Here is a 57,671-nt window from a genome sequence, read left to right on the forward strand (position 1 = left end):
AGGCATGCCGGAGATGGTTGAGCCTGCTCATACCGGTTGGGTTGTTCCTCCGCAGGATGCGGACTCCCTGAGCGCACTATTGAACGCCCTGCTGCAGGATGACGCCACTCGTCTGCGGGTCGGCGCACAGGCCAAGGCTTGGGCGGAGAAATACCGTTCCCTGGAGGAAATGGGCATGCGCACACTACAGGTATACCAGGAAGCAATTCAAAAAGGAGGGCACCTGATATGACCCTGCTTGTACCGAGTGATTTATATAATGGCTGGTTTTCCGTCCCTGTCTCTACCCCCCACATTGAAGTGAATTACGAAATTATGAATGCCTTGGTAGAAACACTCCCCAAGGAGTATACCCTGCCTGATCCGGAAGCAATGGCTATCATGTGCTCTACTGATTAATCATATTGGGGATGCTGACCCTCTTGCTGCAAGAGGGTTATTTCCATTGAAGGACGATCTAAATCATGCAAAAAGCAAAAGAGAGCAACTCTTCTGGTTCACAACTCAGGAGAACCAGAAGAGTTGCTCTCTCTTATAAGGTGCTTTTTATCTTTCTTATGTCCGAATGTACCCATGATTACTGCCAATAACCGCCGATCTGAAGCAAATTCAGCAAAATTGGCCGATGTTTGGCCTGAACCATTTCCATCTCGGCTTTTAATGCTTCGAAGTGTTTTTTGGTTCCCATTGAATCATGAACCCGGTAACACATCAAAGGCTCGTTGAAATAAAACAGCTCATAAACCGGAAATAATCTCAGCCACATCTCATAGTCATGGGTATAGCGGAACTCGGTGTCAAACATGCCGAACTTCCGAAATGCGTCCATCTCCAGCATCACGGTACAGCCGTTAATGGGACAGCCTTCGAGCAGCACCTGCAGCATCTCGAGGCGACTGCCTACTTCCGGCTGCACCGTATCCATCCATTCACTGTTTTCATTGACATAATGATAGGCTCCATGGCAGAAGGAGGCTTTTACCTTAAGCATGAATTCCAGTTGTTTCTCCACACGATCCAGCAGCATTACGTCATCCGAGCTGAGCCAGACGAAAAAGTCTCCCGATGCACGCTTGATCCCTTCATTCAGGGCTGTAGCCGTCCCCCCATTCTCCTTTCGAACATAGGTGATCCGATCCATAAATGGTTTCAGCTTCTCCACGTGCTGTGTAGAGCCGTCATCCACCACGATAACCTCGATATGAGGATATGTCTGGTTCAGAGCACTGTGAACAGCCTGCTCAATATAAGCACAGTTATAAAACGGGATGACAATTGAAACTTTGGGTTCCATTCGGGCCTCCCCTTTCCTCGCCTGTCTCTGTAAAACATCTACCGTTATCATATGATGAAACTGTCTTCGGTTCGCGGGCATCTGTGAGGGAAAGATCACGAATTACGCATGAGCGGATACACAGAAAAGAGGGTATTATGGTATCTCGCTCCCATAACCCCTCAATCCCTTCATACGGTTCAACCACCCATGGCTGCAATTCGCTGCAGCAAAGGTTCGCGATATCTGGACCAGACCATGGAGGCTTCCTTGCCAATCGTCTCCGCATGACGCACCGACCCCATCCCGCCGTGCCAGCGATACGCCGTAAGGGGTTCATTCAGGTATGGAAAACGATACCCATTCAGCAGGATACGCAGCCAGAGATCCAGATCATGCGTATATGGAAGCAGCTCATCGAAGAGACCAACAGCTCCGAACAGATCCTTGCGAATCATGACGGTACAACCATTGACAGGATTGCCACCAACGAAACGGCGCAGCCAGTCAACGTCGCCCATCGGTTCTGCTCCGCCATGCAGCTTGGTAACCGCCGAATGTTCATTGATGTAATGAAAGTTGGTATGGGAGGCAAGCACATTTTCCCGCTGCATGAACTCGACCTGATAACGTATTTTATCCGGGTAGAGAAGATCATCCGAGCTTAGCCAGACCACATAATCACCCGAAGCATGACGAATGCCATGATTAAGAGCCGAGGCTGTGCCGCCGTTGCTTTTGCCAAGCACATAGATATGGGGCAGAAAGGGCTGGATAAGCTCCGCATGCCTTGTGGAGCCGTCATCCACCACAATGATTTCCACGTTGGTATACGTCTGGTTTATCGCACTTTGGATCGCATGCTGCACATAAGGACAATTGTAGAATGGAATGACAACGGATACTTTTGGATTCATTTGGCCCCTCCCCCTTGCTTCCGAACATCGCTCAGAATATCCTGAAGGGATTGGGCAAATGGAATCTGAGGCTGCCATCCCAGTTTACGCAGCAGCGACAACTCCTCCTCCTTGCCAGCCCCATCCGGTCCTGAAGAAGCTCCGTCCCACCGCACAGGCACTTCTGCTTCTGACATGGAGAGCAAGGTATCCGCGATTTCGCCCAGACTGCGCTCCGTCCCGGAAACCACCGGATAGACAGTTCCCGTAGTTCCATGCACTAGAAGTGTGGCATAGGCTCTGACCGCATCCCGTACATCCAGGAAATCCCGTGTATTATCCCGCCCGGATAGACGGAAAGCTTCACGCTTGCCCTCTTGCTCACAGGCAACCACATGCCGTGCGAGCAGCGAACAGATACCTGTAGAAGGCCCGGCCCCGATCAAATTCCCGGGCTCAGCCAGCATGATCTGCTGCCCGAACAGGGACATCCATGACAATGAGACCATTTCTTCCAGCGCTTTGCTGAGACTGTAAGGATGAGGAGGCTCTGGTACTCGGCCTGGTTCGACGGTGTATTTCAACCGGGATCCCACGATGACCGTCCGTGCTGATGGACAGCTTCGAAGAGCATCCAGTAAATACAGGACAGCCATCACATTCGTTTCCAGTACAAGCAGCGGGTCCGACCAGGAGTCGGGGACTGAGTTTTTCCCTGCGAGATGCAGCGCGTAATCCGGCTGCACCTCATCAATCAGTTGACGCACCTGCTGTTTATCATTCAGATCACACACATGTACAGCTACGCCTTCGCCAAACGAATGCACGCCTGCTCGCCGCACCACGGCGGCAACCTCAGCACCGACGCTCTTGAAATATGCTACAGCATGCCGTCCGGTAAAACCGGAGGCACCCGTAATCAGCACGTTCTTGCCCGTTAACTCTGCTCCATCCATAATGCCAGCTCCTTCAGCATCGTAGAATAATCGGGAAGGTCTGTCTTCACATCCTCGCGTGTGGAAACGAGGGTACGATCCTGCACAAGACTGTCATCAGGCACAATATTCACATCTTGCTTGTTCCAGGTCTGCTGGAAAAGAAGCAGCAGATCGTGCTTGCTAACCGGTTCAGGATGCGCCAGATGAATCAGGCCGCTGACAGGTGACGCCAGATAATGATCCACCCATTTTGCCAGCTCCAGTGTAGTTACACCGTTCCAGAACACACGCGTATATCCACCTACTTCACCTGTACGGGACATAAACCAATGCATCAGGCCGATGCCACCCTTCCGGATTTCCGGCCCAATTATGGAGGTGCGGATGGTGAGGTGCCCTGGATCATGAACCTCACCCAGTGCCTTGGTAATCGCGTAGGATGATGTCCCATCCGTAACATCATTCTCCGTATAGGAACCACGGTCCCCGCTGAAGACACAGTCCGTGCTGATATGAATTAGGCGGGCACCAATGGTGTCGGCCACCCTCCGCAAACGATGCGGAAGGAAGCCGTTAATGTGATAAGCGGTAATTTTATCTTCATCTGCGAAGCTGTTCAGCACACCAACAGCATTAACGATAACGTCCGGGTGCACAGCCTCCACCAGACGATCCACCATATAGCTGTCATTTACATCCAGCAGCAGACCGTTCGGGTCAGACACATCCCGCGTGGTGTAGAAGACACTGTGCAGACCTTGACGGCGGAAATAGTCGACCATAACATGGCCGGCCATTCCGTTTCCCCCAAGTATCAGGAGCTTCATGACAGGAATCCTCCGCGTTTCAGAATGTCGCGAATCTCCTCTTTCGTCATCAACTGATGTTCTGAACTGAAGCTGCTAAAGGAAACCGGAGGGCAGTTCGTGTAATGCTCACGCAATCCCGGTATGCCGAGTGTAGGGAGAATGACCAGATATTGTTCGTCGTAAACAACCGTTGTCATGCTCTCGAATTCACTCATCAGAATTTCATGAATTTTCTCACCAGGCCGGGTACCACGTTCCACAATGGCCACGTTCTCTACGCCGGAATCCTCAATGAGCACTTCTGCAAGATCCACAATTTTGCACGTAGGCATCGTCATGACAAAAATCTCCCCGCCTACACTCTCTACGGAAGCCTTGAACAGCAACGTGATGGCATCCTTCAGTGTGAGGAAGAACCGGGTCATATTCATATCCGTGATGGATACTTCACCTTTCTGACGAATCTGGTTCTTGAAGAGATGCACCACGCTGCCGTTGGTACCAAGTACATTGCCGCCCCGTACAGTCACAAATCGGGTGTTGCTGTGCAGCAAATTCGCATATACGATTAATTTCTCGCCGATCGCCTTGGTCATGCCATAGAAATTGGATGGGTTGGCCGCCTTGTCAGTCGAGATATAGATGACTTTTTCAACATGGTTTTCGATGGCAGCCTCAATTACGTTCTGAGTACCAATCACGTTGGTTTTGAGCGCTTCATAAGGCTGATCTTCACATACCGGCACATGTTTGAGCGCCGCCAGATGGAATACATAGTCCACTTGCTGGCAAGCCGCCGTTAATGCTTCCTTGTCACGAATATCCCCAATTCGGAAGTGAAGACGAGGATCCTCGAACTCGCGGCTCATGGCCACCTGGCTTGATTCATTACGGGAGTAAACGATGATTTCCTTTGGATTTTGGGGCAGCAGCTGGGCCACGAGTTCATACCCCCATGATCCAGTACCGCCTGTCACGAGTATACGTTTATTTTCAAACATGTATTTTCCCTCCAAGCAGAAATTTGACCACTTTACCGGATACATCTGTTGCCTTGTAACCTTGCGGGCATTCCCAGTCACTTGCCATCTCCGTCATGACCTTCACACATCCCGCAATGCGGGCTGCATCCAGCCCGGAGACTACGTTGCTGCCGCAGTCGACCGTCTCCGGACGTTCGGTTGTCCGCCGCATGGTGACTGTGGGTACCCCCATGATGCAGCATTCCTCCTGAACGGTCCCGCTGTCCGTCAGTGCACAGCGTGCATGACGTTCCAGCATGACGAAGTCAAAAAATCCGAACGGCTCGTGGAATTCCACAAGCGGATTCATCTCCAGCTGCAAATGTTCTGCGATACGGATGGCCGTTCGGGGATGGATGCTGCAGATCACCCGCAGGCCGTGTTCTTCCGCAACCTGGTTCAGACCTTTCATAATCTCCAGCAGATGAGGCGGATGATCTACATTTTCTGCCCGGTGGGCGGTTACCAAAAAGTACTGCCCGGACTTCAGCTTGAGCTTTTTCAATATTTTGCTGGCGTTCACTTGGGCGTCATAATGACGCATGACTTCGTATATCGGATTGCCCGTGAGCACAATTCGCCGACTGGGCACACCTTCATTAACCAGGTGCTTCTTGCTTTGTTCGGTATAAGGCATATTAATGGTCGATATGGCATCAATGACTTTTCGATTTTTCTCTTCAGGTACATCCAGATCGAAGCATCGATTGCCTGCCTCCATATGGACGACTGGAATCCCCATGCGTTCAGCCAGCACGGCACAGAGTGCACTGTTGGTATCACCCAGCAGCAGCACTTTGTCCGGCTTTTCCTGAAGCAGCAGATCTTCCATTTGAGTAAACATGGAGGATAGCTGTCGGCCCAGCGAGGCAGCTTCGTCCTGAAGGACGTAGTCTGGCGCCCGCAGGCCCATTTCCTTGAAAAACTGACCGCTGAGACTTTCCGTGAAGTTCTGTCCTGTGTGCACAAGAATATGCTTGGACGCGTACTGGTCCAGCTTGGAAATGATCAGGCTGAGCCGGATAATCTCTGGTCTCGTGCCCAGCACCGTCATGATCTTCATCGTTATCCCGCCTTCATCGTGTATTGGAACCTTTCCGACGCGCCCGGCGCCTTGACCTGGCAGTCGTGCGCTTGCGAGCCGTTGGTTTGGCCCTGTACAGATGCTTTCTCTTTTGCTGAACTGCTTTTCGGTTTCGCTTTTTTGTCCCCGTTTTCCGTTTCCTGACCTTGCTCGCCGGACGCTTTTCAATCACATCAGCGGGAACAGGGTGGCCTACGGCAATCGGCGGAAGTGGAGAGAGTGGTAAGGCCTGAATAACCGACAGCGGGAACAGAAGTGCTCTGACTGCCCCGGGGTCCAGGGCAAGTACGGTACGCAAACCGCCTTCTCCCCAGGTATACACCGGGCCATTCGGTGCCTGAATGTAAGGGAACCAGCCAGGGTATCGCAGCAACCACTGTGTCACCATCGTATGCATGCCGGCTCTGTAGGTTTCAATTCCATACAATCGTTCCGCTTCTGCCCGGCCTCGCCAGGCCATATCGGAAGCCAGCTCCGTGTCATTCAGCAGGGTCGTCGCCAAGACGGCAAGTGCATTGCTGTCTCCCGGAGGAGCAAGAAATTGGCCGCTGCCGACTCCTTCCAGCAGCTCCGACAGACCGCCCTGGGCAAAAGCAATAACCGGTTTGGCAAAATAAACGCCCTCCAGCGCAGTCATGCCAAAGCCTTCCTTGACCATGCTCGGAATAACCACCATATCCATCGCTGTATAGGCAAGAGATACATTCTCTTCAAATGTCGTAAAGGTAAATCTGCGGGCATATCCTGACTTCTTCACCCGTGCTACGCATTCGTCATAGTACTTTTTGTCTGCTGGCGCACCAATGATCCAGTACCTGGCTTTTGAGTGGGTTTCGCAGAGCTGCAGAGCCATGTCAATAAAAGGTCTCAGCCCTTTGGCATCATATATAAAAGAAGAGATATAGCCGATACAGACATGCGAGTTCCTGAAACCGAGCTCCTTGCGCTTGCGTTCACGCAAATGAAGCCAGCGGTCCGGGGCAGGCAGTGCCGGGTCCCAGGTTGGTGGAAGAACCGACAGCTTGCCGCTCATGCCCGCATGTTTGAACGGGGCCGCAGCCGTCTCGGATATGCCGATAATCCAGTCCGAATATCGGTCTATCATCTGCACCGCTTCGTCTGTATGAGCATTGATCTGAATAATCTCCGTAATCTTCCAGATGACTGGAATCTGCAGCGATTTGGCTGCAATGGCAGGCAGCACATTCACACAGGTATTCGTCAATACCAGCGCAGGAGAAGTTTCCCTGATGAGGGAAACCACGTCCTGATAAGCTGGTGTGTAGCGAAGCTGTTCTGCATCATTTGCAATGCCCTGGTAGGGTGTGTACACCCCGTGAAGCATGGGCAGCGAGCATATCTTGACCTGAATGTCGAATCTCCGCGCAAGTCCGGCGAGCTTGCCTTCCTGCGGGGCAACAAGCACGCAGTCGAAGATGGAGCCCATTTCCCTCATAAAATGGAGCAGAAGTTTCTCTGCCCCGGTAATACTCCGGGTATTGCACACATGGGAAAACAACATGAGTTTCGGTTTAGTCGCCATGGCTGCACGGACCACTGCATGCATATTGCATGCAGGTCTGTGCACACCTCCTCCCGACCGGAAATTAAGGGAATATAATGGTCAGCATTTCATTAATCCTTCTGCCATACGTGTGTTCCTTGAGCGTCCGTTCCAATCCGCGGAGGGCTATTTCACGGCGCTCTTTCTCGTGAGTAAGATAATATTCAACCTTGTCGAGCAGCTCTTGGGGAGAAGAATAGGTTTCGATCTCCACGCCCGGCTTATAGAACCGCGCCAGATCATCACGCGCATCCGTCAGCTGCAGTGTTGCGGAAGCCGAGATCTCGAATGTTCTTGGATTCGGCGAAGCTGGTGGGATTTTGAGATGGTTGTTATTGACGGAATCATCCTCGTGGGAACGGTGCAGGTTGATCACAATTTTAGTCCCGTTATATACATCATTGGTTTCCTGCGGACTCATCCAGCGTCCATGCTCAATCTTCTCGCCATAGGCTTCATAGCCAGGCAGACGGTCCCACCAGATGCCATTAAACACCGTATTGTGTGACATGATCTGTGCCATGATTGGATTGAAGAAATAGACCCGGTTCCAGTAGGCCGATCCGATAAAACTGACGTCCCGGTGCAAGGGAGATGGCGTCGTGATCGGGAAGTAATGGTTGGTGAATGCCGCAAACGGCAGGTAGTGTACAGATGCACAGCCGCTCTGACGGTATAGTTCTACGCAGTTCAATTCGAGTGTGAAGATATGATCGAAGTGATGGACACGTTCCATCGTCATATCCGTGTAGTACGGATCATCCGTCAGCCAGATTGCTGTCGGGATGCCTGCCTGGCGAATCGCATCGATATGCTCGAGCGGAATGTCCATGCCATCCAGGACAAGAACCAAATCGGGGCGATTTTGCAGGGCAATTTCCGAAACCGGCTGCCGCGGATCAGTCAGCGTCACCTGAGCAACCATGCCTTGCAGGGTAGCCATAATCGCCTCATCCAGCGGTGAATAGGGGAATCCTTTACCCGAAGAGACGTACAGGACGTGGATCTGCCGGAAAGGCAGCGGTTCCTGTGCGCAATTGACAATATAGTTGGCACGCCCGCGCAGGTACCCTTCTTCCTTGCCTGCATCATAACCGGCATGCTGGCCGTTTTTGCGTGCCTGTTCAGCCAGGCTGAGTACTGGCGTATGATAATTCCTCTTTTTACGGTGTTTGATAGACATACCGCCACTCCTTCTGTTTGAAATAACATTCGCTGTATAGCGAGCTTGCTGTTCTACACATGTTCCAGCAGCTGGGCGATTCGACGGGCAAACGTATGCTGGTTCAACGTGGTCAACAGCCCCCTCCAAGCCATGGCCTGCCGTTCTTGCTCATGCTTCAGGTAATATTTGATTTTGCTCTCCAGTTCGGCTGCTGTCGTAAACGTCTCAATGTCGTAACCCGGCTGGTAAAAGCGGGGCAAGTCACCGCGTGCATCCGTAATCTGCATTGTGCCGCAGGCACTGATTTCATACGTTCTTGGATTAATGGATCGCCCTTGCAGATGATGCGTATTGCGATTGTCCTCGCCATTCTCGCAGGTCCGGTGAACGTTGATGACAATCTTGGCGCCGTTGTAATAATTAACAGTTGTGCTTGGATCGATCCATCCATCATGGATAAAAGGGCCGAGTACATCCGACCGTGTCAGCCGGTGCCACTGGCTGCCGGCAATGAATACCTTTTTGGTCGCCAGAAAAGGGGCCAGCTCATCGAACAAGGCGATCCGGTTCCAGAAGCCTGTGCCGATAAAACAAATATCGTATTGGTGCTGAGGCTCAATGCGACGAGGCTGGAACATGCCGGGATTAACCGCGAGTGGCATATAGATGACTCTGCTCGCTCCGTTCCCTCCGTAAAATGGAACCGCAGCTTCTTCATGCGTGAACACCACATCGTAATGCCTGCAGATGGTCGCCGTATCTTCGGTAAAATACGGATCATCTACAAACCATACTGCTGTCCGAATACCGAGAGCCCTTATCCCGTCTACCTGTTCCAGGTGATCCGCCGGAAAAACGTGCAATCCGTTCATGACCAACACGACATCCGGCCTGTGCTGACTTGCATCCTGCAGCATGGTTGCCGGCGACCCGACAATACATTCACGCACAGACTGCTGCAGAGCTAAGATGACACCTTCATCGATGGCATCAAATCCTTGCGGAATGTACAGTACTTTCATATCCCGCATGGTCGGCTCAAACATCTGAACTCGCTCCATCATGGCCTGACAGCCGCCGAATCTGCGGCCTTCAGCATATCCGCTGCGGTAAGCTATCTTCGCTTCCGGAAGCGATCGGTGTCGTTTTTTTGCCACATCCTTCACCCTGTCTTCCTTTCAGGAGATTCCGTATCCGTTTCTCCCCGAGATTGGTCTTCCCTCTAAAGGATATGCCCCGGGGTCAGATGCATCATGGACGGGTGTCCTGCAAGGCGCAAAATTGGCATCTGCCCTCCACATTGGCCTGTACGGGCATGTCCGCTTCTGCGGCCATGCAAATCACCCGGAGGGATAAATCCCCCCGGGTGATCCTATGTGCTGGACCTGCAGCAATCCGTCTGCCGCTGATCAGGCCTATTCGGTTATTGTGCCTTGTACGCCAGCTGATGTCCGTCCTCGAAACCCTTGGCGAAACCCGCGTTGAATCCCTCGTTGTACGCCTCGTTGTAGCCCTGACTGTACGCGTTGTCCGGGTTCGGATCGGTAGGGGTAGCCGGGACGACTGGTTGTACGGGCTTCGGACTCCGGTGCCGCCGTACCGAACGTTTCTTTTTTTTGAGCCACGCACTACGTCCTTTAAGCGTACGTTTGTGCAGTACACGTTTGCCTTTGATGGCACGCAGCTTACGGATTTTGCGCAGACGGGCACCCCGTGCAAGCAAAGCTCTTTTCGTTCTAAGCTTCAACTTTTTCTTTCTCAACATATCAACATTCCTCCTGTATGTCCCGAACGATACGTACCGCATATTCAGGTTCTTTGAGCCACGGCAAGCCGGGCTCCCCTTGCTGGATTCGAGCCAGCCTGATTCCCGTAACCATACGGGACATTTCTTCCTGATACCTGCTCAGCAGACGAATGTTCTCGGCAAGATTGCGGGCAGATACTTCCGAATGAGCGGTTACGCTGGCTACACTGTCGAGGATGCGTGCCAGAGCCTGCTGGCTGTGTGCAATGGATTCAATGAGAGCCAGTTTAACTTCCTGCTCACGCTGCAGCAGACTCATTTTCCCATGTCTCCAAGATCCATGCCGCCAAACATGCCTCCGTCCATCCCGCCTTCTTCAGCACTGTTATCGACCATGACAGCTTTCAGGTTGTTGCAGAGCCCTGTTTCCATCCGGGTTAATCCTTCCAGCATTTCAACCAGTTGATCATGCATTTTCAGCGGTTCTGCCACCTGATCACCGTGCGTTAGAAAGGCTTCACCGTTCAGGTGATTCAGCGCCCAATTCCGAACTTTCTCAGCTTCAATCGCCTTGGCTTCCAAGATCAGTGCAATGTTCCATTGCATCTTGGCTGCAGCATCCAGCATCAGAATGAGACTTTGTTCCCTGCTCATGTTCTCTCACCCGCCTTCCGGGCTTATTCTTCCTCTTGACCTGCCATCTCCCGCATGACCTGGGTCAGCGTTTCGGCAACAGCTTCTTCCAGATCCGCAAGGCCCCCCAAATAGGAGATGATGCTTTTGTTGATTTGTCCAGAGCTATCCAGCAGACCCTCTACGCCATCCAGCTCCGGTTCGATATCCGGCAAATGATTAATAATTTCAGACATCCGCACAGCGACTTGACGTTTGGCATCCAATACTCGTGCAAGCTGCTGGTGTGAGTGTGCAATATGTGTGAGTATTTCATCAACTTTGCTCTGCATGGTCCTCCTCCTTACCGTCACGGCCTGCTTCACCCATAGAAAAACCCGGCCTATCAGCATTTGCCTGCTACAGCATATGCCGGGCCGGGATCGTCAGTTACTCCAGCTTGCGCCTATATCGTCAAATGACATAACTCCAATCAGAGGAGTATCGGCTCAGGAATTGGCGGGTTCGTTCCTGCTTGGGCCGTAGAAAGATCTCCTCAGGTGTTCCTTGCTCCACGACATGCCCCCCATCCATGAAGATAACCCGATTCGCCACTTCCCGGGCAAAACCCATTTCATGGGTAACAACGATCATGGTGATGCCCTCCTGGGCAATCGAACGAATGACCGATAATACCTCTCCGACCAGCTCAGGATCCAGGGCAGAAGTCGGTTCATCGAACAGGATGACCTCTGGATTCAGAGCCAGTGCGCGGGCAATGCCGACCCGCTGCTGCTGTCCGCCAGACAGCATGCTTGGATACTCATTGATTTTGGCAGAAAGCCCTACTTGTTCAAGGACACGCAGGGCACGTGCACGGGCATCCGCCTTGGACATCTTCTGTGCCACGATTAGCCCTTCCGTGACGTTATCCAGCACCGTTTTGTGTTTGAACAAATTGTAATGCTGAAAAACCATGGCCGTTTTCCGTCTGATCTGCACGATATCTTGTTTGCGCGCATGTTTGCAGTCCACGCCCAATCCACTGATCTGGACCTTGCCTTCATCCGCACGTTCCAGGAAGTTCACGCAGCGCAGCAATGTTGTTTTGCCCGACCCGCTGGGTCCAAGAATGGCGACCACATCCCCCTGCTCTACCGTCAGATCAATGCCTTTCAGCACTTCCTGCTTGCCAAAAGACTTGTGGATATTGCTTAGTGTAATCATGAAACCCCTCCTTTGCTATACAAGGCAACCCGGCGTTCGAGCAGAGCGGTAATCCGTTCGGCGATGATTGTCAGGCCCCAATAGATCACTGCCGCTGCAATGAAGGCCTCCAGAAATTTCAAACTGACAGATGCAACGACATCAGCCTTTCCGAGAATATCCATCTGTGAAACTGTGAAGGCCAGCGTCGATCCATGGAGAAATCCGACAAACATGCTGCACAGATTGGGCAATACAGCACCGATGGCCTGTGGGAGAATGATGCGCCGCAAGGCCTGTGCGGTACTCATGCCTACGGCATGCGCAGCCTCCATCTGTCCACGGTCCACAGCCAGAATACCTGAACGGATAATCTCGGACATATACGCTCCGGCTGTCAGGGAGAAGGCAATCAATACAAATACCAGAATAGGTATGGATGCCGATTGAAAAGCCCATCCGTACCGTTCAGATAGTTTATCAATAATCATCGGAATACCGTAATAGATCAGAAACAGATGCATGAGCATCGGCGTACCGCGCAGAAAGGAAACGTAGAAAGCGGCTACCCGGTGAATCCAGGGCACCTGATAGATTCGAATCAACGCAGTGGCAAGACCGATCCCGAAACCTGCGATCAGCGGCACAATCGTGATCACGAGTGTCAGTGGCAATGCCGTTAGAATTTTGAAAAAAGACGTATAAATAAACTGGAGATCAATGGACATATGCTCACCCCGCTATTCGTTTCAGTCGTTCAGCTCTAACCGCTGGCTTGGGCACCGTGCTCTTGCGTTCATGACGCTGCAGTCTGCGTTCAGCAAGAGCAAATCCTTTTTCAAGGACAATAACAATAACATAATAAACAACCGACAAGCTGATATACACCTCAAGCGCATGTGACGTTGCCGAGATCAGCGTCTGCCCTCTGCCCACCATATCCATGACACCGATGGAAAAAGCAAGGGACGTGTCCTTAAGCGAACCGATCAGCGTATTTGCCATATTGGGGAAAGCCACAATAAGCGCTTGGGGAACAACGATCCGCCGAAAGGACTGAAACGTAGTCATCCCTGCTGCATAAGCCGCTTCGGTCTGGCCCTTGTCGACACTGCGAACGGCTCCGCGGAAGATCTCCGCAAAGGATGCAGCATCGCTAAGTGCATAGGTCACGATGACAAATAGCAGCGGATCGGTTCTGGACAGGTCAATGCCCATTGGCTTAAGCAATTCGGGCAGGCCGTAATAGACCAGAAACAGCTTGATGAGAATCGGTGTGCCGCGCATGAAAGATACATATATGGTGGCGAGCTGACTCAGTACTGGAATTCGGTAGAGTCTAGGAACTGCCAGCAGCACACCGCCTACCAGACCAAGCACAATGGACCCGCCCAGCACGATCAGAGTTATATGCAGATACCTTAACAGTTCCGGGATGAAATCCAGAACCAAGGATATATCGAATGCTTTTCCCATTACCGCTTGCACACCTTTCTCAGACTACTCTACTCTTCAACCGTATAATCCGCACCAAGCCACTCTGTACTCAGCTTGCTTAATGTTCCGTCTTCCTTGATTGATTTGAGTGCTTCATCCACTTTGGCTTTGAGTTCCTGCTCTTCCTTGTTGAGGATGAAGTATACTTTGGAATTCGATAAAGCTTCTCCAACCGTTTTTAATTGGGCATCCACAGCCTTATTCTGATAATCGATGGCGAATTGCGTACTAATTGTTGCATCCACCCGGCCTGATTTGATCTGGGTAATCGTGTCTTCACCGGCTCCCGAGTATACGATATCAATGCTGCTGCCATTGTCCGCATTCCACTTCTCAGCCAGCACAGCCGCATTGCTCGTTGCACCCACAATCAGTTTTTTCCCTTTCAGATCATCAATGGAATTCACATCCTGGTTTTTCTGGCTCACGACCACTTTGTTGGGGAAAATATTATAAGCTTCATCATTAAACAGGAACTTCGCCTGTCTCTCTTCATTCACTTCCATCTGGTGAGCGATCAGATCAATTTTTTTCGTCTCCAGGCTGAGCAGCAGGTTTTTGAACTCCATGGTGCTGAATTCAAACTCATACTCCGGCAGCCGTTTATCAATCTCGCGAATCAATTCCACATCGTATCCAGTCAATTTGCCATTCTCATCAATGAAGCACACATTCGGAAATTGCGTACCTGTACCTACGATAATCTTCTTCACTGTATCTTGACCGGACGCAGATGTGGTCTCCGCTTCATTTGAAGCATTGCCTGTGCTGCATCCTGCCAGCACCGCGAGCATAGTTACGAACAGTAGCGCTGTCCGAAATTGATGAATCCCCCATTTTTTAGCCATTCCCGATCTCCTCCACAGACTGTGTTACACAGCCAATATAATGTGCACTCCCATTTCCCCGATTCTTAACTAACCATTCTTACTTGTATAGTCGGAATAGGTTGATCAAAGAATATCACCCTGGGTTATCCTGAGGCAATACGAAGCCTAATAGGACATCCTGATAATGTTATAGAACTTCTCTATCCGGATATTTCTTATGAAATCCATATACCAAAAAAAGCCCCTCCCCGATCGGTCTGGCGGAGAAAAGGCTTCTTCGATTCGTGATGTTATCTATCTGCGACTGGCCCATTTAATTTTACGTGCGACTTCCAGCCGCTGGGATTGCAGGAGGCCAATTCGTTCTTTGCATTTGTCGCGTTCATCCTGGGTGTGTGCTGCATGCAGCTGGTTGCACAGCCCTGTCAGCTTACTGTTGATATAATCCAGCCGTGTCCATAATTCCTCTTCGGGTGTCCGCTGCTGCTCCGCTGCCGGCTGAAATATCTTGAGCTGGTGGATAAGGGACTGCTGCCATTCCTGATCCTGAATTTGGATGGCAAAATGCAAAAGATCCAGATAATCGTCGATTTGCAACGATACGCCGCAATCAGGTTTAGTATTCATTGTCGTCTCTCTCCTTATTTCAGTGCTTGGCTGGAATCAGTTACTTCTATTTTACAGGAAAAGGGCTGCTTTAGGCGAGGGTTGAAAGTACGAAATTTGGAAATTTTTTTGGTTTTTTTGTGCATAGAAGTTTTCTATCTATATATAGATCGTTTGGATTGGAGCATACAGCATAAAACCCGCTCCAAGGAGCATTCCTTGTGCGGGTCTACATCATTTAATCTTCTCCGTATCTGCCTTGCGCCGTTCAAGCCTTTTCCTGGTTTGGCTGCCTCGTTAGAAGCAGCATGACAAATGAGATGATCATGATGGAAACTGTCCATGCCCATGCCATGGTCTGATTACCGGAATCGACTGCAACATAGATGGCTGTAGGGACGGTTTGGGTTTTGCCAGGAATATTTCCAGCGATCATCAGTGTGGCCCCGAATTCCCCCAATGCACGAGCGAATCCCAATATAAAAGCAGTCATCAACGCACGTCCTGCAAGCGGCAGCGAAATGTAGCGAAACACCTGCCACTCATTCGCCCCGATCGACCTGCCCGCATCCTCCAGATCCTTATCAATACCGCTGAAACCGGACTTCATGGTCTGATAAATGAGCGGGAAGGCTACAACCACCGCGGCAATCACCGCCGCCCACCAGGAGAAGATGACTGGCGCCGAGAAGATGGCTTCCATCCATTGTCCCAGCAGACTTTTGCGGCCCAGCAAAACGAGCAGCAGAAAGCCAACGACGGTCGGTGGAAGCACCAGCGGCAGCATAAACACGGTCTCCAGCACAATTTTACCGCGAAAAGAACGGCGTGACAGCTGCCAGGCTACCGCAATGCCGAGCACGCCTGCAATGATGCTGGACAACAGAGCAACCTGAAGTGACAGGCGGACAGGTGACCAGAACGCTGACCAGTCGATCTCCGTACTGATCATTCCGGAACAGAGAATCCGTATTTCGCAAATACCTCCAGCACTTCAGGGGTTTGCAAATACGCGTAAAATTGTTCTGCTTCTGTCCGGTGTTTCGTGCCCTCAATAATGCCTACCGGGTAATGGGCCGGTGTATAACTGTTCTTGTCCACCTCAAATGCAATTTTCACCTGATCCGAGGTCAGTGCATCCGTTTTGTACACAAATCCCGCGTCTGCGTTCCCAGTCTCGACATATTGTAGAACCTGTCTGACATCCTTGCCCTGCACAAGCTTGCTTTCGAGCTGATCCCACAGATTGGCATTCGTCAGTGCTTCCTTCGCATACGTTCCTGCGGGGACACTTTCCGGAATTCCGATAGCTACGGTTTTAACGGTATCCGCTGTCAGATCCTGCTCGCTGGATACTGCATTTTCACTACCTGCCGGAATGATCGCAACAAGGGAGTTTTGCAGCAAATTTTTCTGATCAGCAGCTGCAATCAGGTTCTCGTCCACCAAAGCGTTCATGTTCTTCGTTGCCGCCGATACAAAGATATCCGCAGGTGCACCCTGTTCAATCTGCTGCTGCAGTGCCCCCGATGCCCCAAAGTTAAAGTTGAGTTCAACAGAAGGATGGGCAAGCTCATAGCCTGTTTCGATTTCTTTCATCGCATCGGTCAGACTGGCTGCCGCGGAGATGGTTAATTCTACGGTTTCCTGCGGCTCTGTTGATTTGCCCTCTCCTGACGTCGCAGATGTCGCAGGTGCCGAGGACACTTGCTCAACTGCTGTAGATGAATCCGCACTGTCTGCACCAGCACCACAACCCGCCAATACAAGCACCATTCCGAGAGACATGCTCCCCAGTATGTATCCTATTCTTTTTCTCAATTCTTCTCCCCCTGATCCTTCTACACGTTATGTTTAGTTATAACTAGTTATAATTAATTATATTTCATTATACATAAGATCGGTCAAATAGGAAGGTCTAGTTTATACACTCCTGCAGTTAATGGTATAGTACAAGAGACTGTATCAAACCTTTCAGCAAACTACACATGATGTTGATGAACTTGATCATATATGCTTTTGCCACCTGAAGGAGGATCTTCACACATGACAGAGGAGCAATCCTATACGACCGAAGAAATATCCAAGCTGCTCAAAATATCCAAACTAACCGTGTATGACCTGATTAAAAAAGGAGACCTCGTCGCTTATCGCGTCGGTAAACAAATGAGGATTGATGCCACCGACCTGGAAGCATATAAGCGGCGTGCCAAGCAGCTGCAGTCCTCAGCCGGGCCGCTATCCGCTTCGAGTCAATCCTCGGGAACAGCACCTGTAACCGATAGTGCTGATTCAAGTAAATCATTGGCTGCACCTGTTCATGACCATTCCAATGCCCCAGCCAGACCGGTATCCGAAGCATCCCGCATCGTAAGTGGGGAGTCTCCCGTCCCCCATGCATTGCGGCATGTCGTCATTACCGGGCAGGATGTGAGCCTGGATATTCTCATGCGCCATATGGAGAAACAAACGCGGGACATTCGTCCACTGCGCTCTTTCATGGGCAGCCTCGACGGACTCATATCCATGTATCGCGGTGAGTCTGACCTGGTCAGCACTCATCTGCTCGATGGGGAAACGGGCGAATATAATTTGCCCTATATCCGAAAAATTCTGATTGGCTGGTCCTATGTCGTTGTGAATCTGCTCTCAAGACCAGCAGGATTGTATGTACAGCGCGGTAACCCACGCGGCTTACAAGGCTGGGCAGACCTGGATCAGCCTGACCTGCGACTCGCCAACCGCGAAAAAGGTTCCGGGGCACGTGTCCTGCTTGATGAGCAGCTGCGTTTGCACGGGATTCCTTCTTCCCGCCTGATCGGTTATAACCTGGAAGAGACCAGTCATATGGGTGTTGCCGCCAAAGTCAGTTCCGGTGAAGCGGATGTGGGCATTGGCATTGAAAAGGCTGCGCGTCTTGTTGGTCAGGTTGATTTCATTCCACTGACTCAGGAGCGCTATGATCTGGTTATGTTAAAGAAACCGGGCAATGAGACGTGGACCGATTCGGTCCTGCGCATTCTTCAATCTTCGGAGTTCAGACAGGAACTGCAATCGTTCGAAGGCTATGACGTTTCCCGTACAGGTGAGATTTTGTACGAAGTATAATATGACTTCATATACAAGTTTGCCAACACACACACTTATGCTCCCTTACGTCAATACTGTACGGCCCATTAGTTAAAGAAAGCAGCTGATCACTTTGATCAGCTGCTTTCTTAGATTTATTGAGCTATCGTTTCCCGTTAGCTTAGTCGTTAAAATTTTTGAATAGTGATTATGGATGATCATATAAAGAAACACGGAAATGCCTGACATCGCTTATCGGTGGGCGTCCGAATAAACGCGAGTATTCCCGATTGAACTGAGAAGGGCTTTCGTAACCGACGCGAAAACCTGCGGTGGCAGCATCTAAGTTCTCCATGAGCAGCAGTCGCCGTGCCGTTTGCAACCGAATTATCTTCTGATACTGCAATGGACTCATTGCCGTTACTTTTTTGAAGTGTTTGTGCAAAGATGTGGAGCTCATGTTAACCTTTTTTGCTAACTCACTAATGACAAGAGGCTCGGAATAATTTCGGTTAATAAGATGGATCGCTTGGGATATGCTATGAGCATAGCTGCCGACCAGTGCGAACTGCCTGAGCAACGTCCCCTGCTCGCCTTGTAGCACCCGATAAAATATTTCGCGGACGATAAGCGGAGCAAGCATTGGGATATCCTTTGGTGTATCTAAAAGTTGGACGAGGCGAAGAATCGCATCTAGTAAGGGAGGCGTAGACCTATTCACCAAGATCCCTCGTCCAGTATCCCTGTTCCTCTGTGGGTTAGTCTTATTGACGATATCTAGAAGAACATCTGGACTAAGCGTTAATTGTAGACTTAAATATGGTATCTGCGGCGATGCATGAGTAATTTTACCGATAACGGGCAAATGAACGGAGGTGACCATGTAGGTAGCCGAGTCGTACCGGATATTTTCCCCGGCCAAAGTGGCAATTTTAGAGCCTTGGGCGATCACATATAGAGAGGGCATGTTGACCGTATGAGTCGGCTCTGTTTCTTTCGATGCCCGCCTGAAACAAAGCTCGTTAATGGCTGAATTGTGTGTACCGTCTATCGGAGTATGGAGCTGAATCAGCCGAGCCAATTCTTGCTGATAGGTCGAAATGGTAAGCCTGGGAAAGAGTTGCTTCATAATCACCAATCCTTTTCTTCTATACCTTGAGAATATTGTATCCAGACAGACAGGATTAGGCAAAGAACGCGAAGTAATCGTCTACCGGATATTCTTCGTCCTCTTTTATACTTCAACTAGTAAGTCAACAGTACTTGCGACTACTATTGGAATGAAAGAAGGATCGGGCGATGAGCGTAGAAGAGAACTTAACCATGTCAGGAATCAAAGGCAAAGTCGTTGTTATTACGGGCGCAAGCAGCGGAATTGGCGAGGCGGCCGCACTCTTGCTTGCCGAGCGTGGCGCTAAGATTGTGCTTGGAGCAAGAGGCACGGATAGACTTGAAGCACTTGCGAAGCGCATTACAGAACGGGGCAGTGAGGCCGTTTATATGAGCTGTGACGTGCAACGGAGAGAAGACATGTCTAATCTTGTATCCTTGGCATACGAACAGTATGGCAAGCTTGATGTATTCATTAACAATGCCGGTATTATGCCGATTTCACCCCTTGATGAATTGCGTGTTGAAGACTGGGAGTCCATGATTGATATCAATATGAAGGGCGTACTATACGGTATCGCCGCCGCTCTGCCTGTCTTTCGCAAGCAGGGGTTTGGTCATTTTGTCAACACCGCTTCTACAGCCGGGCATAAAACGGTACCGAATCAATCTGTCTATTCAGGCACGAAGTTCGCTGTTCGCGCGATCTCAGAGGGGATGCGCCAAGAGGCTGGCAAACAACTACGCGTAACAATCATATCGCCTGGTATCGTACAAACAAATTTTACGGAGAGCGTTACAAATAAGGAGGTTAGAAACCGTCTCGCTGCTATCCGGGACGAGTTAGCTATGCCGCCGAATGCAGTTGCTCGCGCTATAGCATTTGCAATTGAGCAACCAGACGATATTGATGTGAATGAAATTGTAATCCGTCCGACTGCACAGGTTTAAGATATGGACAAGTTAACCGGAGCGTCAAAACGATTGTCAAAATTAGCTTTATCAATTGCAAGCACCTCCTAGTTAGAATTCTTTAATTTAACAAAAATGAGGAGTAGAATACACGGTTTGGAACTAAATTGTCCCATTTCATGCACAAAGGCAACCAATCAATTAGATCGGTTGCCTCCTAGGTTTTATTAAGTTATAGTTTCTTCGTTAGTAAAACGTTTATCACGCATAAAAAAATCTATTGTTTTTTGCCAAGAATCCGATTGACCATAAGAATTCCCTTTTAACGTGCCTCCGCATGTGAAAACGCCTTGACCCAATTGTACGTTTAATGTTTCATTCAAAGGGATTATATAAGGAATGGGCAATGAATGTCCCATTTCACCATACTCTAAAAGTTTATAATTATATTTATAATTGCTTATTTCTAAAGTTCCCATCATTTCAAGACATGCATCATAAGTATTCCATACATTATCTTTTTGACCTGCAATAAATAAAAAATCTGCATTTGCATTTTCAATTTTAATCCGTGCTCTTTCTTTGTCTTTAGAAAGCTCTAAACTTTTCTTATAAGTAGTAGCAAATCCAAAAGGTATATTGTTTTCTATACATTCACGTTGATGCTCATAAAAAATATCATTATCAACTTTAATAAATGGTAAGGATTCTCCTTTATATGCCCAGGAAGAAACATTCTCACCACTCAAAATGCCATCTAGTGCCTGAAAACAGTATGCATGTGGTGCTGAAACAACTACCTTAGAAATGAAATTATATTTTGAAGCTAGAAGTAAAGCCAATTCACCACCTTTCGAAGTTCCGTGGAGGTAAACTTCATTAGTATGTGTAATTGGATTGTTTTTTAACCAAAAAAACACTTTTTCAAAATACTCCAATGGTATTTTCTCAAGTTTTTTAGGAAGTCCTTCTTCATTAAAATACCCTAGAGTCAGAACATTAAAGCCTCTTGAAGCTAATGGACCAGCCATCAGTGATAGACCTTTTCGTTCACCATCAGATCCACCCAAAAGAACAATAGTTTGAGAATGAATCAATTTGTCGTTGTAAAACAATTCACCTTTAAACTCGTCCTTAATCTCAAGTCTCTTTACCTCAGGCAATATAAACATACGCTCTAATTTTATAGATTCTCTATCTTGCCCACATTCACAGACTATATCAATATATAAGCTTTCGCTAATTGAGATGTTCGTTGCAATATTATCCCCTTCACTATTAGTCTTTCGCATAGATGCAATTAATCCCATGTTATCTACATAATCGTAAGTTCCAGAATCAGGTTTTTGTTGAGATAAATCAACCTTGCCATTAGAGTCTGAAGTAAACACTCCAAAAGATTCAAACTTTTCACCTTTTGCCCATGGGAAATTCATAGCAGCTCTTATTGTAACCTTTCCCCCAGGCGGTAACTCAGTAATACGTATATCGATCTTCTCATCAATAAGAGCAACTTTAGGTCTAATTTCTAATTTCATAGCTTAACCCCCAGTATTTTTACACACCATTTCTTCGAGAAATAAACTCATTTAATGCTCTACCTTGAGCTTCTTCAAATCCTTCGACCATTTCAAATTTATAATTAACATCTTCTTCAAACCCGATCACTTCTTTTACTTTAGATCCATATAATCTTCTAAGTAATTCCCAGAATATTTCTAATTCATTGGTATTAAAGTTGTTAAAAATATCTGCCATCAATAAAATTGATTTTTCGCCACATTCCACCATGACCTTTTTACCTTGTTCTGTAATCACAACATTAATAGCACGTTTATCTCGTTTACTTGGTGAAGTCGCAAGATATCCTTTGTTCTCTAAATTAACGATTAGCTTTTTTGCACTCTGTTTGCTTGTTTCCAACTTTTCAGCAATATTAATCAGACTTGTTTCATCCTCTGGCAAATGGGCAATAGCCAACATAAGCATATACTGTCTTAATGTTAAGTTTTTAAAATAGTGATCCCCCTGCATTTGTAATTTATTGGTAACAGAGAAAAGAGTAGCGTAAATTTGTTGCATTAAATATAGCTCTTTGTATACTAAAGAATGTTCCAAGTAAATCCTCCTTATTAATCTTAGTAACCATGGTGTCTAAAAAAAATAACACTTTCAAATCAAATTGTCAACATGGTGACTATATTTCATGGGTTTATCAAACATTTCATTCATGAGTCAGTGAGTGTCCTTTTTTTATTGCAAGCAAAAACGAATCTTAACCCATAAGTATGTAAGCTCCATTAAACTGCCCGTTAGTTCAACAAAAGCAGCCGATCACTTCGATCAGCTGCTTTCTTAGTTTTATTATGCTATCGTTTCCCGTTAGTTTAACTGAACATGGGGCCAGTTTAGTTAAGAAACATCCATTATTGGATAGGGCTAAGCCCCTAGAGTGATACTCGCAGAAACCAAAAACCGTCAGGGGTTTACTTGTCGGTTTTCCAGTTTCTTGGCACATCGGCCTGCTCCAAATCCTCTTAAAGCCGGGATCCACCGGTAGCATCAACGAACTGCCCTGTGATCCATCGCGCTTCCTCAGAGGCTAGAAATATAACGATATCTGCAACATCCTCAGTAGTACCAATTCTTCCGAAAGCAGACATTGAAGATGCCCCAGCATAAATTTCAGGGTTGGTGAGCCATTCCTTATTCATATCCGTTTCCGTAACGCCCGGCCTTACCGCATTAACCGTAATCCCCTTCGATGCGAAATGGGGAGCCAAAGCCAAAGTAAATGTCTCAATGGCTCCCTTTGAAGCTGCATAAATGGAACGCTCTGGACCAGCAACACGGGTGAAGCCAGTAGAAATGTTAATAATCCGTCCATCCATCCGTATAAACGGGCTAGCTGCTTGAGTGAGGAAATATGGGGCTTTAAAGTTCACATTCATGACAGCTTCAAACGTTTCTACCGACGTTTCTTCAAAGGGAATTTCCGGTGCTATCCCTGCGTTATTGATCAGGATGTCCAATTGCACAGAGCCTATTTCTGAACGAACAGCCTCTTCAAAAGCGGACCAAAGCTTGTTAACACCGGCAATACCCGTGTTTAATTCTGCTTCCAGAGCTACCGCCTTTGCACCCAAAGCTTTAATATCCTCAACAACCTTCAAAGCCGCATCTCTATTTGTGGCGTAATGAACGCCTATAAATTCCGCCCCGCCTGCAGCTAATTTTTTGGCGATCTCAGCCCCTATCCCACGGCTTGCTCCTGTAATCAAAGCAATCTTATTACTAAATCTTCCTTTATTCGTCGACATATGATCTGCTCCTTTTATCCATATAATAACGTAACGATCGTTACGATAAATTATACTATCGAATTTGTCACGTTTTGTCAATAACATAACGATCATTATTTTATGTGATGTTAGCCTAGTCCGATGGATTGGCAGTATTCTGTAACGTGTGTTATGATAAAGGATAGAAGATTTAACATACAGCTGTATGAAATTTAACCCTTCAAGAAAAAGGCTAGGTGACTAACTTATGGGACGAAACCGCGAATTCGATATAGATCAGGCACTGGACGCAGCACTTTGTGTGTTTTGGAAAAAAGGGTACGAGGGCACGTCGTACACGGACCTGACGCAGGCTACGGGTGTCGAACGCCCGGCGCTCTATTCTGCGTTTGGCAACAAGGAGGCCTTATTCCTCCGGGTACTTGATCGCTATTACAATCACTACCATGATTTCTTTCCGGCGGCGCTGGAGCTGCCGACCTCACGGGAGGTGGTCGCACGGATCTTTCGCGGGGCGGCCGAATTGCAGACGCGTTACCCCGATCACAAGGGGTGTCTATATGTCCACGGTGACTTGGCCGGCTCGGATGATTCCGAACCGATTCGGCGTGCATTGATCGATGCACGTGCGGACGGTGAGACTTCGCTACGAGACCGTTTCGAACGGGCGAAGCAGGAGGGAGATCTGCCAGAGAATGCGAACTGTGCTGCACTGGCTGCATTCGTGATGGCCGTGCTCCACGGCATGGCTGTTCAAGCCAAAGCTGGCTTTAGCCGCAACATGCTGGAGGCTGTTGCCGAGCAAGCACTCTCCACCTGGCCTACCGGCAGTTCTGCACTGTCCGGAAAGTCTTCCTAAACCTAAATACAGAGGAATATCGTTATTAAGAAAATGCAAGTTTTGGCTGTCATACGCCCAAAGTTTCTGCAATCATGGAAATACCAAAAGGCTCCTGATATGGGAGCCTTTTGATTTTTACCGGAATGAATGCTATCTGAAATTGATTCACTCTCTGAATCTAACTGTCTAGCTCGCAGACTGCAGCTACTTTAATTTGTCGAAAAGCCCTTGTAAGCTCCATTTTGTTTGTAATATCAGGAGCAAACCCTCTAGCTTCAATACCCAACTCACTTAACTCCACAGCATATTGATTCAACTTCTCTTGTGTTCTTGAAATCATAGCGGTACGGAATCCGTGCCTGCCAAACGTCTTGGCCAATGAAAAACCAAGACCAGGCCCAGCGCCAATTATAGCAATTGTCTTCACAATCTATCCCCCTTAGCAACCTACTTCAAAATGATCCGTTTCGCCCTGGCGAGATTGGCGGCCAGCTCAGCGCGGGTTTGGTGGGCGTGCGCTACCCAAGCGGGCTGGCTGGGACCGCTGCGCCATGACTCGCTCAGCGGACTATTGTCGACCGTATCGAAACCGAACTGGTCGTATAGCTGCGTCACGAGTTCGATGGCTTCAGGAAAGTTGCTCGAGACTGACAACGCATGGCGGTTTGGGTCGCCAGCTGGTCTACTCGAAATGAAGAGGCGGGGGGCCTGGATATGGGTAAAGGCCTTCGCCACCCTCGAGGCAGGAAGCTGCTTCTGACGGAGCTCATGAACGGTCATTTCCCCAGAGTCGATCATAGGGAAATAACCATCACGCCAAGGCATGTAATTGTTCGTGTCGAGTACGATCTTGCGCGCGAGCTGTTCCACAGGCATGTCATTGACCAGCTTGAGGGGGACGGCCACGAGGACGAAATCGCCAGCCTCGGCAGCGCCGGCCGCTGTTGCCGCGCGTGCTGACGGGCCAAGCTCATTAATGAGGCCCTTCAACGTCTCGGGTCCCCGCGAATTGGCAATGACAACCTCATACCCGTTCGCGATCGCCGCACGCGCGATCTGGCTGCCGACCTCGCCTGCCCCAATGATGCCGATTACGGTCATAAATTCGCACCTTTTGCGCTTATCAAATCCTCGCTTTTTTCCCAAAGCCGTTTGGCTTTGTTAACGTCAAGCGCATACGATTTTACGCCGTCGGCAAACGGGTTTGGAGTGTCATCAATCGGTGCGACTGCACAATCCTCGAGGTAACGTCCGCCGATTTCGTTTTTGTCAGCCACGACTGCAGCCCAAACCGACGTAGCAGCTGCCTGTGGAATTTCTTTAAGCTCCGCTTCCGGAAGGCCAGCTTCAGCTCGGGCGCTAGCAACGTTCCCCAATAGACCCTCCATGTCTTTCTGAGAGAAGTGACTCGTGAGATCGGTAGGACTATTCCCAGGCATCACTGAGGCCGCCCGGATACCACGGTTGCGATGCCGTTTATCGAATTCCACTGCATAGAGAGAAGCAGCCGTTTTCGATCGGCCATAGGCAACAAACGGATCGTATTCCTGATGCTCAAAGTTCGGGTCGTCCAGGTCAATATCAGCGGCACGATGAGCTTGGGAAGACAGCACAATCAATCGCCCGTTATCGGCGAGCAGTGACTCGATCCGATTGATCAAAGCGAAATGGCCAAGATAATTTGTCCCAAACTGGACTTCAAAGCCGTCGGACGTCCGGCCGAACGGGGTTGCCATGATGCCGGCGTTGGCGATAATGACGTCGAACCGCTGGCCGCTCGCCAACAGCTTATCCGCGCAGGCGCGCACGCTTTGCAGGGATGCGAGATCAAGTTTGATCAATTCTAGGTTGCCGCCTCCTTGCGCCGCAGCGTCACGGGTCGATGCAGTGGATGACTCCGCTTTGACAAGGTCTCTAACCGTACCGACGACGCTGGCTCCGTGAGCAACCAATGATCGGGTAGTTTCGAGGCCAATGCCTGATGAAACTCCCGTAACGAGAAATCGTTTCCCCTGAAGATCTACACCGGAAAGCACCTGATCGGCGGTTGATTTTGCATTAAATTTACTAATCATATGTTTTTCTCCTCTACTTGCGTATTTGTTATGTGTTTTGCTCTTCATCGGTCGGCATTAACGTACCAATACCCGAGCGCATCGCTGCAGAGATTCCTGCCTCGCCTGCAATATGGATAATCTACACTGGCGTCTAGCTAATATCATAACGTTCATTACGAAATTTATAATATATACTTTTGTTTCTATTGTCAATATCATAACGACAATTACGTTAATAGCAGAGAATTCGTTTTTTTTCGCCGCTACTACTCTACGAGCACCTAATCCTGCCGGTTACCATAATCTTAGAGTAAACAAAAAAAGCCAATCAGAATTCTCTTCTGACTGGCCCGATAATAAGAAAGAGGGGTTGGTTCGCCTGTAGCCGCACATGTGCTCGGGGTCCACTTCGGCCAATGCCCGCGAAATATCAGAAATCGCTTCTGATTTCTACAAAATGAATTTTGCCCTACTTGTGTTACGGTTCACTGTGATTAATCCTCAACTAACCTGCCCTTTAGCTTAACGAAAAATAAAGCAGCTGCCAACCGGCAACTGCTCCTTGCTTTTTTGGACTAACGTTTCCCGTTAGTGTGAAGTAAGGGTATAAATTAAAGTTACAGTATGACGATTAAATAGAAAAGAACTGCTAATACAAAACGATATAGAGCAAACCACTCCAATTGAAGTCGCTTGATCAATCTAATAAACGTTACTACCGCAATCATAGCCACAAGGAAGGAAGTCATAAATCCAATTAACATCAGATACAAATCGTCTAAACGAAGTAAATCGATGCTATCGAATAAGTCCAACAAGGTAGCACCAAACATAACAGGTACAGAAATAATGAACGTAAAATCTGCGGCAGCTTTTTGGCTAGTACCGAGCAAAAGGCCACCTGAAATCGTCGAACCTGATCTCGAAAAACCTGGCCACAAGGCCAGACATTGGAATAAACCAATCCCAAAAGCTTGTTTGTAACTAATCCTATCCATTGTATCAACGCTGGTAGTTCTCTTACTCCGTGATGCGATGATCATTAATAAGCCACCAGCAATTAAACCAAATAAGACAGGTGTAGGGCCGAATAATTGGCTTTTTATAGTGTCCTTTAGTAGAAGATATACGATTAATGCGGGTAACATAGCCAAAATCATATGTATTACGTTTAATCCTTTACTTGTTGAAAAATCCAATTTAATTAAGTTTGACCCAATCTCCATATACCTTTTCCAATAAAGAATTAGAACTGCCATCACTGCACCCAACTGTATAACAATTTTAAAGGTTATTGCCGCGTCTCCCTCAAATTCAAGTAAATTTCCTGCTAAAATAAGATGTCCAGTAGACGATACGGGTAAGAATTCAGTTAACCCTTCTATTATCCCAAGTATGATTGCTTTTATTGGATCAGTCATTAGAAGATGCCCCCCTTTACGAAATAAACTCACTTAGCAAGTTCAAGTATAAGGGTGAATGACTATATATCCCCATCGATTAACATAACAATGTTCATTTCAGTGTGACATTATCGTCACATCATTTCATTGATATACAGATCATATTGATGAATCTTGTTCCACTATCCTGCCAAGTCACATATCACTTTGTCCATGCGATACCCAAACAAAAGACGCCGCTGGCACGGCGCCTTTTCTATTACTACATCTATAATAGAGCCTGCTTCTTCCTCATCAATCGAGAGACACTTCGTATCACCAGAAGTATGTTGCTTTAGCTCTGCATTCGGTTGGACTCAGCGCCAGAATATGCCCGTCTCATCCCGTTCAACTTGTTCGAGCAAATCCTCAAAGTCGAGACAAGGCTGAATAACGTCTACAGCATTCCAGCTGCTAGATTCATCCTGGGCATATACCTTCCATTGTTCACCTTCCCAATGAAACCGGGCAATCGGCAGCATATCCCATTGATACCTTTCATCCGCTGGTCTTTCCTCCGTAAGAATAAGCTCGTCGTTATTCATTACATAAGTCAGCTTCACCATTGTGCGGAGTGGTGCAGGCACCTTCTCGTGGATATACCCATTCATGAGTGACTGAATTCTTCGAATGGTAAACGAGTCCAGCATATCAGTTCACAGCCTTTCATTTGCCAAAATGAACGTCCTCTTCGTTACCAGCTGGACTTGGTCACACCCGGAATCTGTCCCTGATGGGCCAGCTCGCGGAAGACAATTCGTGAAACCTTGAATTTGCGCAAATATCCTCTTGGACGTCCTGTTAGTTCGCAGCGATTTTTCAATCTCGTTGGAGAGGCGTTCCGCGGCAGCTTCTGCAGTGCTTCGTAATCTCCTTTTTCCTTCAGCACCCGGCGTAGCTCTGCGTACTTGGCTACCGTTGCCTGACGCTGTTTTTCACGAACGACTTTTGATTTTTTGGCCATCATTTACAGCTCCTCTACGATTTTTTGAACATGTTACACCTTACAATTCCAATTACAGAACCTTCTTCCGATCAGTTGGTTTCAACGGGCCACGGCAGCGGATTATCAAATCCTCCCCAGTCGGCTTGCATCTCCTCATCACTGAGCAGGCACTGGTCCAGCTCATCCTCAATCATGTCACGCTCCATCTCGATCCCGATCATCACCAGCTCGGTCTGACGGTCTCCCCACTGGGCATCCCATTTTTCCAGGACATCCGGCTCGGTGCGAAAAATCAATTCCTTGTCCGCTTCCGGCAAGGCCGCGACCCAATGTCCGGCAGGTCCAAACTGAATGGAAGGCCCCGCCTGGCTCAGGCTTGCTGCTACGTCTCCTTCAGCCGCCAGCCAAACCAGGCCTTTGGCACGAACAACCTCTTCCGGCCAGTAGCTCATGAACTCAGCCAGACGTGCGGGATGGAATGGCTTCCTGCGACGGTACACGAAGGAGCCAATTCCGTACTCTTCCGTCTCGGGGGTGTGTGATTCTTTTTCCAGCTCCTGAATCCATCCGGCGGACATGCTTGCTTTTTCAAAATCAAAGAGACCGGTATTTAAAATCTCAGCAGGATTCACCTGCCCCTTCACGGTCCGAATAATCTTGGCATGGGGCTGAAGTTTACGGATGATGCCTTCAAGCTTGTTCAGCTCCACTTCATCGACCAGATCACATTTGTTCAGCAGCAGGACATCACACGTCTCAATCTGGTCAATCAACAGATCCACCACGTCACGGGTATCTTCCTCTCCTGCTGCCTGATGCCGATCCAGAAGGCTCTGTCCTGAGGCAAAATCATGCCAGAACCGGTTGGCGTCCACTACCGTTACCAGGCAGTCCAGCTTCGCCAAACGGGTCAGATCAATACCCGATTCTTCATCGGCGTATGTAAAGGTCTGCGCTACCGGAACTGGCTCACTGATGCCCGTGGATTCAATCAGGATATAATCGAACCGGCCTTCGTTCACCAGTTTCTCGATTTCCTGCATCAGATCATCCCGCAGCGTGCAGCAGATACAGCCATTGGATAGCTCAACCAGCTTCTCTTCCGTTCTTGACAACGTGGCCTCTCCCTTGACCAGCGCTGCATCAATGTTCACCTCACTCATGTCATTGACAATGACGGCTACCTTAAGCCCCTGCCGATTGTGCAGTACATGATTAAGCACCGTCGTTTTACCTGAACCAAGGTAACCGCTGAGGACCGTTACCGGAACTTGCTTTTGTGTCATTTCGATCTGCTCCTTATAGTGACAGCCAATAGGTTATCAGCCTTATTAGTAATTATTACGATTAACAACAATGACTATAATCCTGTTGGCTCCTCTTGTCAAATCATTTTTGAAAAAAAGACCTACGGTCTGGTTCCGGCAGCTCGCATCAACATGATGCGTCCCGAAGAATTCAGTCCGTAAGCCTTTAACTTTTGCATCGAAATAGCAGCCTAAGGTCAGCCAGCACAAGTCGTTAAAACCAGCATACAACAACGTATTGTCCGTACAGAGAGAGCTTCCTCATTTTACAGTAGGGAGCCTTTCTCTATTTCCTGATTCCATCCGTTTTCTAAATATAACGACCAGCATCATGGCCGCCACGGAAAGTAACGTACAGATCGTAAACATCGTGGAATAGGAGCTGTTCTGAACAATCAGACCCATGGCGAGTCCGCCTAAGGAGAAACCCAGATCGTAGGAGGACATGAAGATGCCCATCAATACATACCTGGAATCGGCAGGGAGCACGAAGGACAGGTACGTCGTTAATGTGGGATACATGAGTGCCAGGGCAAAACCACTAAACACCGCGGACAAATACACCAGTGGACCAATGAGCTCCAGCAGCGCAAGCATCTGGGTTCCCAGAGCTGCACACAGCAGTAATCCGGCAATTAGCCAGGTATTCCAGCTGCCGTCGGAAGGTATTTTTTTGCGCAGCATAAATCGGCATAGAATAACAACCAGTCCCTGGATCGTTAAAAACACCCCGGCACTCGCAAGTCCCGTCGATACCATATACAGCGGAAGAAACGTCGCCGTTGCTCCAAATACGCAGGAAGCAAACAGCATGACTACACTGCTGATCAACAGTGGTGTACTGCGCCAAATGCCACGAAAGGAGCGGAACATGTCCCTCAGCGTATATGACTGATTTTGCACTGTACGTCTGGGCAGATCTACACGATATCCAATCAGTAGTGGCAGTGCCGCCAAACCAATCATGAGGACCGTAAACCATATCTCGCGGGCGCTTTCCCAGATTTGTATCGCAAGAATCGGAACGATCAGAGAGGGAACCATCGTAAAGAGTGTATACATGGATAACCCCTGTGCCCGGTCCCTATCTTCGAGCTTTTCCACAATGCCAGCCTGCATGGTCATGGAGAAAAACGCAGTCGCCACGCCCTGCAATGCCCGAAGCCAGAGGTATGCTTCCACATCACCAATCATGAAGAGCACCAGTGTTACGGCATGCAGAAGAAGCAGCCATTGCATGACCCGAAGGGGACCATGTTTCCCCAGAAGCTGTGCAGCCAGTGGCCTCAAAAGCATACACGTGAACATGTAAGCTCCCATCATGAGGCCAATTTCGGCCTGACTCAAGCCTGCTGCCTCACTTCTCAGTGGAAGAATAATCGTTAAGGCCGAATTTGCGGCAAAAAATAAAAAAGCCAGCATATAAAACCGGATAAAGGAAAAAGAGACCGGATTTAGTTTGCCATGATTATTTGCAAAAGCGTTCAATAGTTTGTCCCCACTTTCTCACTATCGCCGGAACATATGTACCGAGTAATCGTAATCATTTTGATAAAAAGGACAATTTATCGTATACCGCTTGTCTTGTCAATGAATTTGTATGCGTACTTCGTATGCTTACAATGAAACAACAGAAAAAAGCCGACGCATTCCGCATCAGCCTTCCTTCTATCTCATCGCTGACAATAGTCCCCTACGGTCATACGCAAAAATAATCATCAGCGCTCCAAGTACTGCACATATCAAATACATCCAGGAAAATGAAAACAGATCAGCAATCGGCCCCATAACGACACCCCCAAGCGAAACGCCCAAGTCCGCCGTTGCAATGAATAAACCAATGAGCACGTTGCGGTTCGTCTGTGGCAGGACAAAGGACAGATAGGTGGTCAGCGTTGGATATACGATTGCCTGCGCAATGCCCATGAGTCCCGCGCCCAGATAAAATAGGATTGCTCCTGTCTGAATGGACAATCCTACGCACGCAGCAGCGAGTGTCAGAAGCAGCATCGTTCCCATCATAAATGAAGAGTGCCATGTTCCGTCCGACGGGATTTTTTTTCTAAGCGCAATACGGGCAACCACGACGACCGCAGCCTGAATCATCAGAAACACTCCGGCATTTCCGTGATTCAATTGTGGAGCGTACAGCGGGATAAACGCAGTTATGGCACCAAATACAATGGACGAGATGAGCATAATTACACTGCATTTGAACAAAAATGGATTTCGAATCAGCTCCCCGAAGGAAGCCAGCATACCGGACTTCTGTCCAGTCTTGTCCTGTGTTGTGTCCATCCCTGGTTCCTTCGACTTGTCCATCCTGACACTGTAACCAAATAGCCCCGTTATCATGGCAATCACAATCATGAAGATGGAGAAATAATCCATTCCGCCTGCATTCCACAGTCCCAGAGCAAGCACCGGCCCAGCAATGCCCGGAATATAGGAAAAGAGGGAATAATATGAGATCCCCTGTGAACGATCCTTCTCGGGCAATGCATCGATGATGCCGATCTGGAGCGCCATGGAAAAGAAGGCGGTAGACACTCCTTGCAGGGCACGGGCTACGAAATAGCCCCCCAATCCGGTAAAGGTATACAGGATCAGCGCCAGCCCATTCAGAATCAGAATGATTCGAAGAATTCTGATCGGGCCATGCTTTTGGATAATCTGACCTGCCCATGGCCTGAAAAACATCGTTGTGAACATGTACGCTCCCATGACGAGACCAATGACAGTGCTGTTTGCCCCCAATGATTCACCTCTTAGAGGGATGATGACATTGAGGATGGCGTTAGCGCTAAAGTATAAGAGCGTCAATAGATATAAACGCAGAAAAGGCCATGACAATGCTCCGCTCACGGTGTGTTCTCCTTTAGAAAGTAATTAAATGATCCAGCAGCTTTCTCGCATACTCGGACTTCACGGTTCTCAGCTGTTCGATAGGCACCATTTCTTCTATGCGACCCTCTCTGAAAATGACCACTCTGTCACAGATATAAGCAGCTGCCTGTATATCATGGGTGACAAAAATATAAGTCAACTGATAGATCTCCTTCAGCTCTTTCAGCACATGGAGCACTTGAGTCTGAACCGATACATCCAGCGAACTGATTGCTTCGTCCAGCACAATGCACTGAGGCTCTGTTGAGATGGCCCTGGCGATACAAACCCGCTGCACTTCTCCTCCTGACAATTCATGCGGATACCTGGATCGGTATGAGTTGTCCAGCCCAACCTGGCTAAGCAGCACATCGATTTTGAGCGAATGGGCATGGCCTTCCGGGTTCTTTTTTTGTAGGCGTAATGGTTCCATAATGGCTTCCTCGACCGTAAAAAACGGATTGATCGACGATTTGTAATCCTGAAAAACGGCACTGATCCGGCCCCTTCTCGCCTTTCTGTCCAGTACAGATCTGCCTTCGAGCAGAATCTTTCCTTGCTCCGGGCGTTCCATCCCCAAAATCAGTCTGCCCAAGGTGGATTTTCCGCTCCCGCTCTCCCCGATGATACCCAGGCATTCTCCGCGCGAGCATTCAAAACTGACATCATGCAGAACGGATTTCCGGCCTCCGGAAAACAAACCGCCTAGTGGATAGGATTTATGAACATGGTCAACGTTTAGCAATATGCTGTTCCTCCTGCATCAACTGCCTGAAATGATGGCTTAGCTCCCGGCGGGTGGATACCAAAAACTGTGTATACGGGTGCTGTGGTTTCGAAAAGACGGAGTGAATGCTGCCCGACTCCACAATATGTCCATCCTTCATAATCAGAACCTCATCCGCGATCTTCCGTACGACACCAAGATCATGCGAAATAAAGATCATGGAGCATCCCATTCGTTCCCGTAATTGGATCAGCTGCTCGACCACTTCGTATTGGGAAATCGTATCCAGAGCCGTTGTAGGTTCATCCGCTATAATCACATCCGGTTCCAGCACGAGCGCCAGCGCAATCATGATCCGCTGCAGCATGCCTCCTGACAGCTGGTGAGGATATTGATTCATGATGTGCACCGGATTTCTCAGCATAACCCGCTCCATGGCCAATTTCATGTTCTGCTCCACTTCCTTGGCATTCCATCCGTAATGCGCTTGAAGGGTCTCTCTCAGATGAACACCGATCACGCAGGAAGGGTCAAATGCACCCATTCCGTTCTGGAGAATCATGCACAGATTTCGGCCCCTTTTTTTGCGCATTTCCTGCTCCGTGAGCTGGTTCAAATCTACCCCTTGGAACAGAATCCGGCCGGACTGCCGGATGGCTGGTTTATTCAGGCGCATGATGGACCTGCATGTCATCGACTTGCCGCTCCCACTTTCCCCTACAATGGCGAGGCACTGACCTTGCTTCAACTGGAATGAACTATTGGGCACGATGACTTCTTCCGTAAGGGCATCCCATATTCGCAATTGCTCAACTTCCAATATATTCATAAGAGACCTGTTCACCTCTCTTCCTTCCGCGAAGCTTGCCGCCCGGTTTGGACGTCATCAATTTGGGGTCAAGCGCCACCTGCAGCGCATCGGACAGAAAATTGAATGCCGATACGACCAAAACAATTGCCAGACCTGGCGCAAGCATCAGCTCTGGCCTGGAGAACATGACTTCTCTGGCCTCATTCAGCATCATGCCCCACTCGGCTTGTGGTGCCTGAACGCCCAATCCGAGAAATGAAAGCCCGGAAATTTGCAGGATCATGGAGCAAATGGAGCTGCTCGAAATGACAGCAATGTCGGAAAAGGTAACGGGCAAAATGTGCTTGTGAATGATGCGCAGGTGGCTGATTCCCGAAGCCCTGGCAAATCTCACATAATCCATCTCGGAATATTGCATGACCGATGTACGAATAACCCGGGCAAACCATGCCCATTTCATGACCACAAAGGCGATCAGAATATTTTCAAGACCAGCACCCAAAATGCCAACTACCGCAAGCGTCATCACGTATCCCGGAAAAGAAAGCATAATATCACAGATCCTCATGAGGATGGCGTCTGTTTTCCCTTTGAAGTAACCAGAGATGAACCCCACGAGGGCCCCCAGAAGAACAGAGGCCAGCAGAGCAAGCAATACCCACAGTACACTTGGCCGAATGCCATAGATCAGCCTCGACAACACACATCTGCCCAGATGATCATTGCCAAGGAGGTACGACCACGATGCTGATGCATACCTGAGCTTCATGTTCACTTCTTCGGGATCATGCGGTGCAAACAAGGGAGCAAAAACGCCAGCAACAATCATCACCACGATAAAAGCAAGAGACGCCATGGCGAGCTTATCCCGGCTTAAATTGCGAAGGTTTCTCATTCGAATTCCTTTCTGAGTTTGGGATTCAGTGCCGCGTTTACGATATCAGAAAGCGTATTAAACAGCACAAATGTGACGGCCAGAATAAGCACGTACGCCTGGATAATCGGAAAATCCCGGCTCAGGATGGATCTGACGCTTAATCGGCCCAGACCTGGCCAGGCGAATACATTTTCAATCACAACCGTGCTTCCAAGTACAATAGGAATGGCCATACAAAAGATGGAAACCGACACTTGCAGCGAATTCCGCAAGATATGCAGTGTTACCTTTCTCTCGGGGATTCCGCTGGCTCGCGCGTATAGAACATAATCTTCGTTTAGATTGTTAAGCATGGAACTTCTGACGCTCCTGAAGTAGATGCCTACATAACTTACCGTAATGACGATGACCGGAAGAATATAGCTCTGCGGCGAATCCATTCCGCTGGTGGGCAGCAGATCAAGCTTGACGGAAAAGTACCAGATCAGCATTGCTGCAAGCCAGTAGGAAGGTATCGCCGTGAGCAGGAAGGAGAAGCCTCGTACGGACTTATCCATCATCTTCCCTTCCCTCATCGCACAGATTACACCTAACAGGATCGAGAAGAGGATAATGAAGACAGAAGATATCAGCGTTAATTTGAGCGTGTTCACAAATGCCGGACCAATCATGGACCAGACGGAATTTCCGGTCACATAGGACTCGCCGAAGTCCAGCTGAAGACAGGCCAGCAGCCAGTTTCCATATTGAATCATAAACGGCCGATCCATGCCGAGATCTGCCTTGGTTTGGGCAATCAACTCATCCGTAATCTGCGGAACTTCCTGTGCCTGCAGCACAACAACGGCAGGATCCAGCGGTGACAGATTGATCAGCACAAAGGTTAGAAACGAAATAATCAGCAGCAGGGGTATTGCGAGCAGAATCCGTTTGACGATAAAACTCCCCATATCCATCTCCTTTTTCAGATAAAATCCAATGGACCCTATTGAAATTTCATGCGCTCAAATGGCAGCTCAAATTGGGTCTGCTTAAACGCAATGCCATCCAGGTTTTTGGGTGCCACGATCGTCATGCTTCCGTTGGTAAGAGGGATAAACACAGCTTCCTCGTGAACCCTCTTCATGATGTCAGCATACAGCGATTTCCTTGTATTCTCATCGGTAGATACCATCACGTCTTCAATCTGGGCGTACAGTTCCTCTGCGTCAGGCATTCCGCTTGTTGTATGCAGATAGGCTGAGCTTGAGGCAAAGGCAGAAATGGTGCTCTGTGGATCATAAGCCAGTCCCCATGTTTGATTGAACAGCAGATCATACTCGCCCGTTGATCTTCGGTTAGCGATGGATGAGGATTCTTCACCAATCATCGATAGCTGGATACCGATGTTTTTCAATTCATTTTGAATGTATTCAGCCTGTGTTTTCTGCGTAGAGGAATTGCTGTCATAATATAAATCCATCTTCAGCTCTTGCCCTTCTTTGGTTCGTACAGCAGCACCACTGCCTAAAGTCCAGCCCGCTTCGTCCAGCAGCTTCTCTGCTGTACTTACATCATAAGGCCGTATCTTCAATTCCACGTCGGCGTAGTTCACATTGGAAGAGAATAGAGTCTGTGCAGGTGTCTGTGTTCCCTCAAAGATGTCGTTGCTGATGGTATCCCGATCAATGGCATGCCAAATGGCTTCCCGAACGGCTGTTTCACTGACCGGGTTATCCTTTTTGCTGCTGTTGGCCGCAATGATGCTTGTGTTCATCGGTTCACTTCGTATAACCTGATACTCCCCTGATTCTGCCAGTTGATTCATGGCATGAACATCAATACTGTCGGCACCCCGGTCATCGGTGAACACGAAGTCAATTTCGCCTTTTTGCAAGGCCAGAAACGTTGTCTCTCCTGCCGGGAGAACTTTGGCTACGATTTTTTGAATTTCGGGTTTGCCTCCCCAATAATTTTCGTTCGCGACAAACGTCGCATTCTCGTCTACATTATGCTCCGTAAGCATGTATGGCCCGGTTCCATGGTAACCATTCACACCATCTTTGGTCCCGCCATTGATCATGTCTTTGGGGGAAATGAACACATAGGGCCGGGTCATGGACAATTCCACCAATGTCGGATAATAGGTACTGGACAGCACCAGTTCAACCGTATGTTCATCAATGACATTTGTACTCACAATTTTGGTGGACAGCTTAATCCACGCATGTTTCTCACTGTTGGCCTGGACCGCGTCAAAATTAGCTTTGACCGCCTCGGCGTTGAACGGTTCTCCGTCCTGGAATCTCACGTCTTTTCGCAAATGAAAGGTATAGACCTTACCGTCCTCGGAAATATCCCATGATTCCGCAAGCAAGGGCTGAATGCCTTCTGCCGTGTTCTCTACCAATGACTCATATACCATACCTTGAGCAGGCATGGAGCCTGTGTACAAATGGGGATTCATATCATTAATATCCTTGGCAGAAGCATAGATCAGATCCGTCTTCTTCTCTCCTTCGGCTGCCCCCGTCTGTGCAGTTCCCTTCTCGCCGCAACCGGCCAATACGACCAACACCAGCGCAAATATAATACTTAAGCCCATACGGGATCTTCCCTTTTTCACAATGTTTCCTCCTGATGATCAATTTCAAGTCCTTCACAGATCATGTTCAGATCACCAGCAAACGTCCGGATCTGAAATGCGCTGGATAAAGGTAACTCTCTCTGTTCCTGTGCCACTTGCACCAGTTTGTTCTCATAGGTTGCGATGAATTTGTCTATGGTGGGGCAGTCCACCCGGAGATGCCTTGCAATGCCCTGAATGATTTTGATGCGGTAATAATCTTCCTGGGGCATCCTTGGGATCTCAAGCTGTCCTTCGTGATTGATGAACATCTTCCGGAATGGCACGGCCGAAAAGTCAAAATATTTCCCTTGTTCGTCCGGCTGCGAGAAAGGGTCAATCAGTAATGAGGTATACCGTATGTACAGCAAATACTCCTGATGTATGTCCTGCAAACCGACAAATTCTTCGATATCAGAGCGCGATAAACTCTGCAAATGAACCGGGTAGTTATCATCCGTCATGAATTGAAGCAGGTTGAGCGGCCTTATGTGCAGCCTGTCTGTAATCCTCATGATTTCTTTCCATCCTGCGAGCATATCCCGAATGAGATGTTGGTTGATAGGCCCTTCCGGGTAGAGCTTGTAGACATACGTCTGGACGTCAGCATTTCCAAAGATCGCGTTTAATGAAAAGTCATTCATGAATAACGCTGGATGCACATACAGCGAGATGTTTCGCGTCTCCGCCTCAAACGGGGAGGCCATCACTTCCATCACCACTCCGAGCTGATCAACCATTTTGCATAATTCGTTCACTGCTTCTGAAGGGGTCCGAGTGGAACCGATATACAGTTTTTTCTTCACTCCGGTTGTCACGACATGATTGGAGGGCTGACGATCTGCCCATCGCGTATCTCCGCAATAGGTGGAGAAACTGATCACTTCGGGCGTGCACCCTAACTCACTTACATACTGATGAACAAGGCGGTTCGATCCAAATGTGGGAGATACCAGCACGATGCACTGAACTTGCTTCAGAACATCCAGATTCATCTGACTTAATACCTGAACATAAGCATCCGTCGTGACAGCAAGAATCAGCGTATCCCAGCTATCTTCAATCCGGCTGTACCCGGTAAAAATCCGATCCACTCTACACTCGCCTGCCACACTCCGATGCTTCTCATTCTGAACGCTTACGCGAATGTGCTGATCATGACGGTCCAATGCGCCGAAGAATTCATTGGATCTAACCGATTCCCTTCCTGCCACACCAATGGTGGATCCTCGTTGTTTCTTGAATAATACAGCTAGTTGAACGGATGCAGGCCCGGTTCCCATGATTAAGACTCGTTCAAAACCACTCATATGTGCCTCCTCCTTATCCGACATGCGAAGGTTTCTGATACAGTGCAATGTCAAACACATCGTGTGGACGCAAAATGTTATCAACCAATCGCCATTTCAGCGGGTCTGTCTCCTGCTGAGGGTAATTGAATAAGGACTTCAATCCATTGCCATATCTCATCGCGACAACAACGTGTTCATTGGTGAGCGAATGAAGCTGATCCAGGATGTCATACTTCATGGCGACCGTGGAACTGAAAATGATATGCGTGGCTTCTTTCGTAAAATCGAGCTCGTGAACAGATGCCTTCTGCAAATGGATGCGGAGACCGGCCCCCAATGTATTCACAACCGTCCGGCCTAACCCGATCGCCTCTTCATCAATATCAATGCCTACCACCTGTGCCCCCGTCCTTCTGGCGATAAGCAGGGGAGTCATTGGAAATGCTCCCGATCCGATCAGAAGCACCTTGGAATCTGAAGTCACATGGAAACTGCCGAATTCCTTCTCGATGCATTCCTCAATATTTTTGAAATAATCCGCAATTTCCACTTCTCCGTGCTGCAGCTTCAATGCCCGATATTTCTCCATGATCGCTACGCAGCGGGAAGACTGATGCCTTAAATCCAATACAAGCTGTGTGAACCCGGTGCCCCCCTCATGCTCTTTCTCAGCCCAGAACGACTCATGGCGCTTATCGGTGATCCAATGGGAATAGGCATTGATGGCCAGCTCCATCTGTTCCGCATGATGAATGGAATGATCGTATTTCCGGGCAAGTTGTTCAAAGGTATTCAGATAATCATTCAACTGTCTGGTAAAATCCACGACCGTATTCATGTGCTTCCCCCTTATTCATGTCCATCTGTTGTACATCAATAAAAGCTGTCCCCTGTGCCACAATGCCGACAGAACCTTCAATGTGAATGCTGCCCAGCCCATGTTCATCAAACCGGGCCACGACGTTGATCGAACCTCCGGGCTGTTTAATTCGGGCGGTAATCTCTCTTCCTGTCTTCCATGCAAGGTAAGCGCCAAGTGAAGCTGTACCTGAACCGCATCCTCTTTCCCATATCAGGCTATCCAGTCCCGGAACATAAATCAGTGGAGCCAACTCTTCCGAACGTGGATTGAACAACAAAATGCCAATCAGTTTGTCTCCCAGGGTTAGTCCAAGCAGACGCGCGAGGTTTTGTGCTCTTTTACGGATCCCATCATTGAACCCGTCCACCTCCACCACGATATGAATGAATTCCTCATACCGGACAATAATCATATCCAGATCGATTCCTTCGTACGTTATGGCCTGCCGTTCAATCTGTCTGGGAATCGGCATGGTCACCTGACAAAAGTATTCATTCAGCTGCTTCCTCACTTGGCAGGTGATCAACTGCTCTGTACCCGAGACCTCAAGCAGCAATTCAGTATAATCTTGAGAACCCATCTTCTGTTCAGATGCAAGGTAGGCTGCCAGAGCCATACAGGCATTACCACAAAACTCCCCTCCAGCCATCTGCAACCGTGCTGCAGCTCCGCGCTGAAAGGATGGCACAATAAATCCGACCTGCTCCGCATATACATGATCGTAGGACATGATGCTTGAAGCGATATGTTGGTACTCCTCTGCTGGATGACTTGTTTTCACCAAAACCGTCATATTCTGTGTTGGATTAAACTTGATAAATTCGATCTCCTGTTTCATCCCAGCTACCTCTATTCCTGTTCATTCAAATTCGGATGAGTTTGACTTGTACGCTGCCCGCTGTCCTTAATAGTAATTTTTACGATTAATATTCGAGAAAAATATAGCATACAAAATTGAGGTCGTCAACAATATTTTTCCATTTTGAAACAACCCTATAAGCCTCCTGTACCGTAGTGACTTGATGCTTTTATATCCTGAGCTACTCATGTTTCGTTTTGCATCCATCTCTTTGTTTGGCATTCCTTCCTCTACCAAGCAGCATAGAAAAAACGATTACCCCATGCGGGTAACCGTCTCTGCGTTGCATTGTATTCATTTCTTACATATGTCACAATAGTCACGCTGGAGCTGCACGTTTTGCAGTGCTTGCTCTGCCAAAGCAGCGAGCAGATGCGCTCCCAGCGGCAGCGCTCGTTCATCCAGATCAAATGCAGGATGATGCCACTCATGCGGTCCGGATGTACCCAGGAAAAGGAACAGGCCCGGAACCTCCTTCTGATAAAAGGAGAAATCTTCACCAGCCGGAGAGGGCAGCGGTCTAACACTGTTCAATCCCACTTCAGCCGCCACCTGTTCTGCTGCGGAAGCCAGCGAAGCATCGTTAACCACCGCAGGTGGTCCCTGAATCCAGCGAACCGTCGCCCGTGTACCATATGCCGCCGCCACACCAGCCACAACCTGGTTGAATCGTTCGCGAATCCGTGCACGGACTTTCTCGTCAAAGGTACGCACCGTGCCATCCAATATGGCCTGATCGGGAATGACATTCCAGGCTGTTCCGCTATGAATCTTGGTCACGCTAATCACGGCGCTCTCCTGTGCACCCACATTCCGGCTCACAATCGCTTGCAAAGCTGTTACAATATGCGAGGCAACAACAATCGGATCGATTCCCGCTTCCGGTACCGCAGCATGTGTGCCCACCCCTTCGACGTTAACTACAAAACCATCCGCCGCTGCCAGAAGTGCTCCTTCCCGGATACCGACTGTGCCGACCTGAAGGTCCGGTTTGTTATGCAGACCAAACACGGCACGGACGTCAGACAGCGCTCCGCTCTGAATAACCTGCCGTGCGCCTGTTGCTTTTTCCTCCGAAGGCTGGAACAGCAGCCTTACTTTGCCCGGCAGCACGGACTCCCGCTGTTTCAACAATCGTGCAGCACCAATCAATATGGCCGTATGTGCATCATGCCCGCAAGCATGCATTTTGCCTGCGGCCTGGGAAGCAAACTCAAGCTTCGTCTCTTCCTGGATCGGCAGAGCATCAATGTCTGCTCTGAGGGCAACGACAGGGCCGTCCCCTTGTCCGATTTCGGCAACAAGACCCGTACGCAGTGAATATTCATCTGCGATACGCACCCCTTCCTCCTCCAGCCAGCCGCGGATGGCGGCCGTTGTTTCCCTCTCCTCACCCGACAATTCCGGATAGCGATGCAGATGCCGCCGAATCGCGATTAACCGCTCCGCAAATGCTTCATCGGTTTCAGCAGGGATGCGCTGCGTGCTTCTTTCTTCTTGCCCTGCCTGCTGCTTGGGCTGTTCCAGCTCACTTTTCATAACGCTGCCTCCTTCATCGTCATCTATGTGCTGCAAAAAAAGCAGGTTCTGAATTCCGATCTAACCAATAGCTGCTTGCGCAGGTTCGGATTCACTCCAGAATTCACCCAGTCCCTGTTCATCCAGTGCCTCGCGCAGCAATTCAAAAGAGCGAATGCGTTTCGCGAAATCACGTGTGGCTGTTGTGACAATCAACTCATCCACGGCAAACTCATCCTGAAACTTTTGCAGTGCCTGACCTACCGTTTCCTTCGTTCCACGGGTTACACTCGGCTCCAGAACCTCAATACGATATTTCTCGTTTGATTGCCGTCCGAATTCTTCAGCCTGCTCCACTGAACCAACCGTTAGTACTTTACCATTCTCCAGGTGGATCTTGACCAGCATATGCTCACTTGCCAGCTCTTCAGCCTCTTCCTTACTCTCTGCCACAATTAAAGAGATCGCAAGAACGGCGTATGGCTCCCGCCCTTCTGAACGGTTGAATTGCTCACGGTAGACACGAAGGGCTTCTTGTGCCACTTCAATATTGCTATTAATAAACAAGGAGAACACATAAGGGAGTCCTAGTTCCGCCGCCATGCCAGCGCTATCGACACTTGCCCCAAGCACATACAGCTCGGCAGGCAGCTCAGACACAGGTGCAGCACTTAAACCGGCAAGTGGATGGGATTCATCTGCATGCGGTTCATTATGAATATACTGCTTCACTTGACGTATTTTCTCCTTCAGAGAAGCTGCCTCCTGAATGCCCTGCTGCAGAGCCTGCGTAGAACGGGGCAGTCCTCCTGGCGCACGTCCTATGCCCAGATCGATCCTCCCCGGTCCAAGCGCTGCGAGCACATTAAAATTCTCGGCAACCTTGTAAGGACTGTAATGCTGGAGCATCACCCCGCCGGAACCCAAACGAATTCGCTCTGTATGTGCCAGCAAATGCGAAATCAGTACTTCTGGCGAAGAACCTGCCACATGTCCTGAATCGTGATGCTCCGATACCCAGAACCGGTGAAATCCAAGCTGCTCTGCACGCTGCGCCAGCTCAATGGTATGCCGGAATGCATCGACCGGTGTCTCCCCTTCATAGATTGGGGTCTGATCCAATATGCCAAGACGAATCCCCATACGTTTCTCCTCCTCCAATTGTGCTGCCGTATTCGGCTGCCAAGCCCGTTCTTGCTTCTATAACTGCCGCAGCAGCTCCCCAAAGGGCTCTGCAAACGGTGAATGTTCTTCTTTTAACGTCACGACACTAATCTGCAGCGATACACCAGCAACTTCATGAACCTGAATGGGAAACAGCTCCTGGTCCTGCACTTCCTTCTGCACCGTCAGTCCCGGTAGGAAGGCAATACCCGCTCCCTGAAGAACCAGTTTCTTCGCCGTTTCCGAATGGTCCACATGATATGTAATATCCGGCGGGTGGTCCAGGGAGTCGAACGCACGGTGAATACGCAGCCAGTCCAGGGAACCACATTCGAAGAAAACCAGCCGCTCATTGCGAATCGCCTCCATGCTGACGTGTCCGCGTTCAATAAATGGGTGTCCCTTGTAAACATACAGCTGGATCGGATCCTCATAAAAAGCAATGGTACGGATGGCCGGGTGCATGACCTTGCGTACAAATGCCAGATCAATCTCCTGATTCAGCAGCTTTGCGATCAATTGATCGGTTGTAGCCGTTGTGAGCTTGATGTTGACCTCAGGATAGGCTTCCTTGATTTTGGGGAGGAAGTCCGGAATGACATAGTTGGATACCGATACGGTACTGCCAAGACGCAGCGCATCTGGTGTCGTCCGGCGCTGCTGAATCTTCTGCCTGCCCTTTTGGATAACCTGCAGCACCTGCTGAGCGTACGGAAGGAATTTTCTCCCTTCATCCGTGAGCACGATCTGTTTGCCAAGCCGATCAAACAGCTTGCAGCCAAGCTCACGTTCCAGCGATTGAATACGAGCCGTTACAGAGGGTTGGGACAAAAAGAGTACTTCGGCAGCCTTATTGAAGCTTCCGTAATGATTGATATATACAAATGCTTCAATGTTCTCAATATTCATAAGCGCCTCCGCATCCAGGTCCACAGACGTTTGACCTTATATCAATTTAACCAATCAACTTACTTGGTTTTAAGTAATCGTAATACCATCCTTTTCCAGTGTCAATATCAATTCATCCAGCGAACGGTCCAATCGGGTTGTAATGTCGGCCGAAAGCGCATATTTTCCGTCATCCAGACGCTCTACGCCTTGATCAACCGCGTAAACCCCACCCAAAATATGTCTTCCCCCAAGTGCGACCAGTACAGGCTTCAATGCATAATCGATAGCCAGCAGATGAGCGATGGAGCCGCCAATAACAAGCGGAAGTGACACTTTACCGCGAAGCCCCTCCTGTGGAATCAGATCCAGGAACAGCTTCAGTACACCGGAGTAAGATGCTTTATACACAGGCGTAGCCACAATGACCGCGTCTGCTGCTTCAACCACGGCAAGCGCGTCTCGCACATGCGAACTGTCGAACCGGGCCTGCACAAGGTCTTCAGCCGGCAGATCCGCTACATGTATCACCTCAACAGTAATACCTGCTTCGGTTAATTTATTGCTGCTATACTCGGTTAGGCCGGTCAAACGTGAACGTTTGGAAGGTGCTCCGGCAATAATAACGACATGAGACATCATTAATCTCCTCCTTGGAATAGCGGTCATGCCGCTCCTTTTACTCTTGGATCAAGCCGGTCACGGATATCGTCTCCAATCAGATTCACTGCGAGTACAAACATGGTAATGGCGAGTCCAGGGAAGGTACAGATCCACCAGGCTACGGTCAGGTAACCGCGTCCCTGCGAGAGCAGTGCTCCCCAATCCGGAATTTCCTTCAATACCCCAAGTCCAAGAAAACTGAGACCGGAACCCGTCAGGATGGAAGTACCCACTCCCAATGTTGCCATCACAAGCAGAGGAGACAGGGAATGCGGCAGGACATGCCGCCAGAAAATACGTCCGTTCGATCCGCCAAGCGATCGTGTCGCTGTGATAAATGGCAGGCTTTTGACAGACATCACCTGTCCGCGCATGACCCGTGCATATCCTGGAATGGAGGCTACCGCAACGGCCAGTGCAATGTTCAGCAGTCCAGGACCCAGTGCCGCAGCTACGGACAAGGCCAGCAGTACTCCCGGAACAGCCATTAGAATATCGACAGTACGCATAATCGCCGTATCCACCATTCCACCAGCATACCCGGAGATAATCCCCAGGGCACTTCCTACCAGGCCACCGACAAGTACCGAAGCGAATCCGATCAAGAGTGAATCCCTGCTGCCATGCACGACGACGCTGAAGATATCCCTTCCGAAATAATCCGTTCCAAACCAATGCGCAGCAGAAGGTGCCTGCAGGATCGCATCCGTCATCATCTGAGTTGGATCATAAGGAGCAATCCAGCCCGGAACAATGGCACAGGTAACGGTGAATAACACGACCAGCAGCGCCGCATAAAAGAATAACCGGGAAACCGCGAACGAGAAGCGGTAACGTCCCAAACGGCGATTCCATAGGCGTACACGCCCTTTGCTGCCGGTCCATGCCTTTTTGTCACCCACCAATGGTTTCATGCTCATAAGAGTCCTCCTTCCTCATCCCTCAAAGTACAGATGGTCCTCGCGGATCAAATACGTACTGCACGTCTGACCCTTGGATCGATATAGGCATACGAGATATCCACCAGCAGATTCAGCACCACGTAGATGATTGCCGTAAAAAAGACAACGCCCTGTACAACAGGCAGGTCTTTCGCCATCAAGGCATCGGCAATAATCCGTCCGATTCCCTGTCTGGAGAATACCGTTTCGACCACGACGGTTCCCGCGAGCAGATCCCCAATCAACATGCCAATGACCGTTACGGCGGGAATCAGTGCATTGCGCAGTGCGTGAACGTACATGATGGTTCGCTCCGTAAGCCCTTTGGCACGCAAGGCGACGATAAACGGTTCATTAATAATTTCAAGCATACTGTTACGTACCATCCGCACGATGAAACCTGCACCAACCAGACCGAGGGTGGCTGCCGGAAGAACCAATGAGGCAAAGCCCTCCGAACCCATCGCCGGGAACCAGCCGAGCTGAACCGAGAACAGCAGGATCAACAGAATGCCGGTCCAGAACGTTGGCATGGAGATACCAAACAGTCCAACAAGACGGGCAATAAAATCAATCACGCCATTTCGGTGGATGGCGGACAGCACGCCAAGCGTGATGCCAATGGTAATGGCGATTATGGAGCTCAGTGCCGTCAGTGCCAGGGTGGCCGGGAAATGCTCCAGAATTTTGGGAAGCACTGGATCCGAGTTCATCATGGACTTGCCAAAATCGCCCCGCAGCATGTCGCCGAAATAGCTCGCAAATTGAATGTAAAACGGCTGATCCAGACCAAGCTGCGCCCGCAAATTCTCGATCATCTCCGGCGTAGCCGAGGATGGGTCCAGCATGAGCAGGACCGGATCACCCGGCAGAAGATACATGATGCAGTACACCAGCACCGAAGCTCCGAATATTACAAATAGTGATGTTGCAAGCCGAGTCAGTATCGTTTGAACCATACCGGGTCGTCTCCTTCCTGAATGCGTGATGGGCTGTCATGTTAGGGCTGAATTCGCACATCGTTGAACAATGGGTACCCAAGCGAATCAAACTTGACTCCCTGAACGGACTTGGATGCTGCTACCGTATAAGGGAATACATAGATCGGAAGAATGACCGCCTGATCAATCAAAAATTGCTGAATCTCGTTATAGATCTTCACGCGTTTTTCGGGATCCGTTTCCACTGCTCCCTGCTCCAGCAGCTCGTCGATCTTCGGATCGGACAACCCGGACAACGTCGGACGCTCCCCTTCTGCGCTTGTATGATAGAAGGCGTATAGGGCATTCGGATCGGAATTGACCTGACTGTTGCCATACAGATCATAGTCCCAGTTCTGATAAATGACAGTGGCAATGTCTTTTGTAATTTCAACTTCAACGGCGATGCCAACCTGTTTCAGCTGCTGCTGAATGATGGCGGCGATATCATTGCGCTTCTCCCGGTTTGGGGAGCCATCCACATAACGCAGCGTCAGTTTCTGACCATCCTTTTCACGTATGCCATCCGCACCCTTCACCCAGCCCTGCTCATCCAGCAGCTGATTGGCTTTGTTGATGTCCGGGTTGATGCTTCCTTCCAGCGAGGCATCGTAACCCAAAATGCCAGGAGACAATGCAGACCATGCTCGTTCGTAGTTGCCCAGATACAACGTTTTGACGATGGATTCCACATCTACGGCGGATTGCACCGCCTGTCTGACCTTCACATCATCCCAAGGGGCTTTGCGCAGATTGAAGAAGAGAGTATACGGCAGTCCCACCGTATTGGCCTGCAGCAATTGCTGGTTCGGGTCATTCTTCAGAGCCGCAACATTTTGCGGTGGAACGGTCTCAGCAGCGAGTACCTGACTGCTCTGTACGCTTCCGATCCGTGTCGCTTCCTCTGGTACAATTTTGAACGTGATTGTATCCAGATGAGGTGCACCTTTATTTTCGACTGTCTCTGGGGCCCAGCTATAATCCTTGTTTTTGGTGACAACGATATCCGCATTTTCATCCCATTTCACAAAGGTATACGGCCCGGTACCCACCGGGTTTTTGCCCAGTTGATCGCCATATTTCTTGGCAGCTGTAGGTGACACGATACCCAGCAGAGCCTGGCTTAAGTTGCCCAGGAAGGCCTGTGAGGGTGTTTCCAGATTCACCTTGATGGTGAATTCATCAATGACCTCGGAAGATTGATAGGGTCTGATCAGCGCAAGGGAATTGGCAGCTTTGGTGGCAGGATCAATGACGCGATCCAGGTTGTACTTCACGGCTTCTGCGTTAAACGGCGTGCCATCGTGGAACTTCACGTCTTCACGCAGCTTGAACGTGTAACTCTTGCCATCCTCAGATACGCTCCATTCCGTGGCGAGCCATGGTTCAATGGAACCGTCAGGCAGCTGCACCACCAGATTGTCGTAAATGGTCCGGATGGCACGTACCGTAACGGCAAGCCCGCTCCGGTGAGGGTCCAGTGTATCCGGTGAAGTTGCGAGAGCAAAAGTCAGATTCCCGCCCTCCGCTTGACTCGCCTGTTCACCACCAGATGCCTGAGCCGCACCGCCCGAGCTGCTGCCCGCTCCGCAGCCGGACAATACCATTACCAATACTGCTGCCAGTGCCAACCATTTCATCCATGCGATAGACCTGTTCATATCATTTCCCCCTCTGTGTATACAGGTGTCATTTTTATTTTATATATAACCTATGAGATAAGTCGGTTTTAAAACACGGTAATATTGCTGTTAAGGATTCATATGGCTGTAGCGCTCATCTCACGTGCAGTTCATCTTATGCCTGCTGCACTTGCTCCCGGGCTGCCGTATAACGATTCACCGGGATCTGCACACCGAGATTGCCACGGAGGGTATCGTGCTCGTACTCCGTACGATAAATGCCGCGCTCCTGCAGAATCGGAACGACCAGTTCCACGAAATCAGACAGACCACTTGGCAATTCCGAATGGATAATGAACCCGTCAGCGGCCTCTGCTTCGAACCACTCCTGTATTTTGTCAGCTACCTGTTCTGGTGTACCCAGGAATTTGCTCTTCGGCGTAGCCGCACGCAATGCCACTTCGCGCAGCGTCAATCCCTGCTCTTTGGCATCCTTCTTGATTTTGTCCGTGCCGCTGCGGAAGCTGTTGCTGCCAATGCCGTTCAGTTCAGGGAACGGTTCATCCAGCGCATATTGGGAGAAGTCATGGTGCTCGAAGAAACGTCCCAGATAATCCAGCGCTTTATCGATCGTAACGAGGCTGGCAATCTCCTCGTATTTACGTTCGGCTTCTTCTTCCGTCCGTCCTACGATCGGGCTGATGCCTGGCAGAATGACAATATCCTGAGAGGAACGTCCATAGGAAGCGGCACGCGTTTTGACATCCTTGTAAAAAGCCTGTGCATCCTCGATCGTATCATGTCCGGTAAACACCGCATCGGCTTCTTTCGCTGCAAGGGTCTTGCCATCATCGGAGGAGCCTGCCTGGAAGATCACCGGCTGACCTTGGCGTGAACGGGCAATGTTCAGTGGTCCCTGTACGGAGAAGAACTCCCCTTCGTGATTGAGTGTATGCAGTTTGGATGGGTCGAAGAAAACACCGCTCTCCTTGTCTCGAACAAACGCATCATCTTCCCATGAATCCCACAGGCCTTTGGTTACCTGCAAATATTCTGTTGCAATTCGGTATCGCTCTGGATGGGTAGGGTGATTGCTTTTACTATAGTTTTTGGCTGATCCTTCAAGCGGGGAGGTAACCACGTTCCAGCCTGCGCGGCCGTCACTGATCAGATCAAGCGAACCAAACTGTCTGGCAACCGTAAACGGATCGCTGTAGGACGTGGAGAGCGTTCCCACCAGACCAATCCGCGAAGTGACGGCGGCCAAGGCAGACAACAGACTGATCGGTTCAAACCGATTCAGGAAGTGGGGAATGGATTTTTCGGTGATGTACAGACCATCGGCAATAAAAACGAGATCAAACTTACCTTCTTCCGCTTTCAGCGTCTGGCGCTTATAGAACTCAAAATTCACACTCGCATCCGGTTGAACCTCCGGGTGTCTCCATGTGGTCATGCTGCCTCCAACACCGTGAACAATGGCTCCAAATTTCAAACTGCGTTTTGCCGTCATATACATTCCGCCTTCCCTCATATTGGATTTAGGTTGATGCAACAGGATCCAGGACACGACATTTACATTTTCGAAACTCAAAAGTAACTATTCCTATGAGTTTGGTCAGTTTTATAATTTCACAAATCTTATCACTGCCCTGTGTAAGGGTCAACGGGGTGACTAATAGAACTTTTCTATATATAAATCAGAGATCTGTATAAGACAGGTTCATTCGTCCGCTCCCGGCTACGTTCCACTGTCCCAGCAGCTTTCTATAGCCGGAAACGACGAATTCAATCCGATTGTGCAAAGGACGATCAGACAGCTGCCGCTTCGTCCGGCTGGGCCAAAAGCGCCGCAAGTTTCTCCAGATCCGGTTCCAGCAAAGCCTCAAACTTGCCTTCTCCTCCAACTTCAATGACAGGAACATGCCGAATGCCGTATTTCGCTTCAAGCACATCCCTCAGCACATCATTGCCTTCCACTTCAATGTTCTCAAAAGGCTGATTCCGGGACGTCAAAAACGCTTTGACCTCTCCACAGAAATGACAGCCTGTTTTGCTCCATAGCACTACTTTTTTGGGTGATGTAGACATCGATAACCCTCCTGATTGTATTCAAGGATAAGATCGAGGCATGCCTCAGACCTTTAATTCCTACCTGTTAAATAAGAATTATGGCTATAAATGTACTCTTCGTACCCTCAAGCGTCAATGGAGCTGCTAATAGAATAAACCTATAGCAGCATAGAAAGATTTAAATTTAATTTTTTTGAAAAGGCGACTACATCCATCCATCTCTGCTTGCTTCATTGACCAGAGTAATGACTTTCCGGGCCATCCCGGCGTAAAAATCAACCTCACCTGGACTTTGATCGATAGCCCATCGAAGCGTATCAAAGGTCTTCAAGACCATGACAAGTCTCATCTGATCCAGCTCATACTCATTCAGCCCGTAACTCTCTATAAAGGCTTCTATTTCTACCCTATTGGGTCCTTCTCCATGGATCTGGCATCGTATCATATGTATGATATCGCCATACGGGACCACAGTGACTTCTGCATTTCCCCAATCCAATAGTGTAATTTGGCCTGCCAAATCAACCATCGTGTTCTTCAATGAGAGATCACCATGGCACAGGCCAAAACGGAACGTTTCCATTTTCAAACGCTCGAACCACTGTCTGATCCTTTTCGATTCTGCTTGAGTTAGTACACCCAGTTCAATTAAGGGATCATGCTCCGTCAAGCTGTTGATATTGTACTGGACGAATCCCTGCCAGCTGCCATCTGATCCCGCATGTGGCGGGGAATAAAATGTACCTGAGACAGGGTCCATCCGTTCTCCGAAACCTGCCACCGGAATGGAGTGAATCCGTTTGGCGTACTTACCGAGTTTTCTCCAGATCTCCATTGTGTCAATCGTTGCATCCCGTCCGTTATCTCCCTGGACAACTGTTTGAATCATATAAGCTGTTTCATCCGTGATTCCAACGGATAACGTCTCTGGACCTGGAACCCCAACCGCTGCTGCTTGCTCAAGGCACCATCGTTCCTTCATAAAGATCGGATACTGGTCTTTATCGTTCATGCGCACAATAACGTTGTGCTGCTCCGTCTCAACTACACAAACCTGATTGACGAAACCCTTCCCAACAATCTGATGTGCTGTCTTGACTTTTTCCTGCAAAAAATGACTGGCTATCCGTTCGGCCAGTACGATGATTTCATTCTTCATCATGCACCATCCCCCTACCGCATGCTTAGGTTAGCTTTGCGATGATTCAATTGGTCATAGTGTAAAATGAAATCGCTTACTTTTCAATCATCTACAAAAATAAGATTGCCTTTTATGTAACGCATGGAAAGCCTGGATGCGAAATGAAATGGAGCCGTACGCTGCACATTACATCTCGCATCATGCCGAACCGGTCCACAGCGAGCCTCATCTTTACAAATCTTCGTTTAAGAGCTGCGGCGGGGCGATGATGGGCCAGCCTTCCTGAATTGCATGCAGCTGTTCCGGAGACACGCTCAAGACATGACCGGAATGTACGCCCCATCGTTCTGCTGCATATACCGTTGCGAACTTTCTCCGTCTGCCCTCGCTGATCTGATACCGAACCTCCGGCGCATCAGCTGCCGCAAGGATACAGCCTTCCGTCCAACCCGTGTCCGAGTCATGAATCGATGAAACATGTACATGCCTCACTTCAAGCGGCCAGCCCCGAATTTCACTTGATGACACTACCGCTTCTCCGGCAGGGATCCCCAGCAGATCCGGTTTGGCTACCTGAACAGGGGATATGCCTCGCGGTACGGGAATATTCAGCTTGCGGCGCAGTCCTCCCGCCAGACGGTATACATCGCCTTTTGCATCGGACACGAAGCAGCCTTCCGGATAAAAGTCGCTGCTGCGTCTTGTCTTCGGCACCTCGTCCTGACTGCCCTTCGTGGACAATTGCTGGCGCGGGTTGGTTTTGCTCAAATGGGCGGAATCCGGCGCTACCGATGAATTCTCCTGTGCCATATGTTGTGCCAGCTGCAATGTTTTCGCGACCAGAGCGTGAGGATCTCCCCACTTCCTGGAATGAAATTGTTCGTTCCCCTTGTTCACTGCCGCAAAATCCGGTTCGCCCAGCGCCTTCATGCTGACGCTGCCAAAGTGATGAATGAAGGCATCTCCTGCGACCGCAAGCTTATATCCTGCCAGCTTCACCCGAATCATCCAGTCATCATCTTCGAAATTGCCCACCGCATATCCTTCATCCAGATATCCCACCCGCTCCAGCAGCTCTCGTGAAAACAGCCAGCAAAAGCCGACAAGCCGTTCGGTCACCCGGTGTTTACCAGGGTCAGGCCGGTTGTGTCTGGCGGCAAAGGACCACATATCCTGCACCTCGGAATACGGAACATCGATCTGCTGATCACCTCCTATATAGTTGGTGACTGGGCCGACCAGACCAATCTCCGGATCACTGTCCAGGCAGGCCATCATGTTATCAAGCCAGCCTGGCGTGACCAGCGTATCGTTATTCAGCACCACGATATGACGGCCTCTCGCCATCATCAGTCCCTGATTGACACCTCCGGCAAATCCGCGATTGACATCCAGTGCAGCCACTCTCACCATGCCGCCTTTACGCAGCATCGCTTCTGCCGTGCCGTCCTTCGAAGCATTATCCACCACAATGATTTCGTAAGGAGCAGGCGTATGTTTCTCGATACTGGATACACATTTAAGGGCATACTCCCGCTGATTATAGGTCGGAATAATGATGCTGACCCCTTCAAATAACAATCCAAATGAACTCTGACCCTGTCTTACCCCTTCATCGTATCCCCTACTGTACCCTTGTTTGTACAGTTTGACAGCTCGGGCCCCCCGCTTGCCTTTCCCTCTGTGTCCCGACTTCCGCACTGTGCTCTTTCCAGCGGAATGCAAAACAACTTTGGCGGGTCCGGAAGCACCCCGATGCTTGGATATGATACCTGGTTTGCTCATGTTGCTTCCTCCATTTCCCCTCGTCCGGATGCGTCGCGTTGCGTCAACCATCCGCCAGACTCCATTAGAGATGAAGCTCTCCTGTAACCAATTTATCAGCCAAATGCCCAAAATCCAGAGCAACCCGGCCAAGTTCGCCGGCAATGCGCCGACACAGGATTACGGCCGGAACTCCTGCAGCCACCAGAGCAATATCGAAGGAATGCGCTGCCGTTTCCTGCAACACCCTGGGAACATCCATAACCCCGGCAACAGAACCAATCATGCCCGTCACATGGATCCCGTGACTGAGAAGCAGTGCACCGAGCCCGCTTGCCTGACTGCCGATCACCAGCACGCGGCGGCCTTGCAGGATAGGCAGCAGCAGCCCCGCCTGATGCAGACTATAGTTGATTGTGGAACTGGTCAGCTTCAACCGGGACCAGTCAATCCCGAAGTGGCGCATCACCGGGAATAACAAGCCTTGAAACGTGGGCGCCCGCGAGATCGGAACGCCTACCCAATCCGCACCCTGTATCGCTTCGGCCAGCGCTGCCCGAATCTCGGGAACGGAGCGCGGCACCCCTGCGTAAGGCAGGAACGGTGCCAGCTCCTGCACCTGCTCGCCGGGCAGTACCGTATCGGCTGCCAGCGTGAGCAGTTCGCCATCTCCGAGGCGAACGACCGATAGGGGGCGCTGTGCATCCAGCGCCCCCCGGATCTGGTCAGCCACCTCGTGGGGGCTGGCCAGACGGGTGAGGCTGGGCGCATATTGGCGGAAACCCGCCGCGATCAGATCTGCCGCCGCTACGGCAGGCAGAATGTGGTCCGGCGGGATGTGCTGCGCCACCAGCGCCTCTCCGCCCGCGAATACGCCGTCGCGGTAGCCCTCGGCGTAGCCGCCGGGTGCACCTGCCGGCTCTGCAGGCGGCAGGGCCTTGGCGCTGCCCGCATGTGCAGCAGCAGCGCCAGCTTGCCCCGCAGGGGCGACGCCACCATGCGGGTGGTGTGTCGCCCGGAGCGGGGCTGTGCCCGCACCGCGAGCAGGCACCGCCTGCGGTGTGCTGGCTTGCGGAGCGGGCACTGGCGCACGGCGCGCAGCCGGACGCGGCGTGTGCCGGGCTGCTGCGCGGCGGCGGCCGTGCGCCGCGGCATGCCCGCGCCTGCCAGCGGAGCGGCGGCGTGCAGCGGCCTTCCTGCCGGCAGGCTTACGCGGCACAGCAGTACGTGCGCCCGCCGGGGCCCGCGCAGTGCGATGCCCGGGCTTGACGGTAGCCCGCCGGGTTCGGGCCTCTGGGGTTCCCGTCACCATCAGAACGCCTTGCCCTTGAAATGCTGCCGGGCGAGTACCCCGCGGTTTACCTGTCGCCTTGGCTTCCGTGTGCCCGGTCCGTTTCGCTACTCTCATGGCATTCCCTCCCTCGGCATGCACGGGAGTGCCGCTGCACAAAGCGCCGGAGCCTCCTTCCAGCTCCGGCGCAGGTTACTCGGTTCCCAAGGGGCACCGCACAGCGGCAGCATCAGGCGCATGATGTTATGGCAGTTGTCCCTTCATGCGGACTGCAGCTTCCTGCAGCGATTCGAAGGTACCTGCATCGCTCCAGTATTTTTGCAAGATGTCATACTCCAGGCCTCCAGCAGAAGCATAGTGGTTATTGACATCCGTAATTTCAAGCTCCCCGCGTGCCGAAGGCGTAATGCCGTCAATCAGATGGAATACATGATCATCGTACATGTAAATCCCTGTTACACAGTAAGAGGTTTTCGGCTGGCTTGGTTTTTCCTCAATGTACGATATGCGCTCCGGATGGTTCGCGTCAAAGACAGGTACACCGTAACGTCTGGCATCATCCACCTCTTTCAGCAGCACACGTGCTGTTCCCGCAGGCTGCTGCACATAACGATCAACATAAGGTTTCAGATCATCACTGAACAGGTTGTCACCCAGCAGTACGACAAACTTTTCACCAGGAAGGATAAAGGACTTCGCCAAATCAAGTGCTTCAGCAATGCCTCCCGCCTGCTCCTGAATCCGGTAGGTCAACCGGACTCCAAGCTCGGCTCCACCGCCCAGATACTCCGTATACAGTCCCGCCGAATGTTTGCCCATCACAATCAGAATATCCTCAATCCCCGCCTGACGGAGTCTGTCGATGCCATACACAATCATCGGATGTTTACCGACCGGAAGCAGATGCTTGTTAATCAGCCGCGTCAGAGGATACAGCCGTGTTCCCGTTCCTCCAGCAAGAATTACACCTTTCATTCCACATTCCCTCCCTCATCGGATGTCTCAATATATTCAAGTGGATCGACATGCCATTTATGGATAAATATCGAGCGATTACGTTCCAGCAATTGCTTCCATGCAGCCGGGTCCGTCTTCTGAAAACTCGCGCTGCCGCGATGATGCACAAGTACATCTCTGCATACAAGCAGTCGATACCCTTGCATGCGAGCCCGGTAACAATAATCATCATCCTCATAATGTCCAGGCGAATAGGCTTCGTCAAGCAAGCCGATGGACGCCATAACCTCTCGCCGAAACAACATGCACAGTCCTACGATGCGGCTGACTTCCTTCCACCTGGTTGGGTCGGAGACATTGTTGGCTGCCGCTAATTGCTGGAACTGTTCCATGCTTCCAAATTCCAGGTCAACCTGCTGAATCCCGCTTGCATAATTAGTTACCGGACCGGTGATTCCGATGTTTGCTTCACTATAGAGTCCGATACGAAGATTTTCGAGCCACCGCGGGGTTACCGTGACATCGTTGTTAAGCAGCAGCAGCTCATCACCGCAAGCCGCACGCAGCCCGGCATTACAGGCTGCTGGGAAACCCCGGTTCTCCGGTAATCGAACAAATCGGACTCGTTCACGGGCACAATAGGCTGCCGTACCATCGACGGAACCGTTATCCACAACCACAATCTCGTAAGGCGTGCCTGCTCCGGTATTCTCCCGAATGGCATCCATACACGGCTTCAGCAGGTCCAGTCCGTTATACGTTGGAATCACGATACTCGTCAGTGTCATCGGGCGTTCCTCCTGTAAGCCACTTCGGCTCGAGATAACATCCGCGAATCCGGCCCATGCTCTGCTGTCGCCATCCAGGCTGCAATCGCCTCCAGGTGGTCCCCAATGATCAATCCCGCGACTTCGTTACCACTGCCTGTATTCGTGGTACGCAGACGATTGGAGCGAATGACGTCCACCTGGCAAGGCGCCGTAACGCTTAGACCATGACGGATCGCCATGGCTTGCGCCTTCGGCGGGACAGCCAGAGATTCATGCTTAACGGTCAGAACCATTTTGCGGGAAAGGGCGTGCGGGACGGCAGTCAGGGAATTGGACCCCAGATCAGGTCTTCCGAGAGTACGGTTGAGATACGCCTTGATCCGGCTCACATCATCCTGCCGGGCAAATGGAGGAAGTAATGCGTTCAGATCATTCAGGGCCACATCGCTTCCCCGGTCCACTGCATACAGAAAAGGGGCCAGTTGTTCTGCCGGAAGCACCATGTCCCCATCCACAAAAAGAATCGCTTCCGCTTCGGTCATTTTCGCTCCAAGTGCGCGGCCTACATCATGTCCTGCCCGATCCGGTTCATACACAAGAGTTATATCGGACTCGGCCAGCACCAGATCTAGACTATCGTCCGTGGTTCCATTCAACACAACAATGATGTCCTTCAGCGGCAGCCGCTTTAACTGTGCCATTACTTTTCCGAGTGTCCGTTCTTCATTGCACGCACAGACAACAG

Annotated in this window: 61 protein-coding genes (1 of these 61 running past the window's edge); 5 read left to right on the forward strand and 56 right to left on the reverse strand. The window is 49.8% G+C overall.

The annotated features are described in order from the left end of the window. On the forward strand, positions 1-232 hold a 232-nt coding region (locus CHI14_RS23885; protein ID WP_141236726.1), incomplete at its 5' end, for a glycosyltransferase. Further along, entirely contained in the window at positions 229-399 is a 171-nt protein-coding gene (locus tag CHI14_RS30210; RefSeq protein ID WP_170948258.1) for a hypothetical protein, read from the forward strand. The genes CHI14_RS23885 and CHI14_RS30210, both read left to right, overlap by 4 nt. Positions 400-577: 178 nt before the next feature. Here the strand turns inward: CHI14_RS30210 and CHI14_RS23890 are convergent, their stop codons facing one another. The 20 genes from CHI14_RS23890 to modA form a co-directional block, all read right to left on the reverse strand. Further along, on the reverse strand, positions 578-1,294 hold the full coding sequence (locus CHI14_RS23890; RefSeq protein WP_095291939.1) for a glycosyltransferase: 717 nt from the start codon (positions 1,292-1,294) through the stop codon (positions 578-580). Between the two features lie 179 nt (positions 1,295-1,473). Further along, entirely contained in the window at positions 1,474-2,190 is a 717-nt protein-coding gene (locus CHI14_RS23895) for a glycosyltransferase (RefSeq protein ID WP_095291940.1), read from the reverse strand. Beyond that, the gene (locus CHI14_RS23900; RefSeq protein WP_095291941.1) at positions 2,187-3,125 is read right to left on the reverse strand and encodes an NAD-dependent epimerase/dehydratase family protein; all 939 of its coding nucleotides are present in this window, start codon (positions 3,123-3,125) and stop codon (positions 2,187-2,189) included. Before CHI14_RS23900 ends, CHI14_RS23895 begins: the two co-directional genes overlap by 4 nt. Beyond that, positions 3,107-3,934: a dTDP-4-dehydrorhamnose reductase family protein gene (locus CHI14_RS23905; RefSeq protein WP_095291943.1), complete on the reverse strand. Its 828-nt coding sequence runs from the start codon at positions 3,932-3,934 to the stop codon at positions 3,107-3,109. Before CHI14_RS23905 ends, CHI14_RS23900 begins: the two co-directional genes overlap by 19 nt. After that, positions 3,931-4,917, reverse strand: a complete 987-nt coding sequence (locus CHI14_RS23910) for a polysaccharide biosynthesis protein (RefSeq protein ID WP_095291944.1) — start codon at positions 4,915-4,917, stop codon at positions 3,931-3,933. Before CHI14_RS23910 ends, CHI14_RS23905 begins: the two co-directional genes overlap by 4 nt. Further along, positions 4,910-6,001 (reverse strand): non-hydrolyzing UDP-N-acetylglucosamine 2-epimerase, encoded by a 1,092-nt coding sequence (gene wecB / locus CHI14_RS23915; RefSeq protein WP_095291945.1) that lies wholly within the window; start codon positions 5,999-6,001, stop codon positions 4,910-4,912. Before wecB ends, CHI14_RS23910 begins: the two co-directional genes overlap by 8 nt. 13 nt (positions 6,002-6,014) lie before the next feature. Beyond that, positions 6,015-7,589, reverse strand: coding sequence for a glycosyltransferase family 4 protein (locus CHI14_RS23920; protein WP_095291947.1), 1,575 nt, complete (start codon positions 7,587-7,589; stop codon positions 6,015-6,017). Positions 7,590-7,629: 40 nt separating this feature from the next. Further along, a complete protein-coding gene (locus CHI14_RS23925) occupies positions 7,630-8,769 on the reverse strand; it encodes a CgeB family protein (protein ID WP_249281222.1) in 1,140 nt (379 codons plus the stop codon). A gap of 53 nt (positions 8,770-8,822) precedes the next feature. Beyond that, entirely contained in the window at positions 8,823-9,917 is a 1,095-nt protein-coding gene (locus tag CHI14_RS23930; protein ID WP_249281223.1) for a CgeB family protein, read from the reverse strand. A gap of 257 nt (positions 9,918-10,174) precedes the next feature. Then, a complete protein-coding gene (locus tag CHI14_RS23935) occupies positions 10,175-10,516 on the reverse strand; it encodes a FliH/SctL family protein (protein ID WP_095291948.1) in 342 nt (113 codons plus the stop codon). A gap of 1 nt (position 10,517) precedes the next feature. Beyond that, the gene (locus CHI14_RS23940; protein ID WP_095291950.1) at positions 10,518-10,817 is read right to left on the reverse strand and encodes a hypothetical protein; all 300 of its coding nucleotides are present in this window, start codon (positions 10,815-10,817) and stop codon (positions 10,518-10,520) included. Continuing rightward, the gene (locus tag CHI14_RS23945) at positions 10,814-11,152 is read right to left on the reverse strand and encodes an alpha-helical endospore appendage domain-containing protein (protein ID WP_095291951.1); all 339 of its coding nucleotides are present in this window, start codon (positions 11,150-11,152) and stop codon (positions 10,814-10,816) included. Before CHI14_RS23945 ends, CHI14_RS23940 begins: the two co-directional genes overlap by 4 nt. Positions 11,153-11,175: 23 nt before the next feature. Beyond that, a complete protein-coding gene (locus tag CHI14_RS23950; RefSeq protein WP_095291953.1) occupies positions 11,176-11,463 on the reverse strand; it encodes a nucleoside-diphosphate sugar epimerase in 288 nt (95 codons plus the stop codon). Between the two features lie 121 nt (positions 11,464-11,584). Beyond that, positions 11,585-12,337: an amino acid ABC transporter ATP-binding protein gene (locus tag CHI14_RS23955; RefSeq protein ID WP_095291955.1), complete on the reverse strand. Its 753-nt coding sequence runs from the start codon at positions 12,335-12,337 to the stop codon at positions 11,585-11,587. After that, complete coding sequence (locus tag CHI14_RS23960; RefSeq protein WP_095291957.1) at positions 12,334-13,044, reverse strand: amino acid ABC transporter permease; 711 nt, start codon at positions 13,042-13,044, stop codon at positions 12,334-12,336. Before CHI14_RS23960 ends, CHI14_RS23955 begins: the two co-directional genes overlap by 4 nt. Positions 13,045-13,048: 4 nt before the next feature. Next, positions 13,049-13,792: an amino acid ABC transporter permease gene (locus CHI14_RS23965; protein WP_095291959.1), complete on the reverse strand. Its 744-nt coding sequence runs from the start codon at positions 13,790-13,792 to the stop codon at positions 13,049-13,051. Positions 13,793-13,821: 29 nt separating this feature from the next. Further along, positions 13,822-14,661 carry a transporter substrate-binding domain-containing protein gene (locus tag CHI14_RS23970; RefSeq protein ID WP_095291960.1) on the reverse strand — a complete coding sequence of 280 codons (840 nt, stop codon included), beginning with the start codon at positions 14,659-14,661 and terminating at the stop codon, positions 13,822-13,824. Positions 14,662-14,937: 276 nt separating this feature from the next. Further along, complete coding sequence (locus tag CHI14_RS23975) at positions 14,938-15,270, reverse strand: hypothetical protein (RefSeq protein ID WP_095291961.1); 333 nt, start codon at positions 15,268-15,270, stop codon at positions 14,938-14,940. Between the two features lie 247 nt (positions 15,271-15,517). Then, the gene (modB, locus tag CHI14_RS23980; RefSeq protein ID WP_095291963.1) at positions 15,518-16,201 is read right to left on the reverse strand and encodes a molybdate ABC transporter permease subunit; all 684 of its coding nucleotides are present in this window, start codon (positions 16,199-16,201) and stop codon (positions 15,518-15,520) included. Beyond that, positions 16,198-17,025 carry a molybdate ABC transporter substrate-binding protein gene (gene modA, locus CHI14_RS23985; protein ID WP_249281229.1) on the reverse strand — a complete coding sequence of 276 codons (828 nt, stop codon included), beginning with the start codon at positions 17,023-17,025 and terminating at the stop codon, positions 16,198-16,200. The genes modB and modA overlap by 4 nt, the downstream gene beginning before the upstream one ends. A gap of 270 nt (positions 17,026-17,295) precedes the next feature. Here modA and CHI14_RS23990 point away from each other — a divergent pair, with 270 nt between their 5' ends. Beyond that, on the forward strand, positions 17,296-18,357 hold the full coding sequence (locus tag CHI14_RS23990; RefSeq protein ID WP_095291964.1) for a substrate-binding domain-containing protein: 1,062 nt from the start codon (positions 17,296-17,298) through the stop codon (positions 18,355-18,357). A 169-nt stretch (positions 18,358-18,526) separates the two neighbouring features. Here CHI14_RS23990 and CHI14_RS23995 read toward each other — a convergent pair whose 3' ends face one another. Then, positions 18,527-19,447: an AraC family transcriptional regulator gene (locus tag CHI14_RS23995; protein WP_095291965.1), complete on the reverse strand. Its 921-nt coding sequence runs from the start codon at positions 19,445-19,447 to the stop codon at positions 18,527-18,529. A gap of 170 nt (positions 19,448-19,617) precedes the next feature. Here CHI14_RS23995 and CHI14_RS24000 point away from each other — a divergent pair, with 170 nt between their 5' ends. Further along, on the forward strand, positions 19,618-20,379 hold the full coding sequence (locus CHI14_RS24000) for an SDR family oxidoreductase (protein WP_095291967.1): 762 nt from the start codon (positions 19,618-19,620) through the stop codon (positions 20,377-20,379). A 188-nt stretch (positions 20,380-20,567) separates the two neighbouring features. Here CHI14_RS24000 and CHI14_RS24005 read toward each other — a convergent pair whose 3' ends face one another. The 3 genes from CHI14_RS24005 to CHI14_RS24015 form a co-directional block, all read right to left on the reverse strand. Beyond that, positions 20,568-21,878, reverse strand: a complete 1,311-nt coding sequence (locus tag CHI14_RS24005) for an acyl-CoA thioesterase/bile acid-CoA:amino acid N-acyltransferase family protein (protein ID WP_095291968.1) — start codon at positions 21,876-21,878, stop codon at positions 20,568-20,570. Between the two features lie 19 nt (positions 21,879-21,897). Then, positions 21,898-22,458, reverse strand: coding sequence for a MarR family winged helix-turn-helix transcriptional regulator (locus tag CHI14_RS24010; protein ID WP_095291969.1), 561 nt, complete (start codon positions 22,456-22,458; stop codon positions 21,898-21,900). Between the two features lie 419 nt (positions 22,459-22,877). Then, entirely contained in the window at positions 22,878-23,660 is a 783-nt protein-coding gene (locus CHI14_RS24015; RefSeq protein WP_095291971.1) for an SDR family NAD(P)-dependent oxidoreductase, read from the reverse strand. A gap of 229 nt (positions 23,661-23,889) precedes the next feature. Here CHI14_RS24015 and CHI14_RS24020 point away from each other — a divergent pair, with 229 nt between their 5' ends. Further along, entirely contained in the window at positions 23,890-24,501 is a 612-nt protein-coding gene (locus CHI14_RS24020) for a TetR/AcrR family transcriptional regulator (RefSeq protein ID WP_095291972.1), read from the forward strand. A gap of 160 nt (positions 24,502-24,661) precedes the next feature. On the opposite strand, the gene CHI14_RS24025 is transcribed toward CHI14_RS24020, so the two are convergent. From CHI14_RS24025 to CHI14_RS24180, 32 genes are all read right to left on the reverse strand, one after another. Next, positions 24,662-24,910 carry an SDR family NAD(P)-dependent oxidoreductase gene (locus tag CHI14_RS24025; protein WP_095291975.1) on the reverse strand — a complete coding sequence of 83 codons (249 nt, stop codon included), beginning with the start codon at positions 24,908-24,910 and terminating at the stop codon, positions 24,662-24,664. 20 nt (positions 24,911-24,930) lie between these two features. Further along, on the reverse strand, positions 24,931-25,584 hold the full coding sequence (locus CHI14_RS24030) for an NADPH-dependent F420 reductase (protein WP_095291977.1): 654 nt from the start codon (positions 25,582-25,584) through the stop codon (positions 24,931-24,933). After that, positions 25,581-26,558 carry an SDR family NAD(P)-dependent oxidoreductase gene (locus tag CHI14_RS24035; protein WP_095291979.1) on the reverse strand — a complete coding sequence of 326 codons (978 nt, stop codon included), beginning with the start codon at positions 26,556-26,558 and terminating at the stop codon, positions 25,581-25,583. The genes CHI14_RS24030 and CHI14_RS24035 overlap by 4 nt, the downstream gene beginning before the upstream one ends. A 599-nt stretch (positions 26,559-27,157) precedes the next feature. Next, a complete protein-coding gene (locus CHI14_RS24040; RefSeq protein WP_095291981.1) occupies positions 27,158-27,961 on the reverse strand; it encodes an undecaprenyl-diphosphate phosphatase in 804 nt (267 codons plus the stop codon). 338 nt (positions 27,962-28,299) lie between these two features. Beyond that, the gene (locus CHI14_RS24045; protein ID WP_095291983.1) at positions 28,300-28,632 is read right to left on the reverse strand and encodes a DUF3024 domain-containing protein; all 333 of its coding nucleotides are present in this window, start codon (positions 28,630-28,632) and stop codon (positions 28,300-28,302) included. A gap of 44 nt (positions 28,633-28,676) precedes the next feature. After that, positions 28,677-28,946, reverse strand: a complete 270-nt coding sequence (rpsN, locus tag CHI14_RS24050; protein ID WP_095291985.1) for a 30S ribosomal protein S14 — start codon at positions 28,944-28,946, stop codon at positions 28,677-28,679. Between the two features lie 71 nt (positions 28,947-29,017). Continuing rightward, positions 29,018-30,214 carry a GTP-binding protein gene (locus CHI14_RS24055; protein WP_095291988.1) on the reverse strand — a complete coding sequence of 399 codons (1,197 nt, stop codon included), beginning with the start codon at positions 30,212-30,214 and terminating at the stop codon, positions 29,018-29,020. A gap of 282 nt (positions 30,215-30,496) precedes the next feature. Beyond that, positions 30,497-31,723 carry a staphylopine family metallophore export MFS transporter CntE gene (cntE, locus tag CHI14_RS24060; RefSeq protein ID WP_349290399.1) on the reverse strand — a complete coding sequence of 409 codons (1,227 nt, stop codon included), beginning with the start codon at positions 31,721-31,723 and terminating at the stop codon, positions 30,497-30,499. 180 nt (positions 31,724-31,903) lie between these two features. Then, a complete protein-coding gene (gene cntE, locus CHI14_RS24065; RefSeq protein ID WP_095291990.1) occupies positions 31,904-33,100 on the reverse strand; it encodes a staphylopine family metallophore export MFS transporter CntE in 1,197 nt (398 codons plus the stop codon). Positions 33,101-33,113: 13 nt separating this feature from the next. Next, entirely contained in the window at positions 33,114-33,866 is a 753-nt protein-coding gene (locus tag CHI14_RS24070) for an ABC transporter ATP-binding protein (protein ID WP_095291992.1), read from the reverse strand. After that, a complete protein-coding gene (gene cntD, locus CHI14_RS24075; protein ID WP_095291994.1) occupies positions 33,853-34,677 on the reverse strand; it encodes a staphylopine uptake ABC transporter ATP-binding protein CntD in 825 nt (274 codons plus the stop codon). Before cntD ends, CHI14_RS24070 begins: the two co-directional genes overlap by 14 nt. Further along, positions 34,658-35,554 carry a staphylopine uptake ABC transporter permease subunit CntC gene (cntC, locus tag CHI14_RS24080; RefSeq protein WP_095291995.1) on the reverse strand — a complete coding sequence of 299 codons (897 nt, stop codon included), beginning with the start codon at positions 35,552-35,554 and terminating at the stop codon, positions 34,658-34,660. The genes cntD and cntC overlap by 20 nt, the downstream gene beginning before the upstream one ends. After that, entirely contained in the window at positions 35,551-36,486 is a 936-nt protein-coding gene (opp1B, locus tag CHI14_RS24085; RefSeq protein ID WP_095291997.1) for a nickel/cobalt ABC transporter permease, read from the reverse strand. The genes cntC and opp1B overlap by 4 nt, the downstream gene beginning before the upstream one ends. Positions 36,487-36,521: 35 nt before the next feature. Beyond that, positions 36,522-38,120, reverse strand: coding sequence for a staphylopine-dependent metal ABC transporter substrate-binding lipoprotein (cntA, locus tag CHI14_RS24090; RefSeq protein ID WP_095292145.1), 1,599 nt, complete (start codon positions 38,118-38,120; stop codon positions 36,522-36,524). A gap of 17 nt (positions 38,121-38,137) precedes the next feature. Continuing rightward, on the reverse strand, positions 38,138-39,451 hold the full coding sequence (locus tag CHI14_RS24095) for an opine metallophore biosynthesis dehydrogenase (RefSeq protein ID WP_095291998.1): 1,314 nt from the start codon (positions 39,449-39,451) through the stop codon (positions 38,138-38,140). A gap of 13 nt (positions 39,452-39,464) precedes the next feature. Further along, positions 39,465-40,271, reverse strand: a complete 807-nt coding sequence (locus CHI14_RS24100) for a nicotianamine synthase family protein (protein WP_095292000.1) — start codon at positions 40,269-40,271, stop codon at positions 39,465-39,467. Then, positions 40,234-41,133: a histidine racemase CntK family protein gene (locus tag CHI14_RS24105; RefSeq protein WP_249281224.1), complete on the reverse strand. Its 900-nt coding sequence runs from the start codon at positions 41,131-41,133 to the stop codon at positions 40,234-40,236. Before CHI14_RS24105 ends, CHI14_RS24100 begins: the two co-directional genes overlap by 38 nt. Positions 41,134-41,448: 315 nt before the next feature. Beyond that, entirely contained in the window at positions 41,449-42,693 is a 1,245-nt protein-coding gene (locus CHI14_RS24110) for an amidohydrolase (protein ID WP_095292001.1), read from the reverse strand. Between the two features lie 60 nt (positions 42,694-42,753). Then, the gene (locus tag CHI14_RS24115) at positions 42,754-43,815 is read right to left on the reverse strand and encodes an LLM class flavin-dependent oxidoreductase (RefSeq protein WP_095292002.1); all 1,062 of its coding nucleotides are present in this window, start codon (positions 43,813-43,815) and stop codon (positions 42,754-42,756) included. Positions 43,816-43,872: 57 nt separating this feature from the next. Beyond that, positions 43,873-44,745 (reverse strand): LysR family transcriptional regulator, encoded by an 873-nt coding sequence (locus CHI14_RS24120; protein WP_095292004.1) that lies wholly within the window; start codon positions 44,743-44,745, stop codon positions 43,873-43,875. Positions 44,746-44,814: 69 nt separating this feature from the next. Next, the gene (gene ssuE / locus CHI14_RS24125; protein WP_095292005.1) at positions 44,815-45,363 is read right to left on the reverse strand and encodes an NADPH-dependent FMN reductase; all 549 of its coding nucleotides are present in this window, start codon (positions 45,361-45,363) and stop codon (positions 44,815-44,817) included. 26 nt (positions 45,364-45,389) lie between these two features. After that, positions 45,390-46,307: an ABC transporter permease gene (locus CHI14_RS24130; protein ID WP_095292007.1), complete on the reverse strand. Its 918-nt coding sequence runs from the start codon at positions 46,305-46,307 to the stop codon at positions 45,390-45,392. A gap of 47 nt (positions 46,308-46,354) precedes the next feature. Then, on the reverse strand, positions 46,355-47,287 hold the full coding sequence (locus CHI14_RS24135) for an ABC transporter permease (protein ID WP_095292008.1): 933 nt from the start codon (positions 47,285-47,287) through the stop codon (positions 46,355-46,357). Positions 47,288-47,328: 41 nt separating this feature from the next. Further along, positions 47,329-48,969: an ABC transporter substrate-binding protein gene (locus CHI14_RS24140; RefSeq protein ID WP_095292009.1), complete on the reverse strand. Its 1,641-nt coding sequence runs from the start codon at positions 48,967-48,969 to the stop codon at positions 47,329-47,331. A gap of 136 nt (positions 48,970-49,105) precedes the next feature. Then, positions 49,106-50,443 (reverse strand): LLM class flavin-dependent oxidoreductase, encoded by a 1,338-nt coding sequence (locus tag CHI14_RS24145; protein ID WP_095292147.1) that lies wholly within the window; start codon positions 50,441-50,443, stop codon positions 49,106-49,108. Between the two features lie 299 nt (positions 50,444-50,742). Continuing rightward, positions 50,743-51,021 carry a glutaredoxin family protein gene (locus CHI14_RS24150; protein ID WP_095292011.1) on the reverse strand — a complete coding sequence of 93 codons (279 nt, stop codon included), beginning with the start codon at positions 51,019-51,021 and terminating at the stop codon, positions 50,743-50,745. Positions 51,022-51,208: 187 nt separating this feature from the next. Next, the gene (locus CHI14_RS24155; RefSeq protein WP_249281225.1) at positions 51,209-52,165 is read right to left on the reverse strand and encodes an aminoglycoside phosphotransferase family protein; all 957 of its coding nucleotides are present in this window, start codon (positions 52,163-52,165) and stop codon (positions 51,209-51,211) included. A gap of 210 nt (positions 52,166-52,375) precedes the next feature. Further along, positions 52,376-53,929, reverse strand: a complete 1,554-nt coding sequence (locus CHI14_RS24160) for a glycosyltransferase family 2 protein (RefSeq protein ID WP_170948259.1) — start codon at positions 53,927-53,929, stop codon at positions 52,376-52,378. Between the two features lie 64 nt (positions 53,930-53,993). Further along, positions 53,994-54,641 carry a GT-D fold domain-containing protein gene (locus CHI14_RS24165; protein ID WP_249281226.1) on the reverse strand — a complete coding sequence of 216 codons (648 nt, stop codon included), beginning with the start codon at positions 54,639-54,641 and terminating at the stop codon, positions 53,994-53,996. Between the two features lie 801 nt (positions 54,642-55,442). Continuing rightward, on the reverse strand, positions 55,443-56,174 hold the full coding sequence (locus CHI14_RS24170; RefSeq protein ID WP_095292014.1) for a sugar phosphate nucleotidyltransferase: 732 nt from the start codon (positions 56,172-56,174) through the stop codon (positions 55,443-55,445). Next, the gene (locus tag CHI14_RS24175) at positions 56,171-56,944 is read right to left on the reverse strand and encodes a glycosyltransferase family 2 protein (RefSeq protein WP_095292015.1); all 774 of its coding nucleotides are present in this window, start codon (positions 56,942-56,944) and stop codon (positions 56,171-56,173) included. The genes CHI14_RS24170 and CHI14_RS24175 overlap by 4 nt, the downstream gene beginning before the upstream one ends. Further along, on the reverse strand, positions 56,941-57,671 hold the 3' portion of the coding sequence (locus tag CHI14_RS24180) for a glycosyltransferase family A protein (protein ID WP_249281227.1). Its footprint extends 358 nt past the window's final position; only the last 731 of its 1,089 coding nucleotides appear in the window; its start codon lies beyond the right edge, outside the window; the stop codon is at positions 56,941-56,943. Before CHI14_RS24180 ends, CHI14_RS24175 begins: the two co-directional genes overlap by 4 nt.

The organism is Paenibacillus sp. 7516, assembly GCF_002272715.1.
Lineage (GTDB): Bacteria > Bacillota > Bacilli > Paenibacillales > Paenibacillaceae > Paenibacillus > Paenibacillus illinoisensis_A.

What these genes read in the sequence shown, in the direction of transcription:
- cntD (WP_095291994.1), bottom strand. Translation starts at nt 34,677, where the DNA reads ATGAATATATTGGAAGTTGAGCAATTGCGAATATGGGATGCCCTTACG.
- CHI14_RS24105 (WP_249281224.1), bottom strand. Translation starts at nt 41,133, where the DNA reads ATGAAACAGGAGATCGAATTTATCAAGTTTAATCCAACACAGAATATG.
- CHI14_RS24015 (WP_095291971.1), bottom strand. Translation starts at nt 23,660, where the DNA reads ATGTCGACGAATAAAGGAAGATTTAGTAATAAGATTGCTTTGATTACA.
- CHI14_RS23970 (WP_095291960.1), bottom strand. Translation starts at nt 14,661, where the DNA reads ATGGCTAAAAAATGGGGGATTCATCAATTTCGGACAGCGCTACTGTTC.
- CHI14_RS24160 (WP_170948259.1), bottom strand. Translation starts at nt 53,929, where the DNA reads ATGAGCAAACCAGGTATCATATCCAAGCATCGGGGTGCTTCCGGACCC.
- CHI14_RS24020 (WP_095291972.1), top strand. Translation starts at nt 23,890, where the DNA reads ATGGGACGAAACCGCGAATTCGATATAGATCAGGCACTGGACGCAGCA.
- CHI14_RS23945 (WP_095291951.1), bottom strand. Translation starts at nt 11,152, where the DNA reads ATGAGCAGGGAACAAAGTCTCATTCTGATGCTGGATGCTGCAGCCAAG.
- CHI14_RS24120 (WP_095292004.1), bottom strand. Translation starts at nt 44,745, where the DNA reads ATGAATATTGAGAACATTGAAGCATTTGTATATATCAATCATTACGGA.
- CHI14_RS24150 (WP_095292011.1), bottom strand. Translation starts at nt 51,021, where the DNA reads ATGTCTACATCACCCAAAAAAGTAGTGCTATGGAGCAAAACAGGCTGT.
- CHI14_RS23890 (WP_095291939.1), bottom strand. Translation starts at nt 1,294, where the DNA reads ATGGAACCCAAAGTTTCAATTGTCATCCCGTTTTATAACTGTGCTTAT.
- CHI14_RS23935 (WP_095291948.1), bottom strand. Translation starts at nt 10,516, where the DNA reads ATGTTGAGAAAGAAAAAGTTGAAGCTTAGAACGAAAAGAGCTTTGCTT.
- CHI14_RS23965 (WP_095291959.1), bottom strand. Translation starts at nt 13,792, where the DNA reads ATGGGAAAAGCATTCGATATATCCTTGGTTCTGGATTTCATCCCGGAA.
- CHI14_RS24030 (WP_095291977.1), bottom strand. Translation starts at nt 25,584, where the DNA reads ATGACCGTAATCGGCATCATTGGGGCAGGCGAGGTCGGCAGCCAGATC.
- CHI14_RS23955 (WP_095291955.1), bottom strand. Translation starts at nt 12,337, where the DNA reads ATGATTACACTAAGCAATATCCACAAGTCTTTTGGCAAGCAGGAAGTG.
- CHI14_RS23895 (WP_095291940.1), bottom strand. Translation starts at nt 2,190, where the DNA reads ATGAATCCAAAAGTATCCGTTGTCATTCCATTCTACAATTGTCCTTAT.
- ssuE (WP_095292005.1), bottom strand. Translation starts at nt 45,363, where the DNA reads ATGTCTCATGTCGTTATTATTGCCGGAGCACCTTCCAAACGTTCACGT.
- CHI14_RS24170 (WP_095292014.1), bottom strand. Translation starts at nt 56,174, where the DNA reads ATGAAAGGTGTAATTCTTGCTGGAGGAACGGGAACACGGCTGTATCCT.
- modA (WP_249281229.1), bottom strand. Translation starts at nt 17,025, where the DNA reads ATGGTGCTTGTATTGGCGGGTTGTGGTGCTGGTGCAGACAGTGCGGAT.
- CHI14_RS23975 (WP_095291961.1), bottom strand. Translation starts at nt 15,270, where the DNA reads ATGAATACTAAACCTGATTGCGGCGTATCGTTGCAAATCGACGATTAT.
- CHI14_RS24130 (WP_095292007.1), bottom strand. Translation starts at nt 46,307, where the DNA reads ATGAGCATGAAACCATTGGTGGGTGACAAAAAGGCATGGACCGGCAGC.
- CHI14_RS24110 (WP_095292001.1), bottom strand. Translation starts at nt 42,693, where the DNA reads ATGAAAAGTGAGCTGGAACAGCCCAAGCAGCAGGCAGGGCAAGAAGAA.
- CHI14_RS24000 (WP_095291967.1), top strand. Translation starts at nt 19,618, where the DNA reads ATGAGCGTAGAAGAGAACTTAACCATGTCAGGAATCAAAGGCAAAGTC.
- CHI14_RS30210 (WP_170948258.1), top strand. Translation starts at nt 229, where the DNA reads ATGACCCTGCTTGTACCGAGTGATTTATATAATGGCTGGTTTTCCGTC.
- CHI14_RS23900 (WP_095291941.1), bottom strand. Translation starts at nt 3,125, where the DNA reads ATGGATGGAGCAGAGTTAACGGGCAAGAACGTGCTGATTACGGGTGCC.
- opp1B (WP_095291997.1), bottom strand. Translation starts at nt 36,486, where the DNA reads ATGGGGAGTTTTATCGTCAAACGGATTCTGCTCGCAATACCCCTGCTG.
- CHI14_RS23960 (WP_095291957.1), bottom strand. Translation starts at nt 13,044, where the DNA reads ATGTCCATTGATCTCCAGTTTATTTATACGTCTTTTTTCAAAATTCTA.
- CHI14_RS24055 (WP_095291988.1), bottom strand. Translation starts at nt 30,214, where the DNA reads ATGACACAAAAGCAAGTTCCGGTAACGGTCCTCAGCGGTTACCTTGGT.
- cntA (WP_095292145.1), bottom strand. Translation starts at nt 38,120, where the DNA reads ATGGGCTTAAGTATTATATTTGCGCTGGTGTTGGTCGTATTGGCCGGT.
- CHI14_RS24175 (WP_095292015.1), bottom strand. Translation starts at nt 56,944, where the DNA reads ATGACACTGACGAGTATCGTGATTCCAACGTATAACGGACTGGACCTG.
- CHI14_RS23905 (WP_095291943.1), bottom strand. Translation starts at nt 3,934, where the DNA reads ATGAAGCTCCTGATACTTGGGGGAAACGGAATGGCCGGCCATGTTATG.
- wecB (WP_095291945.1), bottom strand. Translation starts at nt 6,001, where the DNA reads ATGAAGATCATGACGGTGCTGGGCACGAGACCAGAGATTATCCGGCTC.
- CHI14_RS24145 (WP_095292147.1), bottom strand. Translation starts at nt 50,443, where the DNA reads ATGACGGCAAAACGCAGTTTGAAATTTGGAGCCATTGTTCACGGTGTT.
- CHI14_RS23950 (WP_095291953.1), bottom strand. Translation starts at nt 11,463, where the DNA reads ATGCAGAGCAAAGTTGATGAAATACTCACACATATTGCACACTCACAC.
- CHI14_RS24140 (WP_095292009.1), bottom strand. Translation starts at nt 48,969, where the DNA reads ATGAACAGGTCTATCGCATGGATGAAATGGTTGGCACTGGCAGCAGTA.
- modB (WP_095291963.1), bottom strand. Translation starts at nt 16,201, where the DNA reads ATGATCAGTACGGAGATCGACTGGTCAGCGTTCTGGTCACCTGTCCGC.
- CHI14_RS24100 (WP_095292000.1), bottom strand. Translation starts at nt 40,271, where the DNA reads ATGAATACGGTCGTGGATTTTACCAGACAGTTGAATGATTATCTGAAT.
- CHI14_RS24115 (WP_095292002.1), bottom strand. Translation starts at nt 43,815, where the DNA reads ATGGGGATTCGTCTTGGCATATTGGATCAGACCCCAATCTATGAAGGG.
- CHI14_RS23990 (WP_095291964.1), top strand. Translation starts at nt 17,296, where the DNA reads ATGACAGAGGAGCAATCCTATACGACCGAAGAAATATCCAAGCTGCTC.
- CHI14_RS23925 (WP_249281222.1), bottom strand. Translation starts at nt 8,769, where the DNA reads ATGTCTATCAAACACCGTAAAAAGAGGAATTATCATACGCCAGTACTC.
- CHI14_RS24095 (WP_095291998.1), bottom strand. Translation starts at nt 39,451, where the DNA reads ATGAGTGGTTTTGAACGAGTCTTAATCATGGGAACCGGGCCTGCATCC.
- CHI14_RS24040 (WP_095291981.1), bottom strand. Translation starts at nt 27,961, where the DNA reads ATGACTGATCCAATAAAAGCAATCATACTTGGGATAATAGAAGGGTTA.
- CHI14_RS24005 (WP_095291968.1), bottom strand. Translation starts at nt 21,878, where the DNA reads ATGAAATTAGAAATTAGACCTAAAGTTGCTCTTATTGATGAGAAGATC.
- rpsN (WP_095291985.1), bottom strand. Translation starts at nt 28,946, where the DNA reads ATGGCCAAAAAATCAAAAGTCGTTCGTGAAAAACAGCGTCAGGCAACG.
- CHI14_RS24135 (WP_095292008.1), bottom strand. Translation starts at nt 47,287, where the DNA reads ATGGTTCAAACGATACTGACTCGGCTTGCAACATCACTATTTGTAATA.
- cntC (WP_095291995.1), bottom strand. Translation starts at nt 35,554, where the DNA reads ATGAGAAACCTTCGCAATTTAAGCCGGGATAAGCTCGCCATGGCGTCT.
- CHI14_RS23995 (WP_095291965.1), bottom strand. Translation starts at nt 19,447, where the DNA reads ATGAAGCAACTCTTTCCCAGGCTTACCATTTCGACCTATCAGCAAGAA.
- CHI14_RS23910 (WP_095291944.1), bottom strand. Translation starts at nt 4,917, where the DNA reads ATGTTTGAAAATAAACGTATACTCGTGACAGGCGGTACTGGATCATGG.
- CHI14_RS24045 (WP_095291983.1), bottom strand. Translation starts at nt 28,632, where the DNA reads ATGCTGGACTCGTTTACCATTCGAAGAATTCAGTCACTCATGAATGGG.
- CHI14_RS23940 (WP_095291950.1), bottom strand. Translation starts at nt 10,817, where the DNA reads ATGAGTCTGCTGCAGCGTGAGCAGGAAGTTAAACTGGCTCTCATTGAA.
- CHI14_RS24035 (WP_095291979.1), bottom strand. Translation starts at nt 26,558, where the DNA reads ATGATTAGTAAATTTAATGCAAAATCAACCGCCGATCAGGTGCTTTCC.
- CHI14_RS24155 (WP_249281225.1), bottom strand. Translation starts at nt 52,165, where the DNA reads ATGATGAAGAATGAAATCATCGTACTGGCCGAACGGATAGCCAGTCAT.
- CHI14_RS23920 (WP_095291947.1), bottom strand. Translation starts at nt 7,589, where the DNA reads ATGCATGCAGTGGTCCGTGCAGCCATGGCGACTAAACCGAAACTCATG.